This window comes from Lachnoclostridium sp. MSJ-17, from assembly GCF_018918205.1.
In the GTDB taxonomy this organism is placed as follows: domain Bacteria; phylum Bacillota; class Clostridia; order Oscillospirales; family Acutalibacteraceae; genus Ruminococcoides.
This window is the reverse complement of record NZ_JAHLQB010000075.1, coordinates 1-47868: the sequence shown is the minus strand read 5'-3', so window position 1 is coordinate 47868 and position 47868 is coordinate 1. Positions and strand designations below refer to the sequence as shown.

The 47868-nt window shown below is 54.1% G+C and carries 47 protein-coding genes, 1 pseudogene and 1 riboswitch; of the genes and pseudogenes, 9 read left to right on the top strand and 39 right to left on the bottom strand.

Annotated elements, in window-relative coordinates; genetic code table 11:
- The 12 genes and pseudogenes from KQI64_RS06380 to trmL form a co-directional block, all read right to left on the bottom strand.
- On the bottom strand, nucleotides 1-227 hold a 227-nt coding region (locus KQI64_RS06380; protein ID WP_216523878.1), incomplete at its 3' end, for a zinc-ribbon domain-containing protein.
- Nucleotides 228-353: 126 nt separating this feature from the next.
- Complete coding sequence (locus tag KQI64_RS06375) at nucleotides 354-668, bottom strand: hypothetical protein (RefSeq protein ID WP_216523877.1); 315 nt, start codon at nucleotides 666-668, stop codon at nucleotides 354-356.
- Complete coding sequence (locus tag KQI64_RS06370; protein ID WP_216523876.1) at nucleotides 665-1867, bottom strand: cation:proton antiporter; 1203 nt, start codon at nucleotides 1865-1867, stop codon at nucleotides 665-667. The genes KQI64_RS06375 and KQI64_RS06370 overlap by 4 nt, the downstream gene beginning before the upstream one ends.
- 45 nt (nucleotides 1868-1912) lie before the next feature.
- Nucleotides 1913-1999: riboswitch (Fluoride riboswitch) on the bottom strand.
- A gap of 312 nt (nucleotides 2000-2311) precedes the next feature.
- Nucleotides 2312-3787: pseudogene (gene lysS, locus KQI64_RS06365) on the bottom strand (lysine--tRNA ligase); the annotation flags it as partial.
- A gap of 12 nt (nucleotides 3788-3799) precedes the next feature.
- A complete protein-coding gene (gene greA / locus KQI64_RS06360) occupies nucleotides 3800-4282 on the bottom strand; it encodes a transcription elongation factor GreA (protein WP_216523875.1) in 483 nt (160 codons plus the stop codon).
- Between the two features lie 37 nt (nucleotides 4283-4319).
- Nucleotides 4320-5165 (bottom strand): hypothetical protein, encoded by an 846-nt coding sequence (locus KQI64_RS06355; protein ID WP_216523874.1) that lies wholly within the window; start codon nucleotides 5163-5165, stop codon nucleotides 4320-4322.
- Between the two features lie 51 nt (nucleotides 5166-5216).
- On the bottom strand, nucleotides 5217-6950 hold the full coding sequence (locus KQI64_RS06350) for an ABC transporter ATP-binding protein (protein WP_216523873.1): 1734 nt from the start codon (nucleotides 6948-6950) through the stop codon (nucleotides 5217-5219).
- Nucleotides 6947-8689 carry an ABC transporter ATP-binding protein gene (locus tag KQI64_RS06345; protein WP_216523872.1) on the bottom strand — a complete coding sequence of 581 codons (1743 nt, stop codon included), beginning with the start codon at nucleotides 8687-8689 and terminating at the stop codon, nucleotides 6947-6949. The genes KQI64_RS06350 and KQI64_RS06345 overlap by 4 nt, the downstream gene beginning before the upstream one ends.
- A gap of 106 nt (nucleotides 8690-8795) precedes the next feature.
- Entirely contained in the window at nucleotides 8796-10316 is a 1521-nt protein-coding gene (gpmI, locus tag KQI64_RS06340; RefSeq protein WP_216523871.1) for a 2,3-bisphosphoglycerate-independent phosphoglycerate mutase, read from the bottom strand.
- A 25-nt stretch (nucleotides 10317-10341) separates the two neighbouring features.
- The gene (gene tpiA / locus KQI64_RS06335) at nucleotides 10342-11109 is read right to left on the bottom strand and encodes a triose-phosphate isomerase (RefSeq protein WP_216523870.1); all 768 of its coding nucleotides are present in this window, start codon (nucleotides 11107-11109) and stop codon (nucleotides 10342-10344) included.
- 76 nt (nucleotides 11110-11185) lie between these two features.
- On the bottom strand, nucleotides 11186-12394 hold the full coding sequence (locus tag KQI64_RS06330) for a phosphoglycerate kinase (protein WP_216523869.1): 1209 nt from the start codon (nucleotides 12392-12394) through the stop codon (nucleotides 11186-11188).
- A gap of 123 nt (nucleotides 12395-12517) precedes the next feature.
- Complete coding sequence (gene trmL, locus KQI64_RS06325) at nucleotides 12518-13036, bottom strand: tRNA (uridine(34)/cytosine(34)/5-carboxymethylaminomethyluridine(34)-2'-O)-methyltransferase TrmL (RefSeq protein WP_216523868.1); 519 nt, start codon at nucleotides 13034-13036, stop codon at nucleotides 12518-12520.
- Between the two features lie 93 nt (nucleotides 13037-13129).
- Here trmL and KQI64_RS06320 point away from each other — a divergent pair, with 93 nt between their 5' ends.
- Complete coding sequence (locus tag KQI64_RS06320) at nucleotides 13130-13309, top strand: hypothetical protein (protein WP_186834257.1); 180 nt, start codon at nucleotides 13130-13132, stop codon at nucleotides 13307-13309.
- A gap of 54 nt (nucleotides 13310-13363) precedes the next feature.
- Here the strand turns inward: KQI64_RS06320 and KQI64_RS10540 are convergent, their stop codons facing one another.
- Together KQI64_RS10540 and KQI64_RS06310 are read right to left on the bottom strand one after the other, a co-directional pair.
- Nucleotides 13364-14803 (bottom strand): peptidoglycan DD-metalloendopeptidase family protein, encoded by a 1440-nt coding sequence (locus KQI64_RS10540; protein ID WP_216523867.1) that lies wholly within the window; start codon nucleotides 14801-14803, stop codon nucleotides 13364-13366.
- Nucleotides 14804-15075: 272 nt separating this feature from the next.
- Nucleotides 15076-16008 carry a GH25 family lysozyme gene (locus KQI64_RS06310; protein ID WP_216523866.1) on the bottom strand — a complete coding sequence of 311 codons (933 nt, stop codon included), beginning with the start codon at nucleotides 16006-16008 and terminating at the stop codon, nucleotides 15076-15078.
- Nucleotides 16009-16184: 176 nt separating this feature from the next.
- Between KQI64_RS06310 and KQI64_RS06305 the strand changes: the two genes are divergently transcribed.
- Together KQI64_RS06305 and KQI64_RS06300 are read left to right on the top strand one after the other, a co-directional pair.
- Entirely contained in the window at nucleotides 16185-16673 is a 489-nt protein-coding gene (locus KQI64_RS06305) for a hypothetical protein (RefSeq protein WP_216523865.1), read from the top strand.
- A gap of 64 nt (nucleotides 16674-16737) precedes the next feature.
- Nucleotides 16738-18201: a L,D-transpeptidase family protein gene (locus KQI64_RS06300; RefSeq protein WP_216523864.1), complete on the top strand. Its 1464-nt coding sequence runs from the start codon at nucleotides 16738-16740 to the stop codon at nucleotides 18199-18201.
- Nucleotides 18202-18564: 363 nt separating this feature from the next.
- Here KQI64_RS06300 and KQI64_RS06295 read toward each other — a convergent pair whose 3' ends face one another.
- The 17 genes from KQI64_RS06295 to KQI64_RS06215 form a co-directional block, all read right to left on the bottom strand.
- Complete coding sequence (locus KQI64_RS06295) at nucleotides 18565-19335, bottom strand: polysaccharide deacetylase family protein (protein ID WP_216523863.1); 771 nt, start codon at nucleotides 19333-19335, stop codon at nucleotides 18565-18567.
- Between the two features lie 54 nt (nucleotides 19336-19389).
- The gene (gene cysS, locus KQI64_RS06290; RefSeq protein WP_216523862.1) at nucleotides 19390-20796 is read right to left on the bottom strand and encodes a cysteine--tRNA ligase; all 1407 of its coding nucleotides are present in this window, start codon (nucleotides 20794-20796) and stop codon (nucleotides 19390-19392) included.
- Between the two features lie 3 nt (nucleotides 20797-20799).
- The gene (cysE, locus tag KQI64_RS06285) at nucleotides 20800-21438 is read right to left on the bottom strand and encodes a serine O-acetyltransferase (RefSeq protein ID WP_216523861.1); all 639 of its coding nucleotides are present in this window, start codon (nucleotides 21436-21438) and stop codon (nucleotides 20800-20802) included.
- A 15-nt stretch (nucleotides 21439-21453) separates the two neighbouring features.
- A complete protein-coding gene (gene pgsA / locus KQI64_RS06280; RefSeq protein WP_216523880.1) occupies nucleotides 21454-22056 on the bottom strand; it encodes a CDP-diacylglycerol--glycerol-3-phosphate 3-phosphatidyltransferase in 603 nt (200 codons plus the stop codon).
- Between the two features lie 13 nt (nucleotides 22057-22069).
- Nucleotides 22070-23401, bottom strand: a complete 1332-nt coding sequence (rimO, locus tag KQI64_RS06275; protein ID WP_216523860.1) for a 30S ribosomal protein S12 methylthiotransferase RimO — start codon at nucleotides 23399-23401, stop codon at nucleotides 22070-22072.
- Nucleotides 23402-23499: 98 nt separating this feature from the next.
- The gene (locus KQI64_RS06270; RefSeq protein ID WP_216523859.1) at nucleotides 23500-24105 is read right to left on the bottom strand and encodes a regulatory protein RecX; all 606 of its coding nucleotides are present in this window, start codon (nucleotides 24103-24105) and stop codon (nucleotides 23500-23502) included.
- Nucleotides 24105-25250, bottom strand: a complete 1146-nt coding sequence (gene recA, locus KQI64_RS06265; protein WP_216523858.1) for a recombinase RecA — start codon at nucleotides 25248-25250, stop codon at nucleotides 24105-24107. Before recA ends, KQI64_RS06270 begins: the two co-directional genes overlap by 1 nt.
- A 123-nt stretch (nucleotides 25251-25373) precedes the next feature.
- Entirely contained in the window at nucleotides 25374-26201 is an 828-nt protein-coding gene (gene prmC, locus KQI64_RS06260) for a peptide chain release factor N(5)-glutamine methyltransferase (RefSeq protein ID WP_253289207.1), read from the bottom strand.
- Nucleotides 26195-27193, bottom strand: a complete 999-nt coding sequence (locus KQI64_RS06255; protein WP_216523856.1) for a DUF1385 domain-containing protein — start codon at nucleotides 27191-27193, stop codon at nucleotides 26195-26197. The genes prmC and KQI64_RS06255 overlap by 7 nt, the downstream gene beginning before the upstream one ends.
- Nucleotides 27194-27267: 74 nt before the next feature.
- A complete protein-coding gene (locus KQI64_RS10625; RefSeq protein ID WP_330623043.1) occupies nucleotides 27268-28740 on the bottom strand; it encodes a sensor histidine kinase in 1473 nt (490 codons plus the stop codon).
- 39 nt (nucleotides 28741-28779) lie between these two features.
- Nucleotides 28780-29487: a response regulator transcription factor gene (locus KQI64_RS06245; RefSeq protein ID WP_216523855.1), complete on the bottom strand. Its 708-nt coding sequence runs from the start codon at nucleotides 29485-29487 to the stop codon at nucleotides 28780-28782.
- 36 nt (nucleotides 29488-29523) lie between these two features.
- On the bottom strand, nucleotides 29524-30855 hold the full coding sequence (locus tag KQI64_RS06240; RefSeq protein WP_216523854.1) for a hypothetical protein: 1332 nt from the start codon (nucleotides 30853-30855) through the stop codon (nucleotides 29524-29526).
- A 15-nt stretch (nucleotides 30856-30870) separates the two neighbouring features.
- Nucleotides 30871-31536, bottom strand: coding sequence for a tRNA (guanosine(46)-N7)-methyltransferase TrmB (gene trmB, locus KQI64_RS06235; protein WP_216523853.1), 666 nt, complete (start codon nucleotides 31534-31536; stop codon nucleotides 30871-30873).
- 84 nt (nucleotides 31537-31620) lie between these two features.
- Nucleotides 31621-32382, bottom strand: coding sequence for a Nif3-like dinuclear metal center hexameric protein (locus tag KQI64_RS06230; protein WP_216523852.1), 762 nt, complete (start codon nucleotides 32380-32382; stop codon nucleotides 31621-31623).
- A 1-nt stretch (nucleotide 32383) separates the two neighbouring features.
- Nucleotides 32384-33037: a class I SAM-dependent methyltransferase gene (locus tag KQI64_RS06225; RefSeq protein WP_216523851.1), complete on the bottom strand. Its 654-nt coding sequence runs from the start codon at nucleotides 33035-33037 to the stop codon at nucleotides 32384-32386.
- Nucleotides 33034-33228, bottom strand: a complete 195-nt coding sequence (locus KQI64_RS06220) for a DUF1858 domain-containing protein (RefSeq protein ID WP_186834277.1) — start codon at nucleotides 33226-33228, stop codon at nucleotides 33034-33036. Before KQI64_RS06220 ends, KQI64_RS06225 begins: the two co-directional genes overlap by 4 nt.
- Nucleotides 33229-33304: 76 nt before the next feature.
- Nucleotides 33305-34834 carry a YifB family Mg chelatase-like AAA ATPase gene (locus KQI64_RS06215; RefSeq protein WP_216523850.1) on the bottom strand — a complete coding sequence of 510 codons (1530 nt, stop codon included), beginning with the start codon at nucleotides 34832-34834 and terminating at the stop codon, nucleotides 33305-33307.
- Between the two features lie 218 nt (nucleotides 34835-35052).
- Here KQI64_RS06215 and KQI64_RS06210 point away from each other — a divergent pair, with 218 nt between their 5' ends.
- The 6 genes from KQI64_RS06210 to KQI64_RS06185 all read left to right on the top strand — a co-directional run bounded on the left by KQI64_RS06210 (nucleotide 35053) and on the right by KQI64_RS06185 (nucleotide 40697).
- Nucleotides 35053-35640 (top strand): sigma-70 family RNA polymerase sigma factor, encoded by a 588-nt coding sequence (locus tag KQI64_RS06210; protein WP_216523849.1) that lies wholly within the window; start codon nucleotides 35053-35055, stop codon nucleotides 35638-35640.
- A gap of 69 nt (nucleotides 35641-35709) precedes the next feature.
- The gene (locus KQI64_RS06205) at nucleotides 35710-35991 is read left to right on the top strand and encodes a zinc-ribbon domain containing protein (RefSeq protein WP_216523848.1); all 282 of its coding nucleotides are present in this window, start codon (nucleotides 35710-35712) and stop codon (nucleotides 35989-35991) included.
- 271 nt (nucleotides 35992-36262) lie between these two features.
- Nucleotides 36263-36715, top strand: a complete 453-nt coding sequence (locus tag KQI64_RS06200) for a CtsR family transcriptional regulator (protein WP_216523847.1) — start codon at nucleotides 36263-36265, stop codon at nucleotides 36713-36715.
- Between the two features lie 11 nt (nucleotides 36716-36726).
- Nucleotides 36727-37239 (top strand): UvrB/UvrC motif-containing protein, encoded by a 513-nt coding sequence (locus KQI64_RS06195; RefSeq protein ID WP_216523846.1) that lies wholly within the window; start codon nucleotides 36727-36729, stop codon nucleotides 37237-37239.
- Nucleotides 37236-38225, top strand: a complete 990-nt coding sequence (locus KQI64_RS06190; RefSeq protein ID WP_216523845.1) for a protein arginine kinase — start codon at nucleotides 37236-37238, stop codon at nucleotides 38223-38225. Before KQI64_RS06195 ends, KQI64_RS06190 begins: the two co-directional genes overlap by 4 nt.
- A gap of 45 nt (nucleotides 38226-38270) precedes the next feature.
- Nucleotides 38271-40697 carry an ATP-dependent Clp protease ATP-binding subunit gene (locus tag KQI64_RS06185; RefSeq protein WP_330623037.1) on the top strand — a complete coding sequence of 809 codons (2427 nt, stop codon included), beginning with the start codon at nucleotides 38271-38273 and terminating at the stop codon, nucleotides 40695-40697.
- Between the two features lie 55 nt (nucleotides 40698-40752).
- Here the strand turns inward: KQI64_RS06185 and KQI64_RS06180 are convergent, their stop codons facing one another.
- The 8 genes from KQI64_RS06180 to KQI64_RS06145 all read right to left on the bottom strand — a co-directional run.
- Nucleotides 40753-41406 (bottom strand): V-type ATP synthase subunit D, encoded by a 654-nt coding sequence (locus tag KQI64_RS06180; RefSeq protein ID WP_216523843.1) that lies wholly within the window; start codon nucleotides 41404-41406, stop codon nucleotides 40753-40755.
- A gap of 15 nt (nucleotides 41407-41421) precedes the next feature.
- Nucleotides 41422-42795, bottom strand: coding sequence for a V-type ATP synthase subunit B (locus KQI64_RS06175; RefSeq protein WP_216523842.1), 1374 nt, complete (start codon nucleotides 42793-42795; stop codon nucleotides 41422-41424).
- Complete coding sequence (locus KQI64_RS06170) at nucleotides 42795-44561, bottom strand: V-type ATP synthase subunit A (RefSeq protein ID WP_216523841.1); 1767 nt, start codon at nucleotides 44559-44561, stop codon at nucleotides 42795-42797. Before KQI64_RS06170 ends, KQI64_RS06175 begins: the two co-directional genes overlap by 1 nt.
- 10 nt (nucleotides 44562-44571) lie before the next feature.
- Nucleotides 44572-44895, bottom strand: coding sequence for a V-type ATP synthase subunit F (locus KQI64_RS06165; RefSeq protein ID WP_216523840.1), 324 nt, complete (start codon nucleotides 44893-44895; stop codon nucleotides 44572-44574).
- Nucleotides 44888-45859, bottom strand: coding sequence for a V-type ATPase subunit (locus tag KQI64_RS06160; RefSeq protein WP_216523839.1), 972 nt, complete (start codon nucleotides 45857-45859; stop codon nucleotides 44888-44890). The genes KQI64_RS06165 and KQI64_RS06160 overlap by 8 nt, the downstream gene beginning before the upstream one ends.
- Before the next feature lie 9 nt (nucleotides 45860-45868).
- On the bottom strand, nucleotides 45869-46450 hold the full coding sequence (locus KQI64_RS06155; RefSeq protein ID WP_216523838.1) for a V-type ATP synthase subunit E: 582 nt from the start codon (nucleotides 46448-46450) through the stop codon (nucleotides 45869-45871).
- A 45-nt stretch (nucleotides 46451-46495) separates the two neighbouring features.
- A complete protein-coding gene (locus tag KQI64_RS06150; protein WP_216523837.1) occupies nucleotides 46496-46969 on the bottom strand; it encodes a V-type ATP synthase subunit K in 474 nt (157 codons plus the stop codon).
- Nucleotides 46969-47868, bottom strand: a 900-nt coding sequence (locus KQI64_RS06145; RefSeq protein WP_301282420.1) for a V-type ATP synthase subunit I, incomplete at its 5' end; no start/stop codon positions are given. The genes KQI64_RS06145 and KQI64_RS06150, both read right to left, overlap by 1 nt.

The window sequence follows — 47868 nt, the reverse complement described above, 5'->3', positions numbered from 1 at the left end:
GCAAGGTCATTGTAGCCCTCTAATATCGCATTGTGGGAACAGTAAGGGCAACCGCTTCCGCTTATTACTCTGTTTTTTATTGAAGCTCGCCATTCGTGTCCGCATTTGCCATTCCACCATACTATTTTATTAGAGCCGTGCGTTACGCTGTCCGGCGTAAGAGGTAAATTGCGTTGTGACCATTCATTTATAAGTTCAGGGCAAACATCAGCTAACATTCTTTTCATACCGTATCCTCTCCTTTACCTATATTATATAAGAAACAGGAGAAAATCGTAGTTTGCGATTCGTTTCAGGGCATAAAAAACAGGCAACCACGAAAGGCTGCCTGCGTAAATTCAAAAATAGGATGTTCATAGTGAGATACGCAGTACCGCCTTATGAAACAGACTAACATTAACGACCGAAAGCATATCTTGTTTCCCGAATGATTCCCGTATATCAACATCTATTATATCCTTGTCACCCGAGGAAAAGTCATAGTGTGCTTTTCTTCCTGCCGGAGCAGACAGCCATGTTCCGCCATCGGGAGTGTATGCGCCGTGATTTATCCTAATTTTCCCTTCAAGTACTTCGACACAAAGTGTATTTATTCCTATTTCAACAGGTATTCGCAGACTGTGTTGTCCTTTCAAGGTTATAAGTTCATCAAATACAAGCTCCTTCATTGATTATCACCACCTAACAATGCTTTATGTGTTCGGTCTATCCCGATTGCTCCGAGCGGAGCTGTTATCAGTATCGCAAGCACCGCCACAGACAGTACGATCTTTCCGCAGGGCAGACCGAGTGACAGCGGCACTGAGCCGATAGCTGCCTGAACAGTCGCTTTCGGAAGATATGCGATCACACAGAACAGCCTTTCTTTCATTGTAAGTTCTGTACCGAGCATACACAGACATACGCCGGCTCCACGAAATGCAAGCGCTATGAATATCATAAGCACAGCCATACCACCTGCCGTCAGCGTATAGCGAATATCAACAGCAGCACCGACCAGCACGAACAGTATGACCTCCGCACCGATCCACAGCTTGCCGAACTTTTTCGACAGCCGAACGGAAACGCTTTTATCAGCCTTCAGTTTCACGACGCAAGCCATAGCGACCACGGCAAGCAACCCCGACACAGCTACATAGGGCTTCACAAGCGTTTCAATACCCATCAGCAGAAAAGATGTGCCGAGCAGAATAATGACCTTTGTGCTGTTCCTGATTTTATGGTTATACTGATATGCCTTTTCAAAAAGAAAGAATACCGCAAACCCTGCTGCCATACCAATCAGGACGCCAAGGACTATGGATATGGGGATATTCAGAAAATCGGTTGCTTTTGCCGAGCCGCCCTGCGCCATCGTCACGAATGTGGAAAACAGCACTATAACAAAAATGTCATCGCAGGAAGCTCCCGCGAGTATCATTTGTGGAATGCTCTTGTCCGTGCCGATTTTTTCTTCGATGAGTTTCACCATTCTCGGCACGACCACCGCAGGCGATACCGCACTCAGCACAGCACCCATGACGGCGGCTTCGATCAGATTCACTCCGAGCAGAAGCGGAGCGAACAGCACATATCCGATGATTTCACAGCAGGCAGGAACGAATGACATCATCACTGCAGGTCTGCCGACCTTTTTCAAATCGGAAAGGTTCAGCGACAATCCTGCCTTCACAAGTATGATGATGAGGGCAATCTGCCGAAGCTCCGATGAAATTCCGAGAATAGACGGATCGAGCCAATCAAGTACATAGGGACTGACTGCTATTCCGACACCGAGCATTCCTATGATTCTCGGTAAGCCTATTTTTTCAAAGATCGCAGCGGCAGACAGCCCGACAAGAAAAATGATCGCAAGTGATAACAGCATAAATATTTCCTCCATATAAAACAAAAAAGCCGACAACTATTGCGTAAAAACGCAGAAGTCATCAGCTTAAATAAGCGGTTTCGCTGGCTCGGTTCGAGCCTTGCGTGGGAGAACATCATTCCCAGCATTTAATTTACGTTATCATTTTACCATTGATAAAGGAGTAAGTCAATAGCTTTTCAATTTGTATCATAATCTTGAATGATAAAAGTTCTTCAGCTTTTCAGATATGACTACAATTACTAAGATTATCCACTACTACTCCGATTTGTCTATCAAATATACAGGCAACCTCGTCATAAGGCTGCCTGTGTGAGTCCAAAAATATGCGATTGATTCAGCTCTGCACAACTTTCTGCATCGTTTGGCGTAAATGGCGTAAATCCGAGACATCATAACTCTCAAAACCCGCATAAACACTGGGGCTTTGGGGTATTACTTATCTAAGGATTTCATTGTCGGGAACAGCAGTACGTCTCTGATCGCGGGGCTGTCGGTGAGGAGCATTGTCAGTCTGTCAATGCCGTAGCCGATGCCGCCTGTGGGAGGCATGCCGATTTCGAGGGCGTTGAGGAAGTCCTCGTCGGTGGTGTTCGCTTCTTCGTCGCCCTGAGCCAGCGCTTCCTCCTGCGCCTTGAAACGCTCGCGCTGATCGATCGGGTCGTTGAGCTCGGAATAGGCGTTCGCCATTTCCCAGCCGTTCATGAACAGTTCGAAACGCTCGACGTAGTTCGGGTCCTCGGGCTTTTTCTTTGTCAATGGTGAAATCTCGATCGGGTGGTCGATGACGAAGGTCGGCTGAATCAGGTGCTCCTCGGCGTATTCCTCGAAGAACAGGCTGAGGATATCGCCCTTCTTGTGTCTGTCCTCAAATTCAACGTGGTGTTCCTTGGCGACAGCCTTGGCTTCCTCGTCGCTGTGGATCTCGTTGAAGTCGACGTTCGCGTACTTCTTGACGGCATCGATCATCGTGATTCTCTCGAAGGGCTTGCCCAGATCCATCTCGACTCCGTTGTAGGTGATGGTCGTGGTGCCGAGCACCTCCTGTGCTACGTGGCGGTAGAGGTTCTCGGTGAGATCCATCATGCCGTTGTAGTCGGTGTATGCCTGATAGAGCTCCATCAGGGTGAATTCGGGGTTGTGACGGGTGTCAACGCCCTCGTTGCGGAAAACTCTGCCGATTTCATAAACGCGCTCGAGACCGCCGACGATGAGTCTCTTGAGGTAAAGCTCGAGCGAAATGCGCAGCTTGAACTCCTCGTCAAGAGCGTTGGAGTGGGTGAGGAAGGGTCTTGCCGCAGCGCCGCCGGCGTTGGCGACGAGCATGGGAGTTTCAACCTCAATGAAATCCTGAGAGTCGAGATAACGGCGGATAGCCGCGATGATTTTTGAACGCTTAACGAAGGTGTCCTTGACCTCGGGGTTCATAATCAGATCGACGTAGCGCTGACGGTAGCGCAGGTCGGTATTTGTCAGACCGTGGTACTTCTCGGGCAGGGGCTTGAGGGATTTTGAGAGAAGTCTGACCGCCTTGGCGTGAATCGAGATCTCGCCCATCTGTGTCTTGAAAACAAAGCCCTTGACCTCAACGATATCGCCGATATCCCATTTCTTGAGGAAGCCGTATTCCTCCTCGCCGAGGTCGTCGAACTTGGCGAAAATCTGGATTTTGCCGGTCTTGTCGTGCAGATCGAGGAACGACACCTTGCCCTTGCCGCGCTTTGACATGATCCTGCCGGCTACGCAGACGTCCTTGTTCTCGTATTCCTCAAAATTATCCTTAACGGTTTTTGTATAAACGTCGCGGTCGCTCGTTGTGATGACAAAGGGATCTCTGCCCGCGTCTCTGAGCGCCTGCAGCTTTTCGTAGCGAACCTTGATTACGTCGCTTGTGTTTGCCTGCTGTGGCTTGTTACCCATATTTCTACTTCCTTACTTAGTAATTTCGAGAATCTTGATGCCGACTATGCCGCCGGGTGTTTCTACCTCGACAACGTCGCCGACGCTCTTGTCCATCAGAGCGGCGCCGATAGGACTTTCGTCGGAGATTTTACCCTCCTTGGGGTTGGCTTCGTTTGAGCCGGAGCCGACGATTTTATACTGAACCTGTCTGCCGGTCGAGAGCATCTCGATCTTTACGACAGAGGTGAGGTGTACGCGCTCGTTCGAGGTCTCGGACTCGTCGATCAGAACGGCGGTCTTGAGGATAGCCTCGATAGTGTTGATGCGGGCTTCCATGATCGCCTGCTCATTCTTTGCGTCGTCGTATTCGCTGTTCTCGGAGAGGTCGCCGAAGGAACGCGCTACCTTGATTTTCTCAGCGATTTCCTTACGCTTTACGTTTTGTAAGAATACAAGCTCGTCTTCGAGCTTTTTCAAGCCTTCCGCGGTGAGCATTGTGGGTTTTGCTGCCATATCAATAAACTTCCTTTCAATTAATTTGGTTACACACTCACCTATTATATGCTTTTTTCGCGCGGTTGTCAAGAAGCTCTGAGAGGGAATTGACGGTTTGAGAGCCGGATTTTCCGTCAACGCCCAGCGGTACTATCGACCCGAGCTCATACTGCGCGCCGAGGGTGTAAAGCGCCGAACAGAAATACTCCTCGCTGAGCTCCTTGGGTTTGAGCGCGTCAAAGCCGTTCGGCATACGGAATCTGTATTTGTAGTAAACCTCGCCGCTTATCTGAGTTGACGGTTCTCCCGAGGTGAGTATGATAGCCTCGGGCTTGAGCTTGAGCTCAGCGTCAATACCTGCCGGGGCGAGCACAAAATCGCAGCGTTCAAGCTCGGACAGGTTTTTTGTCACGGTAACAGTCGCTCCGAGCTCTGTAAGAGCGCGCTCGCGGGCGAGAGAATATATCTCATTGTCACCCTCGATAACGACAGGGTTGACGCAGTACGAGAGCGATTGCAGCAGATAGCCTGACGCAATGCCCTTTGGGTCGTATATCCCGCACCTGAGACTTGCAGCAGATGGGCAGAGCCGCAGAATCTCAAGCGCCATGTTCGCACAGAGTCTCGATGAGAACGAGCGCGACGAAAAACGCCTGTAGCCGCTGTGCAGGGGGAAAACGAGCTTTTCTGAGCAGAGCAGCTGCGAGCGGCTCGCGCCTATCAGCCTGTCTGCGCGGTCGAGCCGGACCTCGCCGCTGTAGCTCGTGTATGTAATGTGCCGCAGGCTCACGCCCCTTGCGCGGCTTACCTGAACCTCGACTCTGTCGCGGCGCAGGCGGTCGCGCAGTCTTTTTAATCCGTCAGCCCTTTCGGGAATGTTTACACTCAGTGCTGTTAACATAAAAAACCTCCGCATATAATCTCAGTGAATTATATGCGGAGATAATGCGAATTATTTATTTTCAAACTGCGAGTGATAAAGCGTATGGTAGAAGCCGCCTTTTTTGAGCAGCTCCTCGTGATTGCCCTGCTCGATAATGTTGCCGTCCTTCATCACGAGGATAACGTCGCTCTCCTTGATAGTGGAGAGTCTGTGGGCGACAACAAAGCTCGTCCTGCCCTTCATCATCTTCGCAAACGCCTTCTGAACGCGGATCTCGGTGAGGGTATCTATCGACGAGGTCGCTTCGTCGAGAATCAGCACGCTCGGGTTTGTCAGCATCGCGCGCGCGATACAGAGCAGCTGCTTCTGTCCCTGACTGAGGTTGCCGCCGCCTTCGCTGATCTCGGTGTCATAGCCATTGGGCATTCGCTTGATGAAGCTGTGGGCGTGCGCGGATTTAGCCGCCGCGATAACCTCGTCGTCGGTGGCGTTCTCGTTGCCGTAACGGAGATTTTCCATGATCGTGCCGCAGAACAGCCAGCTGTCCTGGAGCACCATGCCGTAGCAGCGTCTGAGCGCGTCGCGGCTGAGGTCGCGGATATCCGTGCCGTCGAGCAGTATCCTGCCCTCATTGACCTCGTAAAAGCGCATCAGCAGGTTAATAAGCGTTGTTTTGCCGCAGCCCGTGGGACCGACTATAGCGACGTGGCAGCCGCTCGGAACGTCGAGCGAAAAGTGCTTTATCAGCGGCTTTTCGGGAACGTAGGAAAAGCTCACGTCCTCAATTTTTACGCTGCCTTTGCAGTTTTCAAGCGGTGTGCTGCTCTTGTCGGGAGTCTCGTCAGCCCATTCGAGAACCTCAAAGATCCTCTCTGCCGCGGCGATTCCGGTGCTGAGCTGGGTAAGAACGCCTGTGACCTCGTTGAACGGCTTGGTGTACTGGTTGGCGTAGGTGAGGAAGCACGAGAGTCCGCCGATGCTCAGTCCTCCCGTGATGACTGTGATCGCGCCGAAAACCCCGACAGCGGCGTAGACGAGCGCGTTCACAAAGCGCGTGCTCGGGTTTGCGAGCGCGCCGGCGAACTGAGCCTTGAAGCCGACTGTCTGAAGCTCGTCGTTGTATTTGTCAAAGCCCTCGAAGGCGCGGTGCTCAAATGAAAACGCCTTGACGAGCCGCTGATTGCCGACGTGCTCCTCGACGAAGGAGGATATCTCGCCCTGCAAAATCTGCTGTTCCGTGAACCGCCTGTGCGTCAGCCTGCCGATGAACGCGGCGAGGAACAGAGACATAGGCGTGAGCAGAAATACCGCGATGGCTATTCTCCAGTCGATAGCGAGCATAAAGCCGAGGGTGCCGACGATTGTGACGACTCCCGAGAACAGCTGCAAAATAAGCTGAGTCAGACCGTCGCCGACAGCGTCGACGTCGTTTATCACGCGGCTGATAAGGTCGCCGTGCGGGTTTGTGTCGATTGCGGAGAGCGGCACCGTATTGAACTTGCGGAACACGTCGCGCCTGAGGTCTCGGACAAGCCGGAAGCTGATAAGGTTAACAAGAAAATTCATCAGCCACTGACATGAGGTAACGCCGATCACCGCTGCGGCGATGTAGATAATGATTTGTGCGACAGCCTCAAAGTAAACCTGACCCTCGGCGATGATGTTATCTATAGCCCTGCCGACTAGAACGGGTATCAGAAGCGTGAGTGAGATGCTGATAACTGCGCTGAGCATGGCGAGTATCAGCAGTCCTGTGTGGCTTTTAAGCCGCGGAAGCAGCTTTTTTACAGCGGAGGATCTCATTTTGCCACCTCCGTTTCACTGAGCTGCGAAAGACAGATATCGCGGTAGACCTCGCAGTTCTCGAACAGCTCGCTGTGCGTGCCCTGACCCGCGAGCTTGCCGTCGCTGAGCACGAGGATCAGATCGGCGTTTTTGATGGTCGAGCAGCGCTGTGTGACAATGAGCACAGTCGTGTCCTTTGCGTTATCGGCGAGAGCCTTTCTCAGAGCCGCGTCGGTTGCGAAGTCAAGAGCCGAGAAGCTGTCGTCGAGGATAAGTATTTCGGGCTGCGAGACTATCGCGCGAGCGATACAGAGCCTTTGTCTCTGACCGCCGCTGAAATTCTTACCGCCCTGTTCTACGCGGCTGTCGAGTCTGCGCGGCAGTTTGTTTACGAATTCCGCAGCCTGAGCGATTTCAAGCGCGCGGTTGATCTCGCCGTCGCTTGCTTCGGGGTTGCGCCACTTCATGTTGTCGCGTATCGTGCCGCTGAACAGCACGCTCTGCTGCGGTACAATGCCGAATTGCCGCCTGAGCTGACGGAAGCAGTAGCGGCGCACATTGTAGCCGTCGACGAGGACTTCTCCCTCGTTAGCGTCGTAAAACCGCGGAATCAGTGAGATCAGGGTCGATTTGCCCGAGCCGGTACCGCCTATAATGCCGACAGTCTGACCGCGTTTTACCGTAAACGAAATGCCGCTGAGCTCGTCGTCGCCGTTGCTGCTGTAGTTGAAGCTGACGTTTTTGAATTCGATCTTCGGCGTATCCTCAGAGGGGTGGAGCGGCATATAGTCATAGTACTCCTCGCGGACGGAGGGGACAGTTTCAAAGACCTCGTTGATGCGCTTTGCGGACGCGCCGGACTTAGTCATGAGAATAACGAGATTCGCTACGACTACCATTGCGAGCAGGATCTGAGTCATGTAGCTGACGAGAGCGACGATATCTCCCGTTTTCATGCCTCCGGCGTTGACGTTTACCGCGCCGAACCAGACGATCGCAATTATCGCGCAGTCGGTAACGAGGTAGGTGACGGGGCTGAGAAGCGCTGAGAGCATGCTGACGCGTGCAGAGGTCCTTGTCAGATCCTCTGTGGCGGCGTCGATGCGCTCCTTCTCCGTGTTCTGCTTTGAGAACGCGCGGATAACGCGGTTGCCCGAGAGGTTCTCGCGCGAGATAAGACCGATTTTATCGAGCTTTTTCTGTACCGCGGCATACAGCGGTACGCTGCGGTTCATAACGAAGTACAGCGTCAGCGCGATAAGCACCGCTGCGCCGAAAAATATCCACGCGAGCTGTGCGTTAATCGAGACCGCCATAATCAGTGATCCGATGATGATGAACGGAGCGCGCGTCAGCAGACGTATGCACATAGCGATGCTCTGCTGCACCTGATTGGTGTCGTTCGTCATTCGCGTGATCAGCGACGGCGTGCCGAACCTGTCAAGCTCCGCGTGAGAGAGAGAGTTGATATGCCTGAACAGCGCGCGCCTTATCGCGGTTCCCGCGCCCTGAGACGCTTTTGAAGCGAAATACTGACAGAACAGCGCGCTTGTAAGACCCGTTGCCGCGAGCAGAACAAGGACGCCGCCCATTCTCAGCACATAATTCACGCTGTGCATCTCATTTATGCCAACGTCGATAATGTTAGCCATGACGAGCGGCACGAGCAGCTCGAGTATCGCCTCAAACAGCTTGCACAGCGGCCCGATGATTACTTCCTTTGTGTAGCCTTTTAGAAATCGCCGGAGTTTTAACATATTTTTATCCTTCTTTTTTGATGCTGCCACTATTATACACGATTCGTCCGGAATGTTCAATATAAAAAAGGCACACAGCCGAAACTGTGTGCCTGAAATATAATCATCAGATAATAATCGACTTGCCTTCCATTTCCTTCGGCTGCTCAAGATCCATGATTTTGAGCATGGTGGGAGCGATGTCAGCAAGAACGCCGCCCTCGCGGAGCTTGCAGTCATAGCCGATAACGCAGAAGGGAACAGGGTTGGTGGTGTGAGCCGTGAAGGGCTTGCCGTCCTCGTCGATCATCTTGTCGGCATTGCCGTGGTCAGCGGTGATGATTGCCGCGCCGCCCATCTCGAGAATAGCATTGACGACCTTGCCTACGCAGTCGTCGACCGCCTCAACCGCCTTGACAGCCGCGTCAAACACGCCTGTGTGACCGACCATGTCGCAGTTCGCGAAGTTGAGGATAATCATGTCGTATGTGCCGCTCTTTATCGCGGGAACGAGCTTTTCGGTGACCTCATACGCGCTCATCTCGGGCTGCAGATCGTAGGTAGCTACGGAGGGAGACTTGACAAGGATCCTGTCCTCGCCCTCGTAGACCTTTTCAACGCCGCCGTTGAAGAAGAAGGTTACATGAGCGTACTTCTCGGTCTCGGCGATACGCAGCTGCTTCATGCCGAGTGAGGAAATGTACTCGCCCATGGTATTCTTGAGAGTCTGGGGCTTGAACGCGATCTCAACGTTGGGCATCGTCGCGTCGTACTGCGTCATGCAGACGTAGTTGAGCGGGAAGAAGCCGTTTCTGCGCTCAAAGCCGCTGAAATCCGGATCGACAAAGGTGCGTGTGATTTCACGCGCTCTGTCGGGGCGGAAGTTGTAGAAGATGATGCTGTCGTTGGGCTTTACAGCCTCGCCGCCCTTGATAACGCAGGGCAGCACGAACTCGTCGGTAACGCCGTTCTCGTAGGAGTTTTTGATAGCCTGAACGGGGCAGTCCTCGTCGACGCCCTCGCGGTAAACGATAGCGGAGTACGCCTTTTCAACGCGCTCCCAGCGGTTATCTCTGTCCATAGCGTAGTATCTGCCCATGACGGTGGCGATCTTGCCTACGCCGATCTTGTCGAGCTCCTTGACACAGTCCTCCATGTAACCCGCCGCGCTTGAGGGCGGAACGTCTCTGCCGTCGAGGAAGGCGTGAATGTAAACCTTCTCGAGACCGAGCAACTTCGCGAGCTCAACTATGCCGTAGAGGTGGGTGATGTGGCTGTGAACGCCGCCGGGTGAGAGCAGACCCATAAGGTGGAGAGCGGTGCCGTTGTCGACCGCTTTTTTGATTGCGCCGACAATTGCCTCGTTGTCCTTGAGCTTGTCCTCGTTGATAGTCTTGGTGATGCGGGTCAGCTCCTGATAAACAATCCTGCCTGCGCCGATGTTGGTGTGACCGACCTCGCTGTTGCCCATCTGACCGTCGGGCAGACCTACGTCCATACCCGAAGCGCCGATCTGAGTCAGCGCGTTTTCCTTAAAGAATTTATCGATGTTCGGAGTGTTCGCGGCGAGGATCGCGTTAGCCTTTTCCTCGCCCTTTTTGCCCACGCCGAAGCCGTCGAGAATCATAAGAATCAAAGGTTTTTTCACGTTGAAAAACCCCTTTCGTGAAAAATTATTTGCTTGCAGCCTTAACGATAGCGGCGAATTTCTCCGCTACGAGTGACGCGCCGCCGATGAGACCGCCGTCTACGTTTGTCTTGGAGAGAAGCTCGTCGGCATTGCCGTCGTTCATGGAGCCGCCGTACTGGATAGTAACAGCGTCAGCCGCGTCCTGATTGTAGAGCTTTGCGAGCTGTGCTCTGATGAAGGCGCAAACCTCCTCAGCCTGATCGGAGGTAGCGGTCTTGCCGGTTCCGATAGCCCATACAGGCTCGTAAGCGATAACGACGTTCTTGAGTTCTTCCTCGGTAACGTCCCAGAGGTCGAGCTTGATCTGTCTTGCGATGACTTCCTCGGTGATGTCGCACTCGCGCTCCCAGAGAAGCTCGCCTACGCATACGATAGGCTTGAGACCTGCGGCGAGAGCAGCCTTGGTTCTCTTGTTGACGGTCTCGTCAGTCTCGCCGAAGTACTGTCTGCGCTCGGAGTGACCGAGAACAACGTACTCAACGCCGATTTCCTTGAGCATACCGGTCGAGATCTCGCCGGTGAAAGCGCCGCTTTCAGCCCAGTGGCAGTTCTCGGCGCCGATCTTTACGTTTGTGCCGGCAGTCGCCTCGATAGCAGCGGCAAGGTCAACGTAGGGAACGCAGGCGATGACCTCGCAATCAGCGTCCTTAACGAGGGGAGTGATTGCGTTAAGAAGGGCGGTAGCCTCCTTGGGGGTCTTGTTCATTTTCCAGTTGCCCGCGATAATTGCTTTTCTCTTTGCTTTATCCATGTCGATCCATTCCTTTCGTTTTTAAAATAACGGGCGCACGCGTGAGTGCGCCCGAATGATTTTTATTTGACGGAGCTTATTTGTCAGCGATAACAGCGATACCGGGAAGTGTCTTGCCTTCGAGGTACTCGAGGGAAGCGCCGCCGCCGGTGGAGATGTGGCTCATCTTGTCAGCGAAGCCGAGCTGGATAACAGCTGCAGCGGAGTCGCCGCCGCCGATGATGGTGGTAGCGTCAGTCTCAGCGAGAGCCTTCGCAACAGCGATAGTGCCCTTTGCGAGAATGGGGTTCTCAAATACGCCCATGGGTCCGTTCCAGACAACTGTCTTGGCGGACTTTACAGCGTCAGCGAAGAGAGCCTGAGTTTTTGTGCCGATATCGAGACCCTGCATGTCAGCGGGAATGCTGTCTGCGTCAACGACCTCAACGTCGATGGGAGCGTCGATGGGATTCGGGAACTCAGCCGCGATAGTGGTGTCGATGGGGAGAAGGAGCTGCTTGCCGAGCTGCTCAGCCTTGGCGATCATATCCTTGCAGTAGTCGAGCTTGCTGTCGTCAACGAGAGACTTGCCGACCTCTTTGCCCTGAGCCTTGAGGAAGGTGTAAGCCATGCCGCCGCCGATGATGAGAGTGTCGCACTTCTCGAGGAGGTTGGAGATAACGTTGAGCTTGTCCGCAACCTTGGCGCCGCCGAGGATAGCGACGAAGGGACGAACGGGAGTCTCGACAGCGTTGCCGAGGTAGTTGATCTCCTTCTGCATGAGGTAACCTACAGCGGTGTCCTTGATATGCTCGGTTACGCCCGCGGTGGAGCAGTGAGCGCGGTGAGCGGAGCCGAACGCGTCCATAACGAATACGTCGGCGAGGGAAGCGAGCTCAGTGGAGAAGGGCTCGAGGTTCTTTGTCTCTTCTTTTCTGAAACGGGTGTTCTGGAGAAGAACAACGTCGCCGTCCTTCATCTCAGCAACAGCCTTCTTTGCGTTCTCGCCTACGACTTCGTCGTCATCGGCAAAGACAACGTCCTGACCGAGAAGCTCGGAGAGACGGACTGCCGCGGGAGCGAGTGAGAACTTAGCCTCGGGACCGTTCTTGGGCTTGCCGAGGTGAGAGCAGAGGATAACCTTGCCGCCGTCGGCGATCAACTTCTTGATTGTGGGGAGAGCCGCAACGATTCTGTTATCGTTGGTGATAACGCCGTCCTTGAGGGGTACGTTGAAGTCAACGCGGACAAGAACCTTCTTGCCCTTTACATTGATATCATCAACTGATACTTTGTTAAGCTGCATAATTGTTCAATCCTTTCGGTTTTAGAGATTTGTAAAAAACTGTATTTTACATCAATCATATTATATTACATTCTAGGCTTTTTATCAATAGGTTTTGGGCGATTTGTTGAAAAATTTCGCCGCTCAGCCGAGGTTATTCAGGTCGCTCCAGCGGTGGCGGTGCAGCTCGCCCCTGTTTTTAAGCTCTGGGTAATCCCACTGCCGCAGAACCTCGTATGCGGCGATCGCGACGGAGTTCGAGAGGTTCAGACTTCTCGCCTCGTCGATCATCGGAATCCGCAGGGTCTCGTTCGGGTGCTGCATAAGAAGATGCTCGGGCAGACCTCTGGTTTCCTTGCCGAACAAAAGGTAGCAGTTGTCGGGGTATTCGACGTCGCTGTGGCGGTGAGTGCCCTTTGTCGAGAAGAAAAAGTAATTGCCGCCCTTTGTTTTTTCAAAGAAATCGTCGAGGCTCTTGTAGTAGGTGATGTCGAGCAGGTGCCAGTAGTCGAGTCCGGCGCGTTTGAGCTTTCTGTCGTCGACGCGGAAGCCGAGTGGCTCCACGAGATGTAAGGACGCGCCGGTAGCGGCGCAGGTGCGCGCTATGTTGCCTGTGTTCTGGGGGATTTCGGGTTCGACGAGCACAAGGTTGAGCTTTGCCATGTCAAAATTTTCCTTTCAAATCAATTTACCATTCATATTGTAACTCTAAACGAGAATAATATCAATATCCGGGAAAAAAAGAGGTGAGAGCAGATGAACAAAAATACGATGAACGTCGTAAAGGGCGTGGCGATAGGCATGGCGGCGGGAATGGCGGTCGGCTACGTCGGCAAAAAGGCGGCTGACGACAACCCGAAGCTCAGAAAAAAAGCCAACCGCGCCTACAAGACGTTTGAGAATATTGTCGACACCGCGCAGTATATGTTCAAGTGATAAAAAACCGGCTCGGAACCCGAAAGGTTCTGAGCCGGATCAGTGAATAATTATTTAGCTTACATATCCGAGCGGGTCGACCTGAGTGCCGTCCACGCGGATCTCGAAGTGTACATGCGGGCCCGTAGAGTTGCCGGTGGAGCCGCAGTATGCGATAGTATCGCCCTGGTCGACGTAGTCGCCGGTGGAGCAGGCTACCTCGCACGCGTGAGCGTAAACAGTCATGTAGCCGTTTCCGTGGTCGATGATCACGTAGTTGCCGTAACCGCCGCCGTCGTTGCCTGCCCAGGTGACCTTGCCGCCGTCGGCAGCCACGATAGGCTGACCGTAGTCGCTGCCGCCTGCGATATCGATGCCCTGGTGCATTCTGCCCCAGCGCCACTCAAAGAGGCTGGATACGCTGTGGGTGTGGGGGAAAGGCCAGATGAACTGTCCGGTGCCCTCGCCCGAAACGGCATTTTCCTTCTTGCCCTGCTTGCAGCCGCGGATAAGCTCCTCGGTCACAGGCTCCTTCTTGCGCTCGGTGCTGATAACGTCGGCGCTCTCAAAAGCTCCGTCGATATATACAAGGCGTACATTTATCTGTTCGGCGCCCTTTTTACCCTCGGTGACGACCTTCTCGTAATCGCTGTCCTCGTCCTCGTCGTAGGTGATGTCGGTGTCGTAGTCGATGTCGATATCGTAAGACCAGTCGGTCTCGAGTCTGACGGAGAGATGCTCCTTCGCTGTCTCCATAAGCTCGTCTGCGCTGATTACATTGCTGTTGTCGAGTCCGTGTCTTTCCACCTTGACGTCGTTTACATACTCGGTGGTAGTGGTGTCGTCATAAGCGGCGCGGTAGTCGACAAGATACTGCGCAAGCGCGTTGTCAAGCTTGTCGCCCTCGTCTGTGGTGCCGATGAGCTCGCCGTCAACATAGAGAGAGGAAAGAACGTTGTTGACGTACATATCGGGGGTGTTGAGCGAGTAGACCGCTTCGTCCGAGGTAGCCGCGGGAAGTGCCGCGGACGCCTTGGGACTCTCGTTCTTCACGGGCTTCGGCGCGTCAAGTGCGCTCGCTACGGTCACGCAGGAGAGCATGATAGCAGTCAGACAAGCCGCAACAGCGAGGATTGCCTTTTTCTTGACCGTTTTATGCGCTTTCGGCTCAGCGGGAGCGCTGTGAGCATATGTCTTGCCCGCAGCAGGCTTCTTAAAGTATTTAAGGCTCTCCATAGCGGAGCCGGAGGTCATGGGAGCGCGTCTGCTCTGGAGGTACTGCTTTTCCAGAATGCTGCTCTGCACACCGGCGGGCTTTCTGAAAGCCGTTTTCTTATTATTGGTTTTAGCAGCGCCTTTTGCCTTGATGTTCTTAGCGCAGAGTGTAGCGGCTCTCTTTACAAAGCGCGCTGACTTCTGTGCGGTAGTAAGCTTTTTGGTTTTGCGTGTAGATTTTTTCTTGGAAACCGCCTCGATCTCGCCGAAGCCGTCCAAGCCGATGAATTTCGTTTTCACAATAAATTCTCCTATCTAATTAACTGTTACAAAGCTGTAACAAACCAACAACCTTATTATAACAAAAAATTCATAAAATTCAATAAGAGAAATAAAAATCGTGATAATGTTCGGCGATATGCCAAATATTACCACGATAATTTAGTGATATAATACAATAATTCTTGAAACTAAATATACAGATAGTTATTATTCTCACGAGAATTAAACGAATAGTATTTTACAAAAATGAAAAATAAGCCTGATTTTGACGGGGAAATGCTGTCCGTCGCTTATTTTGCGTAGTCGGCTGTGCTCTTGAAGCTGATGTTGAGGTCTACGATGCCATCAATGCCGTCGACGTGACCGGATTCGGAGTACTGCCACATCGAGAACTGATAGTAAAAGTCCGGCTTGTCCGCGTACTGAACCAGCCACAGCTCATAGTCCTTAAGGCGCGAGAGGTCGTATTTGAAGTAAAATTCCCTGCTCGCCGAGTAAACCATAGGTATGTAGCCGAAGGACTTGACCTTCTCACAGAACGCGACGGCGCATTCGGTAGCCTGAGTCGAGGTGACCTTGTCAGTTCTGGCGTTGTCGTCCTTGACGATCTCCCAGTCGTAGGCGAGAGGATAGTCGAGCTGAATGTCGCCGAGTATCTCCTTTGCGTACTCCGCTTCCTCCTCAGCCTCGGCGTTTGTAGTCGCCTGTGAGTAGAAGTAAGCGCCTACCTTGATTCCTGCCGACTTTGCGCCCTGAAGGTTCTCGACAGCCTTGTCGTCGGAGTAAAGACCGCCTTCGTCTCCGTAGCCTCTGCCGCCGAGACGGATCATCGCAAAGTCGACTCCGCTCTCCTTGACCTTTGCCCAGTCTATGTCGCCGCTGAACGAGGAAATGTCAACGCCTTCGTTGGACGCGGGTTGACCGTTCTCGCTGTAGTACTTGAAGGTCGAGTCTGCTGTAAACCCGTCGGCTTTGAGTTGGTTGACGGGAACACCCTCGAGCTCGGTGATCCAGATGTCGCCGAGAGTGTTGTCGGTAATGTGGATTTTTCCACCGGTAGTCTGAACCGTCGAATCGGTGACCGGCTGTGTGGTCGCCGCCTCCTGAGTCTGCGCGTCCGATGCCGCGGGAGGATCGGAGCTGTTGTTTTTTGAGCCGCAGCCGCTCAGAACCGCGGAGGAGACCGTCAGAGCCGCAAGCGCTAAAATGATTATTTTCTTCATAATTCCATTTCCTTTTGAGATTTTTTTGATGTATTACAATACTTATTTAATAATGATAACATAAAGTAAAACATCTGTAAACAAATATTTTATTAATTTGCTATTGAAATAATTCCCGTTTTTAAGTATAATATTAAATAATGGGTTATTAACGAAAAAAAAGAGGAGGTGATTGAGTGAATGATCCGCTGCCTCGCGGTTATCAGAAAAAGAGCCGCGACAAGCTTGTAAAGGCAATTCAGGAATGTACGTCACTCAGTCAGCTCTTCGCGCTGATTCAGCTTGAGGGCATCACCCTTCAAATGCATTCGCAGCCCGGAGCGTCAAATCTCGCGCCGCGCCGCCTGACGCCGCAGGACATTATCCGCAACAACGACACTCCGCTCGAGCGTCTTAAGGCGGAGGTGCTCAAGGCGATAGGCTACAAGCCGCCGAGATGGAAGCCCGAGGATCGCTCCCGCATTCTCGCGGCGATCGACAGCACGCAGACGCTCAGCGAGCTGTTCGCGCTGATTCAGCGGGAAGGTATCCGCATTCAGATGCACTCGCAGCCCGGAGCGTCCAACCTCACCCCGAGGGTTCTCACCCAAAAGGAGATCGAGGAGCACGACACGCCGTTCGAGCGGCTGAAAGCGGAGGTCAGAAAAGCTGTCGCAGGACAGTGATTCCGGCTGAATTTGTACAAAAAGCAGTAAGATATTCAAACCAACTAAAAGAGAGGAATCTGACATGAAAAAAACACGCAAGTTCTTAGCAGTCCTTCTCAGCGCGATGATTGCCGTATCCGCGGTTTCCGCGGTCAGCTTCTCAGCCGCCGAGCAAGACCCGCAGGTTGCCGCGACCGAAGCGGTGACTCAGGAGCCCACGCAGGCGCCCACAGAGGCTCCCACAACACAGGCTCCTACCGAGGCTCCCACAACGCAGGCTCCTACACAGGCGCCCACAACCGAGCCCGCGGTACAGGTCGGCGCGGTCAAGAACGTTGAAAAGACCAGCTTTGAACCCGGTTACATCACCCTCAAGTGGGACAAGGTTGCAGGCGCGACAGGCTACAATGTCTACATCTGCAACAGAGACGACAGCACGACCTTCTCAAAGGCGGCGACCGTTACCTCGAACACAGCGACCATCAAGAACCTCAAGCACACTACACAGTACTGGTTCAGGGTTGCCGCGTACGTAACAAAGGACGGCAAAACCTACGAGGGCGAAGCGGCTCTCAAGAAAACCGCTACTCAGGCGGGCACCGTTACGGGACTCGACATGGTTCGTTCCTCGAGCGTGATTCAGTTTGACTGGAACCGCAATTCCAAGGCTACAGGCTACAAGATCTACCGCGCCTGCTCCAAGACCGACGCGGAGTATGTGCTCTACAAGACCATCACCGACAACAAGGTGACATCGTTCACCGACACCGACGTCGAGGACGGCAGAGCCTACTATTACAGTGTGCGTCCCTACAGAATCCTCTACGGCGACGCGATTTACCACGCTTACCACAAGACGATCAAGTTCATCTGCGGAATGTGCTCGCCGAGCACAAGCTCGACCAGCTTTGTATCCCGCGCGAACCTGAGCTGGAGACATAACAGATGGGCGACAGGCTACGACATCTATTACTCCACCGACCGCTACAAGAACTTTAAGTACCTCGATTCAACCACCGAGAACTTCTTCAACACCGTCCGTCTTACACCCGGCACGAAGTATTACTTCCGCATTCAGCCCTACAAGCTTAACGGCGCGAGCAGAACCAAGGTCGTCGGCACATGGGGCGTTGAGGGAAGAACAATCACCAGCGGCGCTTACGGACAGAGCGTAGGCGGAACCTACATAGAGATCAGCATCAAGCAGCAGTACATGTGGCTGTACATCGACCGCAAGCTCGTCTGCGAGACCGATGTTGTAACCGGCAACGACGACGGCTACTGCAACACTCCCACAGGCTATTTCAGCATCACCTCACGCGCGAGAAACACTTACCTCAACGGTCCCGGATACTCGTCCTTCGTTAACTACTGGATGGGCTTCTACGGCGGCTGCGGTATCCACGACGCGAGCTGGCGTTCATCCTATGGCGGAAAAATCTACAAGGGCAACGGCTCTCACGGTTGTGTAAACACCCCTTACAGCAAGGTTCAGAAGATTTACAACAACACAGGCTACGGCACACCCGTAATCGTATACGACTAATATAACAAAGGGCAGTCACTCGGCTGCCCTTGATTTTTGTCCGGATATATTCTAATAAAGAAAAATATTGCAATTTCAATAACTGTATGATATAATCATTTTGTAGAGAAATGGCGGCGGCTGTTTCAGCACCCTTTATGAGAGGGGGTGTAAAAAGATTATGGAATACATTTCAATTATTGTTGTGTTTATTTTCACATTTTTAATTGTGATTTCTATAAAGAAGTAACCGCCCTGTTCTCGCACAACAAGGCGGTTATTATAAAATAATAACTTAAACTGAATGCGAAACAGCCCATGCTGTTTCTCTACACTCTCATTATATAACAATAAAACTCCAAAGTCAATACATTATTTAAGTCTTCAGTTTTCAGTCAAGTGCATCTCACCCTGCACATCCGTATAATACTCTCCCTCGGGAATCAGATCTTTTATTAATACGATCTCATACCCCTTGTCTTTAATGCCCTCGATTATCGATGGCAGAGCGGCAGGGGTATTTTTTGCGCCGTTGTGCATGAGGACTATCGAGCCGTCGCACACCTTGTCGAGCACGGTCTTGCACATCTGCTCGGGGCTCGGGTCCTTCCAATCCAAGCTGTCAACGTCCCATTGAACACAGTACATGCCCAGACTCTTGACTGTCTTTACTACGTCGTTGTTGTAGTCGCCGTATGGCGCTCTGAACAGAGTCGGCGCGTGACCCGTGATGGCTTCGATCTTGTCGTTGCACTTCTGAATTTCGGCGGTCTCGTCGCCGATGCTCAGCTGCGGCATGTGCGGATGAGTGTCGCTGTGGTTGCCTATGTCGTGACCGCGCGAGTAGATTTCCTTAACATCGTCGGGGAAGTTGTCGACCCAGTCGCCTACGAGGAAAAACGTCGCCTTAACGCCCTCGTCGTCGAGAATATCTAGGAGCTGGTTGGTTTCCTCGTCACCCCATGCCGCGTCGAAAGAGATTGCGACCTGTTTGCTGTCGGACTTAACGCGGTAAATCGGCACCTCCTTTGGTTCTGAGGCGGTCTGCACCGCCTTTACCGTCGATGATACCGCGATAGTCGCCGCGAGAGCGCCGATTATGAAGCAAAAACCTATCGAAGCCAGACTCCGCTTCGTAAGAATAAAGCATTTCATAAAAAACTCACCTTCCGATAAATTATATGGAAGGTGAGTGTTATTTATTCTATATTATTTTTCGATTGACCAGCTTACGCCGTCCTTTGTGTCGAGGAGTACAACATGCATCTCCTTGAGCTTGTCGCGGATAGCGTCGGCGGTTGTCCAGTCCTTCGCGGCTCTCGCCTCGGCGCGCTTGGCGATAAGCGCCTCAACCTCGGCTGTCAGCTCGTCGTCCGCGCCGCTGTCCTTAGCTTCACCAGCGGTGAGCAGATCGAGAGAGAGAACCTTATCGAGCTCGCCGATAACATAACGCTTTGTCGCGCCGTTCGTGTCAGCCTTGAGCACATCGTAAAGACTTGTCAGACCAAGCGAAGTGTTGAGGTCGTTGTCGAGAGCTTCCTTAAAGGACGCGATAAGCTCCTCAGCCTTTGCATTGTCAACCTCGCCCTCGTTGGGGATTGACGCGATGCGCTTTGTAAGCTTCTCGTAGGCGACGGCGGTGTTGTCAAGGCTCTCGTAGGTGAAGGTCAGAGGCTTGCGGTAATGACTCTGTAAGCAGAACATGCGGTAAACAACGGGGTTATAGCCCTTTTCCTCGAGGAGCGAAACAGTGAGGAAATCGCCCTTTGACTTGCTCATCTTGCCGCGCGCGTCGAGCAGGTGGAGAACGTGGAACCAGTATCCGCACCACTTGTGACCGAGGAAGGACTCGGACTGCGCGATCTCATTTGTGTGATGAGGGAAGGCGTTGTCGATACCGCCGCAGTGGATGTCGAGGTACTCGCCGTTGTGCTTGTAGCTGATGCAGGAGCACTCGATGTGCCATCCGGGATAACCCAGACCCCAGGGAGACTCCCACTTGAGCTCCTGTGAATCGAACTTCGACTTTGTGAACCAGAGCACAAAGTCGGTCTTGTTTCTCTTGTTCTCGTCCTCCTCAACGCTCTCGCGAACGCCGACGGCGAGGTCGTCCTCGTTCATGTTGCCGAAAACGTAGTAGGTGCTGAGCTTTGAGGTGTCGAAATACACGTTGCCGCCCGCGATGTAGGCATAGCCCTTCTCGAGCAGGACAGAAATCATGTGAATAAACTCCTCGATGCAGTTGGTGGCAGGCTCAACCACGTCGGGACGCTTGATGTTGAGCTTCTCACAGTCGGAGAAGAACGCGTCGGTGTAGAACTTCGCGATCTCGAGAACGGTCTTGTGCTCTCTTTTCGCGCCGGCGATCATCTTGTCCTCGCCGGTGTCGGCGTCGCTTGAGAGGTGGCCGACGTCGGTGATATTCATTACGCGCTTAACGTCGTAGCCCGCGAAGCGGAGGTATTTTTCGAGCACGTCCTCCATGATGTAGGTGCGGAGGTTGCCGATGTGCGCGTAGTGGTAGACGGTGGGGCCGCAGGTGTACATATTGACCTTGTTGCCGTCGTGGGGAATGAATTCCTGCTTTGTCTGTCCGAGAGAGTTATATAAAATCATTGCTTACTCCTTGCTTTTCAATTCTTTGATTTCGTTTTGAAGTGTATCGATGCGCTGCTCGAGCCTGCACAGAGCCTGTGCGACAGGGTCTGAAATGTGTATCTGGTCGAGCGTTTCGCTGCGGACGCCGTTTAATTTGACGATTCTCGCGGGAACGCCTACAGCCGTCGCGTTCGGCGGAACCTCGCTGAGCACCACGGCACCTGCCGCGATACGCGCGTTGTCGCCTACCTTGAACGGACCGAGCACCTTCGCTCCGGAGCCGACGAGAACGTTGTTTCCGAGGGTCGGGTGACGCTTGCCGGTTTCCTTACCGGTACCGCCGAGGGTGACGTTCTGGTAAATCGTGCAGTTGTCGCCGATAACGGTGGTCTCGCCGATAACTACGCCCATTCCGTGGTCGATAAACACGCCCTTGCCGATCTGAGCGGCGGGGTGAATTTCAATTCCTGTTTTATGTCTGCTGCGCTGGGATATCCAGCGCGCGATGAAGGGATGTCCGTGCTTCAAAAACCAGTGCGCGCGCCTGTGAGAGCGGATCGCCTTGAAGCCCGAGTAAAGGAACATGACCTCCCATTTGCTGCGGGCTGCAGGGTCGCGTTCGAGCACTGCGCTGATATCCGATTTTAAGGTTTCGAACAAAAAATCACATCCTGATTATTTTTCCGAGATAAAATGTCTGTTCTGAACGAGGTAAATCACGCCCGAGATGATCGCGAAAACCGTAGATATCCAGACAAGAGCCTCGCCGCCCCAGAACAGCCACTGATTGGCTGTCGCGCAGAAATCTGCGTTTCCCGTGATGTCAGCGGGCAGAAGCATGAAGATGACCTCATAAGCCGCGCGGAAAACGAGAATAGCGATAATTGCGACCATCTGCGTGACGGTTTTGACCTTGCCCCATATATTCGCGGCGATGACCTCGCCCTTCGCGGCGGCAATCAGCCTGATCGAGGTTACGGTGAACTCGCGGAACAGAACAATAATAACCGCGACGCAGTCGCACCAGCCGAGCTGTATGAAACACAGCAGCGCCGACAGCACGAGGATTTTGTCCGCGAGAGGGTCGGCGAACTTGCCGAAGTCGGTGATAAGGTTGTGTTTTCGTGCAATTTTTCCGTCGAGCAGGTCGGTTATTGAAGCCGCGATGAAGATCAGCAGCGCGGCGATATTGTGTAGGGGAAAGGGAATAAGCAGCGCCGCGACAAATAGCGGCACGAGGATTATCCTTCCCACTGTCAGTTTATTCGGAAAATTCATAATAGTTACCTGTTCATTCAATCATAGCTCCGACAGGGTCGCAGCCGAGGTAGTCGTCGATTTTTACGCGCACGAACTCGCCCGCTTTGGGTTTTCTGTCGCCGCAGGTGAAGAATACGCAGCCGTCGACCTCGGGAGCGTCGGCATAGCTTCTGCCGAAGAAGCACTCGGCGATCCGGTCAAAGCCCTCGCAGAGCACCTCGATTTCCTTTCCGATAAGACTCTCGCAGTATTCAGCCATAACGGTCTGCTGCTGTTCCATGATGATATCCGCGCGGTTCTGCTTTGTTTCCTCGTCGAGCTGATCTGGGAAATCCGCGGCGGGTGTGTCCTCCTCCTGAGAGTAGGCAAAGCAGCCCAGACGCTCAAAGCGGATATCGTCGGCGAACTGAGCGAGCTCTTCAAACTGTTCCTTGCTCTCACCCGGGAAGCCGGTGATGAAGGTCGTGCGGATAACGACGCCCGGGATCTTCTCTCTGAGCTTTTTGAGCAGAGCGGTCAGGCTTTCACGGTCGCCGCGGCGGTTCATGCGGCGCAGAATTTCTCCGTCGCAGTGCTGCAGAGGCAAATCGATATATTTACAAATCTTATCCTCCTGCGCGATGACGTCGATAAGCTCGTCGGTCACGCGGTCGGGATAACAGTATAATACTCTGATCCAGTGAAGCTCCCTGATTTTACAGAGCTTTTTCAGCAGCTCAGGGAGCATGAGCTTGCCGTAGATGTCCTCGCCGTAGCGTGTGGTGTCCTGAGCGATTACGTTTAGCTCTTTCACGCCGTTGTTTACAAGCTGGCGGGCTTCGGAGAGGATATCCTCCATTGTGCGGCTGCGGAAGCCTCCGCGGATAAGCGGAATGGCGCAGTATGTACAGCGGTTGTCGCAGCCGTCGGATACTTTAAGGTACGCGGTGTATTTCGGAGTGGACTGAATCCTTCCGCCGCTGAGCGGAAGCTCCATTTTGTCAGGGAACAACTCGGTTTTCTTGCTGTTCAGAGCGTCGAGCACAACGTCGGCGATATTTGCGTTTGCGCCGATGCCGATAGCGGCGTCGACCTCATAGAGCTGCTTGGTGATTTCGTTCTGATATCTCTGCGCAAGGCAGCCGGTGACGATGATCGCCTTGATTTTGCCCTCGCGCTTGAGCGCGCCGAGCTCGATGATCTCGTCAATGCTCTCCTGCTTGGCGGATTCGATAAAGCCGCAGGTGTTAACGATGACCGCGTCCGCGTCGGCGGGGTCGTTCACGATCGTGAATCCGCGTTCCTTCAGATTGTAGAGAAGCATCTCGGCGTCGACCTGGTTTTTAGCGCAGCCGAGAGAAACAATGCCTGCCTTGTAATTCATATGCGTCAGTCCTTTTTGAGTGTGGAGTGTGGAGTGTTAAGAGTGGAGTTCAGGGTGGGCTCCGCCCACACCCAAATTATATGATTCTGCGGAAATCTTTAATCGCCGGACTCAAAATCATTGATTGCCGCCTTGATATCCTCCCAGCCGTAGCCGAGTCTTTGCAGGGCGGCTACGGCGCGGCGGCGGATTTTTTCGTCCGTAATATTTGGATATTTGCGGCTTATCACCGCTTGTATCTGTTCGCGCTCGTCGACCTCAATGTTTTCCAGAACCTCGTCGGCGAGTTCTCTGTCAATGCCCCGGCGGCGCAGCTCCATAGCCGCGCCGCGTCTGGACATATGTTTTGTAAAAATCAGCGTCTGCGCGTATCTTTCGGCGTAGTCGCGGTCGTTGACAAGACCGAGTTCCTCCATTCGCTCAACCGCCTTTTCCGCGGCGTTTCTGTCGCAGGTGCGGCTGATTTTGTCGCGCAGCTCCTTTTTTGAGTGACTGCGGTAGGAGATGAGCCACAGAGCCTTTTCCTTTGCGCGCCGCTCATTGCTGCTCTCGATAAGGTCGTGAAGCTCCTCGTCGTCAAGCTCCCTGCCGACGTCTATCCTGTGTTCGAGCAGGGTCTGAGTGTCGAGAGCGAGCGCGTATTCTCCGTCGATGAACACCGCGCTCAGTCCCTTGCGGCGCGGACGGATTTCGGTTATTTTCATTATTCCTCAACCATGATGTCGATGTTGACAGGCTTTGCTGACGCTGACTTCTTCGATGCGGGCTTCTGCTCGGGCTTTGCTTCCTCAGCCTTGGGAGCTTCTTCTGCCGCGGCTGCAGCTGCCGCCTTAGCCTTTGCTCTGGGCGATGTCTTGGCGTAGAGCTTGTCGATGTTCTCCCACAGCTCGGTTTCGATCTGCTTAGCGAGCTCGGGATCGGTTCTGAACAGCTCCTTGACCTTGTCGCGGCCCTGTCCGAGACGCTGCGTCTTGTAGCTGAACCACGCGCCTGCCTTCTGTACGACCTCAGCTTCAACCGCCATATCGAGCAGCTCGCCCTCTCGCGAAATGCCCTCGCCGTACATGATATCGAATTCCGCCACCTTGAACGGCGGAGCAATCTTGTTCTTTACGACCTTTGCCTTGGTGTGGTTGCCGACGATCTCGCCGTTGACCTTGATAGCCTCGCCCTTGCGGATCTCGATGCGGACGGAGCTGTAGAACTTGAGCGCGCGGCCGCCTGTTGTTACCTCGGGATTGCCGTAGACTACGCCGACCTTTTCGCGCAGCTGGTTGATGAAGATAGCCACGCAGTTGCTCTTGTTGATAGCGCCGGCGAGCTTTCTGAGCGCCTGAGACATAAGACGCGCGTGCAGACCGACGTGGCTGTCGCCCATTTCGCCCTCGATCTCAGCCTTGGGAACGAGAGCCGCTACGGAGTCGATAACGATAACGTCGATCGCGCCGCTGCGGATAAGACCTTCGGCGATTTCGAGCGCGTCCTCGCCGGTGTCGGGCTGTGAAACAAGAAGCTCGTTGATATTGACGCCCAGAGCCTCGGCGTAAACGGGGTCGAGCGCGTGCTCAACGTCGATAAACGCGACGTTGCCGCCGTTTTTCTGACCCTCGGCGATGCAGTGCAGCGAGAGGGTAGTTTTACCCGAGGATTCGGGGCCGTAGATCTCAACGATACGGCCTCTGGGAAGTCCGCCGATGCCGAGAGCGACGTCGAGGGAGAGGGAGCCTGTCGAAATGTGCTCCACGTTCATATGTGTATTTTCGCCGAGACGCATAACAGCGCCCTTGCCGAATTGCTTTTCAAGCTGCTTGATCGCGGTGTCAAGCGCGGTTTGTTTATCCATTGCCATTTTCATTTACCTCCGTGTCGTGGGTGTCAAAGTCCTGTATGAAACGTTTCGGGTATATTATACTGGAAAACGTGAGAAATTGCAATAAAAACGGGACAAAAAATTCGAACAAAATTTCTAAAATCAGAGCATTGTCCCAATTATTGCCCTATGCGTGCCGCCAAAGTCGGTTTCTGTGCGGATATTTACAAAGCCTGCGCCTTTCATCATCTCCCGGACAATGTCCGCCTGACCCTCGCCGAGCTCAAACGCCATAGCTCCGCCTGCTTTGAGCTTGGATTTCCAGCCGCTGATTATCGCCCTGTAGAAGTCGCAGCCGTCGCTGCCGCCGTCAAGAGCCATCCGCGGCTCGAACTGAACCTCGGCTTGCAGTGAAGAAATCTCGCCGGACGGAATATACGGGGGATTCGACACGATCAAATCAAAATATCCGTCCTCAAATTGTTTGTGACAAGTCAGCACATCGTCCCTTAACGCGGTAACGCCGCTGGCGTTAATATTCTTTTCAAGAAAATAAAACGCCTTGCCGCTGAGCTCGACCGCAGTGACCTCAGCCTTTCCGTAGCGCTCCAGAGCAAGAGCGATAGCTCCGCTGCCCGAGCACAGGTCAGCGCATTTCGCGCTCTTTATATTCTTTAGATGATCAAGACAGAGATTCAGCACGACCTCTGTGTCGTCGCGCGGTATCAGCACGCCGTCGCCGACCTTGAGCTCGATGCCCATAAAGCTCCAGCTGCCGAGGATATATTGCAGCGGCTCGTTTTTGAGCCGCCTTTGTATCATTTCGTCAAGCTCGTCCTGCCTGTCAAACGCGTCTGAGCCGTGGGCTAGAAGTGAAGCCCTGTTAAGACCAGTCAGGTGTTCGAGCATACACTGCGCTTCAAACGCCGCGTTTTCTATTCCGCCCTTTTCGAGCGCGTCGCGGCAGCCGAGGTAGCTGTCCCTCAGCATCCGCACTTGTTAACGATGTCGGAGCCGTCCTCGGGGATAACAGCCTTGATAGCCTCGATCGCAACCTCGATCATGCTGTCGTCGGGCTCCTTTGTGGTGATTCGCTGCGCCCAAAGACCGGGAGCCGCGATGATTCTTGTGAACCAGTTGTCGTGCTTGCCGCAGAGCTTGATAAGCTCGTAGCCTATGCCGCAGGTCACGGGAATGAGCAAAATTTTGAATACGGGACGGAGAAACGCGACGCCGAAGGGATTAGCCGGCACGAAAAGACCGATAACTATACCCAGAATCAGCATGATTACCATGAAGCTTGTACCGCAGCGCGGGTGAAAGCGAGTCTGCTTCTTAACGTTCGCGACGGTGAGCTCCTCCTCGTTCTCGTAACAGAAGATCGTCTTGTGCTCGGCTCCGTGGTACATGAATGTGCGCTTCATGTCGCTCATCTGAGAAACTATGATGATGTAGCCGAAGAAGAGGACGATTTTCATCACGCCCTCAAAAACCGACTTCCAGAGACGAACCATTTCGACGTTGCCGTCGGATTCGCGGAAGGCGGGAATAAAGTTGCCGCAGAGGTCAAACAGGAAGGACGGCAAAAAGAAGAAAAGTCCGATAGCGAGAGCCACGCCGATAACTGAAGCGATCACCATAAGCACCTTTACGAGCTTGTCGCCGAACTTCTCGTCGAGCCATTTTTCAAACTTTGACGGCTCCTCCTCGATCTCGGCGCTGGAAATCGCCTTGTCTGCGGAGATCATGAGGCTCTTGTAGCTCAGGCGCATGGAGTCGATAAGACCCGCGATGCCGCGGAAAAACGGTATCTTAAAGAAGCTGAACTTTTCGGGGATAGTCGTAATGCTGATGTCCTCGCTCTCGATCTTCTCCTTGCCTGTGCGGACGCAAACGGTGCACCTCTTGGGACCGCGCATCATAATACCCTCGATGAGCGCGCTGCCGCCGATCGAGGTGATTTTCTTTGTTTTCTTAGCCATATATACTCCTTTGTCAAGAGTTAAGAGTGGAGTTTATCGGTTGCCTGATTCAATTAAACTCTCAACTTTTTACTCTATAATTTGATATTCTTCGTCTCCACCGTGTTTTCCTTTCCTTCCTTGTATACGGGAATGGTGAGTGTGACGGTGGTTCCTACGCCCTCGCCGCTCTCGATATTGAGCGAGCCGTGGTGCAGGTTCATTATCTCGTCCGCGACGGCGAGACCTATGCCCGAGCCGCCGACCTTCTGGTTAGCCTTGTAGAACTTTTCCTTGACCCTCGGCAGATCTTCGGCGGAAATACCGCAGCCGGAGTCTGTCACGACGATTTTGATGACCTCGGGGTCGTCCTTGGTGTAAATGACCTGAGCCGCGACTACGCCGCCCTTGGGCGTGTACTTGAGCGCGTTGTCGAGCACATTGAGAAATACCTGCCTGAGCCTGTTGCGGTCGCCGTAGACGGGCGGATAGTAAACCGTGTCGTCCTCGTCGTAGAGGAGGTGAATACCTTCCTCGGCGGCTCTTTCCTTTAGCATGTAGACGGTCTCGTCGAATTCGGCGATAATGTCTATCTTTTCGTTGATAAGAACCATTCTGCCGCTCTGGATTCTGCCGAAGTCGAGCAGCTCCTCAACGATACCCGTCAGGCGCGAGCTTTCCTTGATGATAACGCCCATGCCGCGGTCAAAGGTGCGGCGGTCGAGCGTGCCGCGCTCACTGAGCTGCATTGTCTCAGCCCAGCCTTTGATAGCGGTTAGCGGAGTGCGAAGCTCGTGCGAAACGCGCGAGATAAAGTCGTTTTTCATCTGCTCCGTCGTCTGCAGATCCTTTGCCATGTCGCTGACGGCGTCGCAGAGGTCGCCGATCTCGTCGTCGTACTTGTGCTCGATTTTTTCCGAGGCTGAGAAGTCGCCCTGCGCGATCTGCGCCGCCGCTTCGCTGAGCCTTCGTATTGGCTTGACAATCGAACGGATAAACAGCAATCCCGAGAAAAAGACCATCGCGAGCATGACGATGCCGAGAGCGACGATTATCACGTCAACGATCAGGATCCTGCTGTTTATCGGTTCCATTGAAACTATGTATCTTACCGCGCCGACAACAACGCCGCTGTCGGTGCGAATGACCCGGGTCTCGCTCAATGCGGGTTCTCCGGAGGTGAGCCGTCCGCTCCAGAAGGCGAAGCCGTCGGGACTTTTTTTCGCGTCGTCAAAGTCCTTCATCTCCTCGGCGTCGGAGGGGATAAAGCCCGTCGAGGTCAGGACGATCCTGCCCGAGGAATTGATAGCCATCACGCCCATGCGCTCCTTCTGGTCGAAGTTTTCGACGTAATCGCAGGCTACGGCGGTAAAATCCGACGCGTTGTCCGAGGTGTAGCCGGGAAAAACAAGGCTGAGCTCGTTGCAGGCGGAGTTGAGACTCTGCTCGACGCTGTTCTGAAAAACGTAGTTGACGACAAAAATGAGACTGACAACGATCAACACGATAATGGTAAAAATAACGCTCAGAGTATTGAGCATCCATCGTTTTGTAATTCCGTGAAACACAGCTGTCAGCCTCCTTTCGTTCTTAATTATCTGCCGTGATTATTCGCCGGCGTCCCACTTGTAGCCGAGACCCCAGACGGTGATGATGTGCTTGGGGTTCGAGGGCTCGTCCTCGACCTTCATGCGCAGTCTGCGGATATTAACGTCGACGATCTTGTCCTCACCTACATACGCGTCGCCCCAGACGTGGTTGAGAATGTCGATTCTGTCGAGCGCGACGTTGGGATTGGAGAAGAAGTATTCCATGATCTGGAACTCAACCTGAGTGAGCTCGATCATCTTGCCGTTCTTGAGCAGGGCGCGGTTGCGCAGATTGAGGGTGAATTCGCCGCTCTTGAGCTCCTCCTTGAAGTTGTTTTCGTTTCTGGACTGCGCGAGCGCGACTCTGCGGTAGAGCGAGTCAACGCGGGCAAGCAGTTCGGAGGGTGAGAAGGGCTTCGCCACATAGTCGTCGGCTCCGAGCATAAGACCGGTGACCTTGTCCATCTCCTGGGTTTTCGCGGAGAGCATGATGATGCCGATGCCGCCGTTGCGGTTTCTGAGCTCCTTGCAGACCTCAAAGCCGTTGATGCCGGGCATCATAACGTCGAGAATGGCGATATCAAAGTCGCCGTTGTGCTCGTCGTACTTGGCGAGCGCCGCTTCGCCGCAGTCCGCCTCGACAACGTCATAGCCCGCGCGGGTCAGATTGATCACAACAAAATCGCGGATAGCCGCTTCGTCCTCGCAAACAAGAATCTTTTTCATTTTATTTTACCTCCGTTATCAAATCTGTTTTCCTGCTCAGCCTGTGTCGCCGAGGAGTGAAAAGGATGTTTTTATTTCGTCGTCGGTCAGAGAATATCTGCTGTCCCGGTCAGTGCTGTTTTTAAGGGCGTAGGCGTGGCGGTTATCGCGGTAAATCAGCGTGTAGCCGTCGGTTTCCTTTCCCTGTTCCCACTTTGCCGTATCAAAGGCGCGGATCTCAAAAATGGGAGTGCCGAGCGATTTGCCCGTCCATTCAAAGAAGCGCATGGCGTTGTCCTCGAGCTGGGCGGTAAAGGTGCCGCTCTCCCAGCTCGAGGGAATTTTGACGCAGAAGTTGTACGCGGGATTGAGCGCGTAGTCGTTTTGGCGTTCAAGCGTCTCGTTTGACGCGTCGAACGTGTTCCGCGTTACAAGATCTGCGGTGTTTTCACGCGATTCGATATTTTCATACGGCAGCCTTTCGACCGTGGGAATGTCGATCAGGCTGTCGCCGTTAGTGTCCTCACAGAATACCTCAGCGGTGCGCTGGGTCACGTTCCTCGTTTTTTCGCGGTAGAGCGGATTGCGCAGCACGGCGAGTTCGCGGTTGTAGTAGATTATCTGGGTGCAGAGCTGTCCGTCGGCGTAGGCTCCGTCGACCGCGATTCCTCTGACTGAGCCGCCCATTTCTCCGAACACCGCGTGTCTGAAGCTCACAACGCTCGGATCCATCGCGACGGTGGATTTGGCGTAGAGAGCGCGCTTGTCGGAGTTGTATTCCAGCAGCGTAGCCTTCGCCTCGTTGTCCGCGTTGTAAAGCGAGAGAGTCACGACCTCGCTGCTGCTGCTCTGACCGAGGCTTCCGCAGTAAAAGGCGGAGTAGCTCTGTCCCGCAGAGACCGACGCAGTTTCGCCGCCGCTGTAGCTGTAGCAGGAGAGGAAGCTGACGTTCGGCGAGTATGTAGTGTAGCCGACGAGAATGTCAAGACTGTCGTTTTCGGTGATTTTCGCGAAGTCAACGCAGTCGACGTCGGTGGTTTCGGTGACGAAGTCTCCCGAGACCTTCCAGCCGTCGCCTGTTTCGTGCATGACGAGCATGTGCAGTCTGGTCGTCTCGTCCTTGCCGCGGAAGAACGCGATCGCCTCGGGCGTGTCGTCGCCGTCGAGGTCTTTGGTGATGATCGCGCTGCGGTAGTTGCCGTTTTTGGGATATTTAAGTATGTAGCTGCCCTTTGCGGAGTCGGAAATCAGCTTTTCGATCTCCGCCTCGTCGCCCATAGTTTTGGGCGGACGGAGCGAGTCGTCAAGGCTGAGCTCCAAAAAGCTGCAGCCGTTGGCGGAAAGCAGCATGCACGCGCCGAGAATAGCGGCGGGTACTCTGAGCTTCAAGCCTTGTCACCTCTTTTATTTTTGTTTCGCAATAAGGAATTTTATCGTTTTGCCCTCGTCCATGAACATCTTCTCGTGCTCGGTCATGATGTTGCCCTCGAACCCGCTGTTGTGCAGATCGCGGGTGATGAAGGTGATCTCATAGCCGCATTCGCCGAAGTACTCCACGCTCTCCTCAAACAGACCGTCGTCGTCCGTCTTGAAGCGGATTTCCGCATCGGGGCTGAGAAAGCTCTTGTACATCTCGAGCTTGCGGGGGTAGGTCAGTCTGCGCTTTTTGTGGCGCTCACGCGGCCACGGGTTGCAGAAGTTGATGAACAGCCGCTCGATTTTATCCCCGGGCGTAATGATTTTGTCGAGCTGCTCGACGTTGTAGTTGACAAGAAGAAGGTTGTCGATGTCGTCCTGAGTTTTGCCGTTATCCTCAAACAGCTTAACTATCGTGCGTCTGCCCACGCCGAGCATATCGATTTTGATATCGACGGCTATGAGATTTATGTCGGGATTTTGCAGGGCGAACTGTCCGGCGAAGCCGCCTTTGCCGCAGCCGATCTCAAGATACAGGGGCTGATTTTTTTTGAAGGCGCCGCTCCATTTGCCCGCGTGCTCCTCCGGATTTTTAACGAAGAAATCGCAGACGCTGAGCTCGGGAGCCGCCCATTTTTTCTTTCTTATGCGCATAATTGCTCCTTAAAACACAGTTATCATCTAATTATAGCATTTTGTAACCAATTATGCAATCTTTTTTTATAATCGAAAGGGGCTTTAAATTAAATATTTTACTTTGTCGCTGTAAGTTTGCGATTTTGTAAATTCGGTTTCGGGAAATTTCTCGCTCAGCCTGTCCTTCAGCGGGTTTATTACAATGTCTTCACTTTTAAAATGCCCCGCGTCTATCACTGCGATCCCGAGAGCGTTCGCGGCGTTGATTTCGTGGTGCTTTATTTCGCCTGTGACGAGAGCGTCGGCTCCGATCTCTGCGGCGGCAAAAATATCAGATCCGCCCGCTCCGCTCGAGACGGCGACTGTTCTGATTTTATCCCTGCCCTCGCTGTAGCGCAGACCCTCGCAGCCGAGACTGTCCTTTATTCTCCTCGCAAGCTCGTGAGCTGTGATTTCTTCGTTGAGGGTGCCGTAAAACAGAGCGTCGCCGCAGCCGGCGCGCTTTACATCTGATAATCCGGCAGCTTGTCCTAGGCAGATATTTACCCCGAAGCTCTCGGAGAGGTCGAGGTTAGTGTGCATGCACAGCGCCGCGATTCCCTTTTGCGCGAGCAGGTAGGTCACGGCTTGTGTGCCGAGCCGCTTTATCGGCTGAAAAATGACCGGGTGATGGCTGATGATCAGCCCGCAGCCCAATTCCGCCGCCTCGTCAACCACCCCGGCGGTGATGTCGAGGGTCAGAAGGACTTTTTTTACGCATAAACGAGCATCGCCCACGAGCAGACCGCAGTTGTCAAAATCCATAGCGGTGTTCAGTGGGGCGAAGCTCTCAAAATAATCGATAATGTCTTTGATCGTCGTCATATCATTCTCCTGCCGCCTTTTGCAGCCCGTCTGCGAGCGCGGCAAAGCGCGCGTCACCCCTTGACTGCTTTCTGAGCCGCCCGATGTGGGCGTCCACGAAGCGGCGATGCTTTTCGTTTGTACGCGGACACAGCTCTCCGAGGTACGGGTAAAGCTCTGAGCGCGTTTTGTGTTCACCTGTATAGGCGGCGAGAATCACGGTGTAGCACTTGTCTGACGCCACACAGCAGTCCTGCCGCAGAATTGAATAGCCGTTTTCGCACAGCCACTCAATGAGTATCTCACTTTTTGTCATGGGCTGGAGAATCCAGCGTTTGTCCCTGTCCCTTGAAAAGGCGCAGTTATTGATGATTTTCGCGATCAGCTCGCCGCCCATTCCCGCGATAACAATGTCGTCAGCCTCGTTTTGGGCGATTTCGCTCAGACCGTCGCTCAGACGGGTGGTGATCCTGTCCGTAAGCCCTGCCTCCTCAACGGTGAGCTGTCCGCGGCTGAGCGGTTCGGGGTTGATATCCGCCGCAATAGCCGACGGGCAGACCCCGCTTCGGCACAGCCACACAGGAAGATAGGCGTGGTCTGTGCCGATGTCGGCGAGCCTTGAGCCCTGCCGCACAAATGACGCGCAAAGGCTCAGACGGCTGTCGGGCTCTCTCATTTCACAGCCGCGTTGAGCGCCTCGATGAGCGCGTCCGCGTCAGCGCCGTGAACCATGCAGGCTTCCTCGATGGTCTCTCCGCGAGAAGCGGGACAGCCGAGGCAGTGCATGCCGATGCTCAGGAAGAGCTGTGCGGTTTCGGGGTGCTGATCGAGCACGTCGCCGATGATGTCGTTCTTTGTAATAGCCATAATGATACCTCCGTTATTTTAGGCTGCGACGGCGTTTTCAGCCGCCTGTATATATTTTGATGATACTATCTTGTTCTTAATTCTCCCAGTACTTCCGGTCAAGGCTGCGGTACTGTACCGCCTCCAGAACGTGCTTTGACTCAATGACCTCGCACTGCTCCAGATCCGCTATCGTGCGCGAAACCTTGAGCACCCTGTCGTAAGCCCTCGCCGTCATTCCGAGCTTCTCGAACGAAAGCCTGAGCATATCCTCGGCTTCCTTGTCGATAACACAGAACTTTTGCAGCTGCGCGGCGTTGATTCCGGAGTTGCTAAGCGTGTCGCTGTTTTTGAACCTTTCGCGCTGTATTTCCCGCGCGGCGTTAACGCGCTTTTTTATCTCCTGCGAGGACTCAGCGCTGACGTCGCTCCTTAGCTCCTCGAACTTAACCCTCGGCAGCTCAACGTGAATGTCAAAGCGGTCGAGCAGAGGACCCGAAACGCGGTTCAGGTAGCGGCGGATCTTTTGAGGAGAGCAGGTGCAGCGGTGAGTATCGTCGCCGAAATAGCCGCACGGACAGGGATTCATCGCCGCGATCACCATCATCGAGCAGGGGTAGGTGCAGGTTTGACCTGAGCGCGTGATAGTGATTTTTCCGTCCTCGATCGGCTGTCGCAGCACCTCGAGGGTCGAGCGGCTGAATTCGGGCAGCTCGTCGAGAAAGAGTACGCCGTGGTGCGCCAGCGAAACCTCTCCCGGGTGTATTCCTTGGGTGCCGCCTCCTCCTAAGCCCACGGCAGTCACGCTGTGGTGCGGCGAGCGGAAGGGTCTTGTAGTGATCAGTCCTCCGCCGTGCAAAACACCCGCGATCGAGTGTATCTTCGTCGTCTCGATCATCTCGTCAAAGCTCATGTCGGGCAGGATCGTCGGAACGCGCTTGGCGAGCATGCTTTTGCCCGAACCGGGCGGGCCTATCATCAGGATATTGTGAGAGCCTGCCGCCGCGATTTCGAGTGCGCGCTTTGCCTGAACCTGACCCTTTACCTGAGAGAAATCCGGAATGAACCGACCTGCCTCGCTTTCGCTTTCAGTCTCTGGCTTTACCGGCAGCAGCGCCTTTTTTCCGTTGAGAAACTGCTTCAGCTCGAGTATGTCCCTTGCGGTGTAGACGTCTATTCCGTCCACCACAGCCGCTTCCATAGCGTTCTGCGGAGGCACGACGATTCTTTTCAGCCCTGCCTCTCTAGCCTTGATGACCATCGGCAGTACGCCTTTTATCCCTCTCAGCTCGCCGCTCAGTGACAGCTCGCCGATAAAGCCGCAGTCGCCGGTATCTTTCTTTATGTGACCGCTCAGAAGCATAAGACATACCGTGATCGGCAGGTCGTAGATCGCGCCTTCCTTGCGGATGTCCGCGGGCGCTAGGTTAAAGGTGAGGTGTGACGAGCAGACCTGCAGATCGCAGTTTTTCATGGCGCTCATAACTCTGTCCTTGCTCTCCTTGACGGACGCGTCGGGCAGACCCACAAGGTCAAACTTGGGCATACCTCTCGTTGAGGACGCCTCGACTTCTACCAAATAGCCGTCAATGCCGTTTATGCCGAAGCTGACGGTTTTTACAACCATTTCCGCACAACCTCCCTTATAGTATTTTTTTCATTATATCACTTATGTCGGGATTTTACAAGGATAATCATGTCAGTTTTACTAAAAGTGATATAGATTATGCACAATTTATTTCTGATTAATAATGCACAATTACAAAAAACTAAAAATGGATTGACTTTATTCGAAAAATATTGTATTATTTTGTTATAAGGATATCATTGTTGTGGGGTGGAAAAGTGAGCAGCGCGAAAATCTCTTACGGCACGCTTTCCGATGATGTCCTTGCTCAGCACGCAAAAGACGGCGATGAAAGGGCTTTTAATGAGCTTGTGCTGCGCTATTTGGGCAGAATCAGCTCGGTCGCGAGAAAGTATTTCGCGCGGGGATATGAGCACACCGACTTTGTTCAGGAGGGTCTGCTCGGGCTTTTTCACGCGGCGCGCACATACCGTTCTGACAGCGAGAGCACATTTCGCAATTACGCAATGCTTGTGGTGGAGCGCAGGTACATCTCCGTTATCCGCAGACAGTCAGCACAGCGTTCGGTACCCGAGGATGCGATTGTCGATATCGAATCCCTCGATTCCGAGCTTGCCGATACAGCCAAGACCCCCGAGGAGGAGCTTATGCTCAGCGAGCAGCTCAGGTGGGTGTATTCAAGGCTTCTGGAGACGCTCTCAAAGCAGGAGTACGCGGTGCTGGAGCTGTATGTCGACGGCCTGAGCTACAGCGATATTGCCGAACGGCTGGGAATTACCCCAAAAGCGGTGGACAATGCCCTGCAAAGGGTTCGCCGCAAGGTGTCACGCTTCGATATGTCCTGAACAGAATCAGCTTGCGGTGCAATTCCGCGACAGGACAACTATTTTCTACCAAAGAGAGGACGAAAACCAATGTATGAGGACAAGACTTTAGTCTGCAAGGAATGCGGCAACGAGTTCGTATTCACTGCGGGCGAGCAGGAATTCTATGCCGAGAAGGGTTTTGAGAACGAGCCTCAGCGCTGCAAGGAATGCCGTCAGGCGCGCAAGAATGCCGCAAAGGCAGGACGCGAGTTTTATGACACTGTATGCGCAGAGTGCGGCGGCCCCGCAAGAATTCCCTTCAAGCCTATGGAGGGCAAGAGCTACTACTGCAGCGATTGCTTCGCCAAAAGGAAAACAGATGCTGAATAATTTATAATTAATGCGCATTTTCTATTATTAAATATGAACGCTTAGCACTGTAGGCGGTGAGAGAAATCTCACCGCCGTTTTTCTTTTTTGTTATAGGTCAAAAAAAGTCAAAAATTTTTAAAAATCACGAAAACAGGAGCATTCGCGAGAATTCGGGAGCATAATTGAGATTAGCACGAAATATCTGACTTTAATTGACTTTGACTTTAACTGACCTTAACGCTATAATGTAATCAAAGCTCCGAAAGGGGCAGGAAAGAAGGGTCAAAAAATGAGAATGAGCGATTTGGTAACACAGTACATTTTGAATATGCTCGAGGCGCAGGACGGCAGCGCCGAGATCAAGCGCAACGAGCTGGCGGGTTCTCTCGGCTGCGTGCCTAGCCAGATAAACTACGTCATAACCTCTCGGTTCACGCCGGAGCAGGGCTACATAGTCGAGAGCAGACGAGGCGGCGGAGGATATATCCGCATCAGCCGCGTAAAGATGGATAAGGGCACGACAATAATGCATATCATAAACTCGGTGGGCAATAATCTTGACAAGGCGACCGCCGAGGCTATGCTCAACAATATGCTGCAGCAGAACATCATGGAGCTGCAATCGGCAAAGCTCATCGCGGCGGCTCTGTCAGACCGCACACTCTCGTCCGTAGAGCAGGAAAAGCGCGACAGGCTGAGAGCCGACTTGTTCAAGAACATGATAATCACACTCAATAACTAGGAGGTATATGTATGAGAAAATGCGATAAATGCGGCGCTCAGAACGCCACGACACACGTCAAGACTATCATAAACGGCGAGCTGACGGAATACGACCTCTGTTCAGCCTGCGCCCACAAGCTGGGCTACACAAACGTTTTCTCCGACATGGAGAGCGATTTTTCAAATCTCCTCGGCAGCTTTTTCGGTAACGTCCTGCCAGCGAGGACACAGTCCACACGCTGCGAGTTCTGCGGCACGACCTACGCCGAGATCGCCAACAGCGGTCACGTCGGCTGCGCGAACTGCTACACGCTCTTTGCCGACAGACTCAATCCCTCGATCGTACGTATCCACGGCAACGCGGCTCACTGCGGCAAGCACAGCAAGGCGCTTGAGCAGGAGAAGGCGGCTGAAAAGGAGAAGCCGAAGCAGGACACCGTAAAGGATTTGCAGGAGCAGCTCGAGAAGGCTGTAGCCCGTCAGGATTTTGAGCGGGCGGCAGAGCTGAGAGACAAGATCAGGGAAATGGAGGGTTCAAAATGAGTGATATCGTAATTTCAACAAGAGTCCGTCTCGCGCGGAACTTAAAGGATTATCCGTTTCCGTGCAGGCTCAGCAGACAAGGACGCGAGAAGGTAATCGAGAGCGTCCGCGACGCCCTGATAAACGGGAACAGCGCCATAGCGGGCGACTTCAAATTCATCAAAATGAACGGGCTCGATCCGCAGCAGAGCGTGTCTCTCGTCGAAAAGCACCTCGTCAGCCCCGAATTCATCAGCGATTCCGAGGGCAGGGCGCTTCTTCTGAGCAAGGACGAGAGCCTGAGTATCATGCTCAACGAGGAAGATCACATCAGATTACAGGTTATCAAAAAGGGTCTCGCGCTCGAGGAAGCCTACGATATCGCCGACAAGCTCGACACTCTGCTCGACGAGCGGCTTGAGTTTGCCTTTGACGAGCGGCTCGGCTATCTGACGCAGTGCCCGACGAATCTCGGCACGGGCATGCGTGCGTCGGTAATGCTGCACCTTCCCGCGCTCGAAAAGAGCAAGGTTATCAGCCGTATCAGCGGCAATCTCAGTAAGCTCGGACTGATAATCCGCGGAGCGCACGGCGAGGGTACGGAGCCGAAGGGCGCGATGTACCAGCTCTCGAACCAGATCACTCTCGGAATCTCCGAGAAGGCGGCGATCGAGAACCTCAAGAATATCGCAAACCAGCTCATGATTCAGGAGGAACAGGCGAGAGAGCGTATTTGCTCGAGCATCGATGTCCGCGATACAATAGCGCGCAGTCTGGGAATCCTCCGCTCCGCCCTTGTAATCACACATGACGAGGCGCTTAAGCTTCTGTCAAACGTCCGTCTCGGCATATCCTCGGGACAGATCAAGGACGTAACGGCTGCGCAGGTCGACGAGCTGATGACGGCGGTTGAGCCGGCGACGCTCAGCGTAAATCTCGGAAAGTCTCTTTCGCCGCACGACCGCGATATCGAAAGAGCAACGCTCCTGCGCACTAAACTTGCATAATATCAGTTACTATTCTACCAACTAATAATATGGGGGTGTATGTATATGTTCAACATTGAAGGCTTCACACAGAAAGCAAACAAGGCGGTAAACCTCGCGGTTCAGTCCGCCGAAAGCATGGGTCAGAACTACGTCGGCACCGAGCACATTCTTCTCGGTCTCGCACAGGAGGGAACGGGAGTTGCCGCCGAAGCTCTCAAGGCTTGCGGTCTCAACGCGTCCGACCTCGAAAACAGAATCAGAAGCACCGGCACGGGCTATCCGACAAAGCTCTCGCCCAACGCCTTTACTCCGCGCACAAAGCGGCTTTTGCAGACCGCTGTTTCCTTTGCGGCGCGCACCGGCGGCTACGTCGGCACCGAGCATATCCTTCTCGCTATTCTCTACGAGCAGGACAGCTACGCCCACAGCTTTCTCCGCGACATGGGAGTTGATATCAACCGCCTCGCCGAGCAGCTCAAGAGCTCCTTCGGAACACAGCAGAACGGGGGCACCGCTCAGTCTGACGGCTCCGAAAAGGGCAGCGGGGGTTCCGCTCTCGAAAAGTTCGGCAGGGATTTGACTCAGGCGGCTAAGAACGGCGAGATCGACCCGGTTATCGGCAGGGAAAAGGAAATCGAAAGAGTTATCCAGATTCTTTCCCGCCGCACAAAGAACAACCCCGTCCTTATCGGCGAGCCGGGCGTAGGCAAAACCGCCGTCGCCGAGGGTCTTGCGCTCGAGATTTCCGCGGGCAACGTTCCCGAAATTCTCCGCGACAAGCGCGTCGTCACTCTCGACCTCACCGGAATGGTAGCCGGCGCTAAGTACCGCGGCGACTTTGAGGAGAGGATCAAGGCGGCGATAGACGAGGTAAAGCAGAGTAAGAACACAATCCTCTTTATCGACGAGCTCCATACGATCATCGGCGCGGGCGCGGCTGAGGGCAGCGCGGACGCCGCGAATATCCTCAAGCCCTCGCTGGCGCGCGGAGATTTTCAGGTGATCGGCGCGACTACTCTCAACGAGTACCGCAAGTACATTGAAAAGGACGCGGCTCTCGAGAGACGTTTCCAGCCCGTAAAGGTCGGCGAGCCTACTCAGGAGCAGGCGATTGCAATTCTCAAGGGCTTGCGCGACAAGTATGAGGCTCACCACAAGGTCAAAATCACCGACGAAGCTATCGACGCGGCTGTCAAGCTTTCCTCTCGCTACATCGCCGACCGCTATCTGCCCGACAAGGCGATAGATCTGATCGACGAGGGCGCGTCCAAGGTTCGTCTTGCCTCAATGACCTCGCCCGGCAACATCAAGGAGCTCGAGCAGACCCTTGAGAGGTACGAGCAGGAGAAGGCGAGCGCGGTAAACGAGCAGGATTTTGAGCGTGCGGCAAAGCTCAGAGACGAGCAGAAGGACATTCAGAAGCGTCTCGATGAAGCGCGCAAAAGCTGGAAGGACGAGCAGAAGGACAGCTGCGGCGAGGTCGACGCCGAGGTCATCGCGAGAATCGTATCCGACTGGACGGGCGTGCCCGTAGTTCAGCTCACCAAGGAGGAGAGCGAAAGACTTCTCAACATGGAGCAGGTTCTCCACGAGCGCGTAGTCGGTCAGGACGAGGCTGTCACCTCGATCGCCAAGGCTATCCGCCGCGGCAGGGTAGGACTCAAGGACCCGAAGCGTCCCGTAGGTTCGTTCATCTTCCTCGGACCCACCGGCGTCGGCAAGACCGAGCTGTGCAAGGCTCTCGCTCAGGCGATGTTCGGCGACGAGAACGCTATGCTCCGCCTCGATATGTCCGAGTACATGGAGAAGCACACGGTATCCAAGCTCATCGGTTCGCCGCCCGGATATGTCGGCTTTGACGAGGGCGGTCAGCTCACCGAGAAGGTTCGCAGAAAGCCGTACTCCGTCGTACTGTTCGACGAGATTGAAAAGGCTCACCCCGATGTGTTCAACATGCTCCTGCAGATACTCGAGGACGGCAGACTTACCGACTCTCAGGGCAGGACGGTCGACTTCAAGAACACCGTCATCATCATGACCTCGAACGTCGGCGCAAGGCTGATCACCGACCACCAGAAGGCGCTCGGCTTCGTTCAGAGCGAGGAAAAAGAGGAGAAGGACGTAAAGCAGCTCGTCCTCGGCGAGCTCAAGAAGGTATTCCGTCCCGAGTTCCTCAACCGCGTTGACGACATCATCGTGTTCAGCAAGCTCACTCAGGACGAGATCAAGGAGATCGCGAAGAAGATGCTCGACACTCTCGCCAAGCGTCTGAAGGCGATGAATATAGAGATAAGCTTCACCGACGCGGCTATCACCGCCATCGCCGACAAGGGCTTTGACGACGCCTACGGCGCGAGACCGCTCAGACGCGCTATCCAGAGCGAGATCGAGGATACTCTCTCAGAGTATATGCTCGACGGCAAGGTTGTGTCCGACTCCAAGGTCACCTGCGACTACATCGACTGCAAGTTCGATTTCAAAACAGAATAATTCGATATAAAAAGGGGCTGCCGCTAAATCTTTCGATTTGCGACAGCCCATTTTCTCATGCCGAATAGTGGTGCGCCTTGTCGAGGAGCATGTCCTTGACCTTCATCAGCCTTGTGCGGCTGGAACGGTCGTTTTCCTCGAGCTTCATGGAGATGTACTTTATCGTCTCCTGATAGCGCGGAATCATTACATGTTCGAGCGAATTTACGCGTCTGCGGGTCTTTTCGATCTCAGCCGACATCAGCTCACAGCTTTTTTCGTACTGCGCGAGCTTTATCAGGTCGGGAAGCACCGCGTCAAGGCTCGTCACCGCGTCGTCAAGCTCAAAGGAGGTGAACGCGAAGCCGTAGGGGAAGATATCTCCCTTGTCGGCGGTGCGGGTCTCGGTCTCAAACTGCGGTATCTCTACGCTCATAACGTTTTTGGAGCCGATCTGAACTCCGATCTGCTGCTTTGGCGAGAGGAGAGCCGCGTCGAGAGCTTCCTTGCTCATGACCGCGCTCGCGTTGACGAAGTGCGCGTTGCAGTGCTCGAGCTCCGCCTCGACCTTTTCGCGAAGGTCTCTTGTCTCGCGGATCAGATCTAGAAACTGACGCATAAGCTCATCGCGCTTGTCCTTGAGCATTTTATGTCCGCGCACAGCGGTGGTGAGCTGCTTTTTGAGCTTGCTCAGCTGCATGCGCGTCGGATTAACATTCATTACTGCCATTTTTTTACCTCCGAATTACTTCTTCGGGTAATATTTATCCAGCATATCGTCCTTGATACGCTTCAGCTCGGAGCGCGGCAGGATAGCAAGCAGCTTCCAGCCGATGTCAAGGGTCTCCTCGATAGAGCGGTTGGCGTCGTAGCCCTGAGAGACGTACTCTCTCTCAAACGCCTCGGCAAACTCAGCGTATTTCTTGTCCATATCGGTAAGAGCCGCCTCGCCGAGAATAACCATCAGCTCGCGCGCGTCCTTACCTCTCGCGTAAGCCGCGAAGAGCTGGTTCATCGTAGCCGCGTGGTCTTCTCTGGTTCTGTCGGGGCCGATACCCTTGTCCTTGAGTCGCGAAAGCGAGGGAAGAACGTCGATCGGCGGAGTTACGCCCTTGCGGTAGAGCTCACGCGAGAGAATGATCTGACCCTCGGTGATGTAGCCCGTAAGGTCGGGGATCGGGTGGGTCTTGTCGTCCTCGGGCATGGTGAGGATCGGGATAAGCGTGATAGAGCCGTCCTTTCCTCTGAGTCTGCCCGCTCTCTCATAGAGGGTCGCGAGGTCTGTGTACATGTAGCCGGGGTAGCCGCGTCTGCCGGGAACCTCCTTGCGCGCGGCGGAAACCTCACGCAGGGCGTCGGCGTAGTTTGTGATGTCGGTCATGATGACGAGAACGTGCATGCCGAGGTCAAACGCGAGATACTCGGCGGCGGTCAGAGCCATTTTCGGGGTAGCGATTCTCTCGATCGCGGGGTCATTCGCGAGGTTAACGAACATGACGGTACGGTCGATAGCGCCCGTCTCCTTAAATGACTGGATAAAGTAGTCGGACTCCTCGAAGGTGATACCCATTGCGGCGAAAACGACCGCGAACTGCTCGTCTTTGCCGCGAACCGCAGCCTGACGCGCAATCTGAGCGGCGAGCTGAGCGTGGGGCAGACCGGAAGCCGAGAAAATAGGCAGCTTCTGACCTCTTACAAGAGTGTTCAGACCGTCGATAGCGGAGATACCCGTCTGGATAAACTCCTGCGGATAGTTTCTTGCGGCGGGGTTCATGGGAGTGCCGTTGACGTCAAGGCGCTTTTCGGGGATAAGCGCGGGACCGCCGTCGATCGGGTTTCCCAGACCGTCGAATACGCGCGAGAGCATATCAGATGAAACGGGCAGCTCCATTGAACGACCCAGAAATCTTACTTTTGAACCGGCGAGGTTGATGCCCGCCGCGGATTCGAAGAGCTGTACCAAAGCGTTGGTGCCGTCGACCTCGAGCACCTTGCAGCGGCGTGTTTCGCCGCTCGGAAGCTCGATTTCGCCGAGCTCGTCATACTTGACGCCGTCGACGTCGCTGATCATCATCAGAGGTCCCGCGACCTCGCGTATGGTGCGGTATTCCTTCGGCATCAGTCATCACTCCTTTTCAGTACGTCTGCAATTTCGCTGTCGAGCTGAGCCTCTATAGAGTCAAACTCAGCGGCAACCTTGTCCTCGGGCTCATATTTATAGCGTCCGATTCTCTCTCTTACGGGCATGTTGACGAGAAGCTCGATATTCGCGCCGTTCTGCAACGCCTCGAGAGCCTTGTCGTAGAAGCTGAGAATAGCTCTCATCATCAGCACCTGCTTGGGCAGAGAGGTGTAGGTGTCGGTCGGGTCGAACGCGTTCTGGTGCAGGTAGTCCTCACGGATAGAGCGCGCGGACTCGAGCTTGAGTCTGTCGGGCGCGGAGAGCGCGTCCATACCGACGAGGTTTACGATCTCCTGCAGCTCGCTCTCGTCCTGGAGCAGAGCCATCAGTCTGCCGCGCAGCTGCATAAAGTCGGGAGCCGCGTTTTCCGAGAACCACTTTGAGAGCTGGTCGGTGTACAGCGAGTATGAAGTCAGCCAGTTGATGGCAGGGAAGTGTCTTTTGTAGGCGAGAGCCGCGTCAAGACCCCAGAATACCTTTACGATACGCAGTGTAGCCTGAGATACCGGCTCTGAGATATCGCCGCCGGGAGGTGATACCGCTCCGATAACGGAGAGCGCGCCTTCGGTGTCCTCGGTGCCGTTAACGAGCACCCGGCCGGCTCTCTCGTAGAACTGAGCGAGACGGCTGCCCAAATACGCGGGATAGCCTTCCTCACCGGGCATTTCCTCGAGACGGCCGGACATCTCACGGAGAGCCTCAGCCCAGCGCGAGGTGGAGTCCGCCATAAGAGCTACGGTGTAGCCCATGTCGCGGAAGTATTCGGCGATAGTGATACCTGTGTAGATAGAAGCCTCACGAGCCGCAACGGGCATGTCAGAGGTGTTCGCGATAAGCACGGTCCTCTCCATGAGGGAGTTGCCTGTGCGCGGGTCTTTCAGTTCGGGGAACTCGTTGAGAACGTCGGTCATCTCGTTGCCGCGCTCGCCGCAGCCGATGTAGACGATGATGTCCGCCGCAGCCCACTTGGCGAGCTGGTGCTGAACTACGGTCTTGCCGGAGCCGAACGGACCGGGTACAGCCGCTACGCCGCCCTTCGCGAGGGGGAAGAGGGTGTCGATAGGACGCTGACCCGTGGTGAGAAGAATATCCGGCGAGAGCTTTTTCTTGTAGGGTCTGCCAACGCGGACAGGCCATGTGGTGAACATCTTGATTTCTTTGTCGCCGCTCTCTGTTCTGATGACGGCAACGGTCTCGTCGATAGTGAACTCGCCGTCGTTGATCTTGACGAGCTCGCCCTCGATCTTGTTGGGAACGAGGATCTTGTGCAGCACTGCGGCGGTCTCCTGAACGGTGCCGAGAATGTCGCCGCTGACTACCTTGTCGCCTGCCTTGGCGACGGGAGTGAATTTCCACTTTTTGCTGTGGTCGAGCGCGGGAACGTCGACGCCTCTCTTGAGGTTGGTGCCCGCGACCTTCATGATCTCATCGAGAGGTCTCTGGATACCGTCGTAGATAGCGCCGATAAGACCGGGGCCTAATTCAACGGAGAGCGGAGCGCCTGTGGACTCGACCTTTTCTCCGGGGCCGAGACCCGAGGTCTCCTCATAGACCTGGACGGACGCTCTGTCGCCGTGCATCTCGATGATTTCGCCGATCAGACGCTGCTCGCTGACGCGGACAACGTCGAACATATTCGCGTCGCGCATACCCTCTGCGATGACGAGAGGACCCGCGACCTTGGTTATAATTCCTGTTTTCAATTAATACACCTCAATCGTTGAAGATAATGTCGGAGCCGACCGCTCTTTCGACAAAGGACGAAAGCCGCGACCTGCCTGTATTCAGGCTGCCTCTGACACCGGGAATGGGGATAATGGCGGGTGTGAGCCTTTCATCGTACCGCGCCCTGTCCTTTTCAACCGAGTTGTAAACCTCCTCGGTGAGGTAGATGATCGCGTAGTTGTCGCCGTCCGCGATATTGCGCAGCAGGTGTGCCGCCTGTTCGTTGTCGTCGCAGGGAAAGATGTCGAGTCCGATCGCCGAAAAGCCCTTTATGGTTTCGGCGTCGCCGATAACGGCAATATTTTTAGCCATAGATCTCACGCAGCCTTTCCCTTATTGTATCTGCGCCGCTTTTGGTGCGGACGCCGCTCTGAATGATGTGGATAACCTTTTTTTCTATCTCGCTGCCGATGTAGTAGCCCAGCAGCGGCTCAGCGCCTTCGCCGGCGCGTTTGCAGCTCTCCTTAGCGAGGAGGATAAGGCGGTTGTCGACCCAGCGCTCGAACGCCGAGGGTGATTCCTTGTACGCTTCAATCGCCTTTTTGCAGTCGTAGTCGGGGATTTTTGACAGCTCGTCTGTAAGAGCGTCGATTCCCTTGACCGCCGCCGCAATCAGCGCGTCCTTGCGGAAGCCCTCGTATCTTACGAGAGCGCGTTTGAGGTATTCTCGGTTAGCGCCTGTTCTCGCCGCGCGGAGAACGGTTTTTATGTTGCAGTAGAATACGAAGTTTTTGATATATGCTTCAAGGAAGCGCGATTCTCCGCTGTCGCCGATGCGAAGCATCTCGAGCATCGCCGCCTTGTCGACGTAGGCGTCGGAGCGTCTCGCGTCGCTTGTGTGGGCGAGAGCTTCATATGCCTTGTCGGCGTTGACTCGCAGCCACTCGGGGAGCAGGTTCATCAGCCTGCTCTCGATAGCCTTTTTCATAACGGGAATTTCGACAGTCGAGGGAGAGATTAGCAGGTGCTCGTAGTCTCTGTCAGCCATCGTGGCCTTTAATATCACCTTGAAGTTGTGCACGTCGTTCTGAATGAGGAACGGGTCAAAAATCGAAAAATCGGGAGCCGTAGCTCTGAGGTATTTCCAGAGCTGCTCAGTGTGGGAAGCGAGTATCTCCTCAACGGTCTTTCCCTCGCCGTAGCCCTTGTCGCTCAGGGTGGAGGCTATCTCAGCCTCGCTTGAGAGCGACAGCAGCTGCTCGATGTCAGTGCGCGTCAGAAGGTTCTTTTCTCTCGCGCGGACGGAGCCGATGGAATATTCATATGATAACGCCATAGCTCCCCCTTACTGCTCAAAGAGCTCGCGGTTGATAAGATCCTCGATTTCGTCGCGGCGGGCGTTAATGAGCGCGCGGAAGTCCATGTTTTCCTCGATGTCTCCGCTTTTGAGCACGAAGCCGCCGCAGATGTCCGCGGTATTTCCGGAGACCGAGGCGTCAAGACCCGCCTCGCGGATTTTGCCCTCAAAGTCCTGGGGCAGTCTCTGTAAATCCTTATTGTTGAGCAGGATCTCGCCGCTTTTTCCCTTTAACTGGGCGGCGAGCCTGTATAATGCCTGAAAATATTCGCCGTCGGGCAGCCCTAGAAGGTAGTCGAGCAGCGCGTCGACGGTCTTGTCGATCTCGCTTCTGCGCTGTCTGAGGAGCGCGTTGCGGATCTCAAGGTCGCAGCGGCTGACTGAAGCCGCCTTTGTCTGACGGAGCTTCTGCTCGTTCTTCTCGACGATGACCTTGACTCTCGACTGTGCTTCCTTGTCCGCCTCAGCCATAACGGCGTCGCGCGACTTGTCAGCCTCAAGGCGGATAGCCTTTACCGCCTCGTCGCAGTCGGTCTTAATGCGGTTGAGTATAATATCTCCGCCGTTCATGCTTTCACCTCTTTTAATTGTTTGTCAGATTATTCAGCCGGCGAATCAGATTGACAGGTTGGGAATCTGGATAACAACGAGAAGTGAAACGATGAACGCGAGCAGAGCATAGATCTCAACGAGGGTTACGGAAACCATGCCCTTTGAGAAGTTCTTGCTGTCCTTTGCGCTCATGGCGATACCCGAAACAGCCGCCTTGCCCTGAGCGATACCCGAGAAGAGACCGCCGAGGCCGATAGCGAGAGAAGCGCCGAGGAAGCACAGACCCTGAGCGAGTGTGGGAGCGCTGCCGCCGAGAACGCCGCAGCTTACGAGAATGAGGAAGCCTACGATGAAGCCGTACAGACCCTGTGTGCCGGGGAGAAGTGTCAGAACGAGCATTTTACCGAACTGTGAGCTGTCCTCGGAGAGAACGCCCATAGCTGCCTGAGCAGCGCCGCCTACGCCCTTTGCTGAGCCGATACCTGCGAGAGCGGTTGCGATTGAAGCGCCTAAAAGCGCGAAAAACATACCATCCATTATTTATTATCCTCCTGAATTTTAATGTATTTACTCTGTAACGAGAACGGTTCGAATTCCTTGCCGCCGCCCTCGTAGAATTTACTGAACATCTCAACGTACTGCAGTCTCATTGTGTGAACGTAAGAGCCGAGGGCGTTGAGTCCTATGTTGATAAGGTGACCGGCGATGAAGATGATTATCATGAAAATGAAGCCGACCACGCTTTTGCCCATCATAGTCGAGAGCATATTGAACACCTGCGCCATAACGCCCGTCGTAAGGCCGAGAGCCAGAAGACGCGAGTAGCTGAGCAGGTCGCTGATGTAGCTTGTAACGTCGTAGAGCGACGCAAGACCGCCAACAGCCTTGCCGACGATGCCTTTTTTGCCGCGTCCCTGGGTGAGGACAAGACCGACAGCGCAGGCTATCGCGATGACCGCGCCGACTGTGACGAGCACCGGAGCGAGGAACATTCCCGCCGCGAGTACCGCCAAGCCCACGAGGAGCAGCATCCACAGTCCCGTGTCAAAGAACGCCGCGGCGTAATCCTTTTCGCGAATGCAGACCACGAACTTGCAGCCCATACCGACGAGGATATGCACCAGACCGAAGGCAATCGAGATCACCATCAGCAGAAGCGCGTCCTTCTGCGGGTCGAGAGTCGGCCACGGCAAAAGCTTTGCCATAGTCATGTCGGTTGTGCCCGTGAAGTAGTTGTAGAGCGAAGCGGGCGCGTCGCCGAATATCGAGCCGAAAATCAAGCCCCAGACCGTTGTCGAAACGCCGCAGTACTGGAACAGCTTGAGGTTGTTGCGCATCTTCTTGTCGGGCTTGAACACCTTGAGGGCGATGCCGATAACTATAACCATCAGCAGTCCGTAGCCCGCGTCTGAGAACATCATTCCGAAGAAGAAGTA

Coding starts and splice junctions, on each gene's coding strand:
- KQI64_RS06375 (WP_216523877.1), bottom strand. CDS start 668: ATGAAGGAGCTTGTATTTGATGAACTTATAACCTTGAAAGGACAACAC.
- KQI64_RS06370 (WP_216523876.1), bottom strand. CDS start 1,867: ATGCTGTTATCACTTGCGATCATTTTTCTTGTCGGGCTGTCTGCCGCT.
- greA (WP_216523875.1), bottom strand. CDS start 4,282: ATGGCAGCAAAACCCACAATGCTCACCGCGGAAGGCTTGAAAAAGCTC.
- KQI64_RS06355 (WP_216523874.1), bottom strand. CDS start 5,165: ATGTTAACAGCACTGAGTGTAAACATTCCCGAAAGGGCTGACGGATTA.
- KQI64_RS06350 (WP_216523873.1), bottom strand. CDS start 6,950: ATGAGATCCTCCGCTGTAAAAAAGCTGCTTCCGCGGCTTAAAAGCCAC.
- KQI64_RS06345 (WP_216523872.1), bottom strand. CDS start 8,689: ATGTTAAAACTCCGGCGATTTCTAAAAGGCTACACAAAGGAAGTAATC.
- tpiA (WP_216523870.1), bottom strand. CDS start 11,109: ATGGATAAAGCAAAGAGAAAAGCAATTATCGCGGGCAACTGGAAAATG.
- KQI64_RS06330 (WP_216523869.1), bottom strand. CDS start 12,394: ATGCAGCTTAACAAAGTATCAGTTGATGATATCAATGTAAAGGGCAAG.
- trmL (WP_216523868.1), bottom strand. CDS start 13,036: ATGGCAAAGCTCAACCTTGTGCTCGTCGAACCCGAAATCCCCCAGAAC.
- KQI64_RS06320 (WP_186834257.1), top strand. CDS start 13,130: ATGAACAAAAATACGATGAACGTCGTAAAGGGCGTGGCGATAGGCATG.
- KQI64_RS06310 (WP_216523866.1), bottom strand. CDS start 16,008: ATGAAGAAAATAATCATTTTAGCGCTTGCGGCTCTGACGGTCTCCTCC.
- KQI64_RS06300 (WP_216523864.1), top strand. CDS start 16,738: ATGAAAAAAACACGCAAGTTCTTAGCAGTCCTTCTCAGCGCGATGATT.
- KQI64_RS06295 (WP_216523863.1), bottom strand. CDS start 19,335: ATGAAATGCTTTATTCTTACGAAGCGGAGTCTGGCTTCGATAGGTTTT.
- cysS (WP_216523862.1), bottom strand. CDS start 20,796: ATGATTTTATATAACTCTCTCGGACAGACAAAGCAGGAATTCATTCCC.
- pgsA (WP_216523880.1), bottom strand. CDS start 22,056: ATGAATTTTCCGAATAAACTGACAGTGGGAAGGATAATCCTCGTGCCG.
- rimO (WP_216523860.1), bottom strand. CDS start 23,401: ATGAATTACAAGGCAGGCATTGTTTCTCTCGGCTGCGCTAAAAACCAG.
- KQI64_RS06270 (WP_216523859.1), bottom strand. CDS start 24,105: ATGAAAATAACCGAAATCCGTCCGCGCCGCAAGGGACTGAGCGCGGTG.
- recA (WP_216523858.1), bottom strand. CDS start 25,250: ATGGCAATGGATAAACAAACCGCGCTTGACACCGCGATCAAGCAGCTT.
- prmC (WP_253289207.1), bottom strand. CDS start 26,201: ATGCTGAGGGACAGCTACCTCGGCTGCCGCGACGCGCTCGAAAAGGGC.
- KQI64_RS06255 (WP_216523856.1), bottom strand. CDS start 27,193: ATGGCTAAGAAAACAAAGAAAATCACCTCGATCGGCGGCAGCGCGCTC.
- KQI64_RS06245 (WP_216523855.1), bottom strand. CDS start 29,487: ATGAAAAAGATTCTTGTTTGCGAGGACGAAGCGGCTATCCGCGATTTT.
- trmB (WP_216523853.1), bottom strand. CDS start 31,536: ATGCGCATAAGAAAGAAAAAATGGGCGGCTCCCGAGCTCAGCGTCTGC.
- KQI64_RS06230 (WP_216523852.1), bottom strand. CDS start 32,382: ATGACGACGATCAAAGACATTATCGATTATTTTGAGAGCTTCGCCCCA.
- KQI64_RS06225 (WP_216523851.1), bottom strand. CDS start 33,037: ATGAGAGAGCCCGACAGCCGTCTGAGCCTTTGCGCGTCATTTGTGCGG.
- KQI64_RS06220 (WP_186834277.1), bottom strand. CDS start 33,228: ATGGCTATTACAAAGAACGACATCATCGGCGACGTGCTCGATCAGCAC.
- KQI64_RS06215 (WP_216523850.1), bottom strand. CDS start 34,834: ATGGTTGTAAAAACCGTCAGCTTCGGCATAAACGGCATTGACGGCTAT.
- KQI64_RS06205 (WP_216523848.1), top strand. CDS start 35,710: ATGTATGAGGACAAGACTTTAGTCTGCAAGGAATGCGGCAACGAGTTC.
- KQI64_RS06200 (WP_216523847.1), top strand. CDS start 36,263: ATGAGAATGAGCGATTTGGTAACACAGTACATTTTGAATATGCTCGAG.
- KQI64_RS06195 (WP_216523846.1), top strand. CDS start 36,727: ATGAGAAAATGCGATAAATGCGGCGCTCAGAACGCCACGACACACGTC.
- KQI64_RS06190 (WP_216523845.1), top strand. CDS start 37,236: ATGAGTGATATCGTAATTTCAACAAGAGTCCGTCTCGCGCGGAACTTA.
- KQI64_RS06185 (WP_330623037.1), top strand. CDS start 38,271: ATGTTCAACATTGAAGGCTTCACACAGAAAGCAAACAAGGCGGTAAAC.
- KQI64_RS06180 (WP_216523843.1), bottom strand. CDS start 41,406: ATGGCAGTAATGAATGTTAATCCGACGCGCATGCAGCTGAGCAAGCTC.
- KQI64_RS06175 (WP_216523842.1), bottom strand. CDS start 42,795: ATGCCGAAGGAATACCGCACCATACGCGAGGTCGCGGGACCTCTGATG.
- KQI64_RS06165 (WP_216523840.1), bottom strand. CDS start 44,895: ATGGCTAAAAATATTGCCGTTATCGGCGACGCCGAAACCATAAAGGGC.
- KQI64_RS06160 (WP_216523839.1), bottom strand. CDS start 45,859: ATGGCGTTATCATATGAATATTCCATCGGCTCCGTCCGCGCGAGAGAA.
- KQI64_RS06155 (WP_216523838.1), bottom strand. CDS start 46,450: ATGAACGGCGGAGATATTATACTCAACCGCATTAAGACCGACTGCGAC.
- KQI64_RS06150 (WP_216523837.1), bottom strand. CDS start 46,969: ATGGATGGTATGTTTTTCGCGCTTTTAGGCGCTTCAATCGCAACCGCT.